This window comes from Roseibium sp. HPY-6 (assembly GCF_040530035.1).
Lineage (GTDB): Bacteria > Pseudomonadota > Alphaproteobacteria > Rhizobiales > Stappiaceae > Roseibium.
The window spans coordinates 453,945-509,377 of record NZ_JBEWCD010000001.1; the positions used below are offsets into that span (position 1 = coordinate 453,945).

Below are 55,433 nucleotides of genomic sequence, written 5' to 3' on the forward strand. Positions count from 1 at the left end.
ACCGGTGCAAGGGCGCGAGAAATTTATCTGCAGCGGCCATTGGATGAATCATCCCGTTGACTCGGTCCGCCAGAAGGTCTCTCAAAAATTTCAATTTTTTCAGAGGGTTACGCAAACTACATTACCACACGAATTCCACGGACACATACGCTCACTGCTTCTTGCAGGACATTGTCGGCGGCAGCGCTTAATGAACGATAAAGGATAATCCAAACCGGGAAAAAATCTGCAATTGCAGACCGATTTCAAGCGCTTGTGCGGAGATAGATAAAATTTGAATCAATTTCTCAGAAAACTTTCTTCAAATACCTGATTTATTTTATGAAAATTGCGCCGACCCATGCAACCGGACATTTTCAAGTCTTCGCTATCGTTCGACCATAACCAGTGAGCCGGCACGTCATCGGCCCGCGACTTCGAACAGACTATGGGTAGCATCATGTTGTTTCTTCTAAGGACGGCCTTCTGGCTCACCTTGGTGCTCGCACTGATTCCGCTTGGCTCAGGCGAAAAAAGCACCCCTGAACAGACTGTGGCCGTTGATCCTGTTTCGGCGTTCCTGGCCGCCCAGGCGACCGTTTCCGACATCGGCAGCTTTTGCAGCCGCAATCCTCAAGCCTGCGAAACCGGTGGCAACGCCTTGACGGCGATAGGCAGCCGTGCACGCGATGGCGCGCTTATTGTCTACGACTATTTCGGAACCCGGATAGCAGACAACACCGCCGAAGATGGCATGGTTACAGGTTCGACCGATCCCGTTCGTGCTGAGCTGAAGGGCAATGAAGACGTGCGGCCGGTTGCCGTTGTTCCGATTAAGAATCCAGGCTCCGTTTTGGAGACTGCCGGCGGGCCGGTTCCGCGGCCCAAGCCACGCTCAGGTCGCAGCACCTGAGCAAAAAAGCCGCTGGACGGAAACGCTGCCACCCGGCCAATGGCAATTTGCGCCCCGCTAGAGCGCTGCTGCACAAACGCGGCAACGACGGCTAAACTTCAGCGGCACGTACCGCTGCGCCGCAGATGGAAAGCTGCCCATTTCATCTGCGGCGTATTTTTCTTTTGAAGCTGTTTGGCAGATTTCCTGCGCTCCTTCCCTTTCTTTGATCCCGGATTTGCACTTTGCGCCATGCGGGCTATATGAAGGCAGATCCGACCTTCAAAGACAGGCGCCATGACCACCGATATCAGCGAAATCCTGGAGACATTCGAGTTTCTGGACGACTGGGAAGACCGTTACAAATACCTGATCGATCTGGGCAAAGAACTGCCGGAACTCAGTGATGCCGAGCGCTCGGACGAGCACAAGGTGCGTGGCTGCGTGTCGCAGGTCTGGCTGATCACGACAATCCGCCCCGGCCAGGACGGACAACCCGTGTTAAGCTTCAAGGGCGACAGCGACGCATTGATCGTCCAGGGCCTTGTAGCCATCGTGACGTCGCTTTTCAGCGGCAAGTCCGCGCAGGAAATTCTCGACACCGACGTTGAGAGCGTGTTCTCGCAGCTCGGGCTGCAGGACCACCTCACCCCGCAGCGCTCCAATGGTCTGAGGTCGATGGTCGGGCGCATTCGCACGGACGCCCAAGGCGCGCTCGCGGCAGCCTGAGCGCAGCTCAGACAAAAAAAGAGCTGCCATATGGCAGCTCTTGTAATCCGGATAAGAATTAACTTCTTATTTCGACCGCTTACGCTGCTGGCCGAGGCCCATTTTCTTGGCAAGCTCTGACCGCGCGGCCGCGTAGTTCGGAGCGACCATCGGATAGTCAGCGCCAAGATCCCACTTCTCGCGGTATTCTTCGGGCGTCATGTTGTAGTGCGTGCGCAGGTGCCGCTTGAGCGACTTGAACTTCTTGCCGTCTTCGAGGCAGATGATGTAGTCGGGCATGACCGACTTCTTAACCGGCACAGCAGGTTTCAGCGGCTCCGGCTCCGGCTCGCTGGACGCGGAAGCGGTTTTCTGCAGCGCTGTGTGGACTTCGTTAATCAGGCTCGGCAGATCCGTGGAAGCAACTGTATTGTTGCTCACATATGCAGAGACGATGTCCGCAGTAAGATCAATCAGGTTAGCATCCACCGGATTATCAGTCATTTTTCACCCGTTCTCTTCCAATTTCGAATTAAGCTTCTTTGTAAACCTGCAAACAATTTGTTCCGAAAACGCCTAAAAAATCACGTTACTTACGGAATTTAAAATCTAAAGCGATTCTACTTTGCAGGTGATTGTCACAGCCTTATATCGCCGCGAACCTTCTTATACAACCCCGAAAATCAAATAAAAAACAAAACTCGTCAATAAAAATCAAATTCTATAAATACCTACTATTTCGAAAAGATCGAAATAGACAATGGACCGATAGTATTCCCTTACGCCAGTCTTCGGGTTTCGCATAGCTGCTATGCTCACAAGCTCACTCCTTTGGTCGAATGGTTTCGGCCAAAGCATCGATTTTCGTATCAGCACAGGGACGATATCCCGCCGCGTATGCAGCTTTTGCCAATAAATGGGCCGAAATTGGGGCCGTGAGCAAGAAGAAGACAACACCGGCGATCGCTCGTGTGACGACGGAAAGGTCTCCAGCCTCTACAGCAAGTGCCAAAAGCATCAGTCCGGAACCGAGTGTCCCCGCCTTGGACGCCGCATGCGTGCGCATGTAGACGTCCTTCAGCCTGACGAGGCCAAGCGAGGCGACAAAGGCAAAGGATGCTCCGATGATCAGCATGCAGCCGGTTACAATATCGACGACAGCGCTCATTGCCCCGCCTCCCTGCGTTTGATGCTCTCTTCCACTTCTTCCATAATCGTGTCGTCGCCGGCCTTGCCGCGATTGAGAATAAATCGCGCGAACGCGACCGTTGCCAGGAACCCGACGAGCCCCAGCGTGATCGCAATATCAATGTAAAGATAAATCCGGGTCGACACGCCGATCGCGGCGATAAAGCCGATGCCGACGGCAACGAGCATGTCGAGCGCGACCACGCGGTCCGGAAGGCTTGGTCCCTTGACCGTCCTGTAAACAATGACGACGAACGCGACCGACAGGATGCCGAGCGAAATGTTCACAGCAACGTCGAGAAACTGGGACGCAAACAGATCAAAGGATGTCATCTGAACGCCTCCATGATCTTGCGTTCAAATCCATTCTTGATTTCGTCGATTGTCGCCTGGGGATCGGGCACATCGATACAGTGGATGTAGAGCGTCTTGCGATCATCCGATACGTCCACCGACAACGTGCCGGGGGTCAAGGTGATCAGGTTGGCGAGCATCGTGATTTCAAAATCCGTATCGACTGTCAAGGGAAGCGCTATGATGCCCGGCTGCAGTTCGATCTTCGGCCTGAGCACGATCATCGCCACCCGCCAGGCCGAAAGCACCAGCTCGCGCACAAAGGTCAGCGCCAGGCCGATCGCTTTGCCAAAACGGCTGAAATACTCAGCCGTACCGACCTGCTCCCGGATCAGATAGAGAGCGCCCGATCCGAGTACGAAGCCGAAGGCAAGATTGACCTCGGAAAAACTGCCCGTGACAGCTCCCCATGCGAGAGCCATGAGTATGTTGATGAGAAAGAGGCTCGTCATCCCTGCTCTCCAAGCACCGACCGGATGTAACCAAGCGGATCGACAACTCCGCTGGCACCCCGTGTCGAGAGTTCAATCATCCACTCCGGCTGCAGGCCGAAATAGACGACCAGCGCGGTAAGAATTCCTAGCGGCAGCCAGACGGCACCGCCAGACAGCTGTGCCTGTGACGAACCGCTCACCACAACGCTTTGCCCGTCCGGTGTTCCTTCCGGTCCACCACGCCAGAACGCGTAGATCCACACGCGTCCCATCGCCAATGTCGTCAAGAAGCCGCTGGCCAGGATCGCGGCTCCCAACCAGAACCTATTGTCGCCGAAGGCGGCGTCAACAAGCATCACCTTCGGCCAGAAGCCTGAAAACGGCGGCAATCCCGACACCGCAAACGCCAACACCAGAAACACGCCGGCAAAGGCAGCGCTCTTGTGATAGAGCCCCCCGAGCTGTCTGAGGTTGAAAGAGCCACCCATCATGCTGATGATGCCCGCGGCCATATAAAGCGCGGTCATGACGATGATTGAATGAACGGCGTAAAAGATTGCGCCTGAGATCGCCAGGACCGCTTTCTCGTCATTGGCCGCCACCGCCAGACCGGCCAGCATAGACCCGATGCCGGCAATGACCAGATATCCCAGCAGCCGCCTGATTTCGGTCTGCGCCAGTGCACCCAGAGCACCTGTCATGAGGGTCACGATCGCAACAAGACCGATAACGTCTGCCATAAAGTCGAGTGACGCTGGCAGGATGAGAACAAAAATCCGGATCAGTGCATAGACCCCGACTTTGGTCAGGAGCCCTGCAAACACGGCCGAAACAACGATATTCGGCGTGTGGTAGGACGCGGGCAGCCAGAAATTGACCGGAAAGGCCGCAGCCTTCATCGCAAATGCGAGAAAATAGAGCGCGGCGACGGTTGCCAGCGTCCCGGAAGCCGGGTTCTCCATTGCCGCAACCTTGACGGCGATATCGGCCATGTTCAGCGTGCCGAATATTCCGTAGACCAGGCCAGTGGCGATCAGGAAAAGGTTCGTTCCAACGAGATTGAGGACCCCGTATTTCACCGCTCCATCCAGCTGGATCCGGTCATTGCCAAGAATGAGCAACCCGTAGGACGAAATCAGAAGAACTTCAAACCAGACATACAGGTTGAAGATGTCAGCAGTCAGGAACGATCCGCAGACACCGGTCATCAGCAGAAGCAGGAAGGGATAAAACCCGTAGCGGCGGCCTGAGCTGTCGACGGTCTTCATTCCGAAGAGCCCGGCACAAAAGGCAACCACCGAGCCGATGAAAGTGAGCGTCGCACCGAGCGCGTCCGCAGTTACCGCAATACCGAACGGTGGCAGCCAGTTGCCCATCACCATGGTGATGACGCCATGATCCAGAACACGGATCAGCAGGGCGAGACTCGCAACGACAAGCGCTCCGAGCAGAACCATGCCGACCTTGGGCTGCAAGTCGGTGTTCTTGCGCAGCATCAGACACAGGGCGCCGCCGACCATGGTGATCAGCGATGGCGCCACAATCAGCCAGTCGCCCGCCGGGATCGGCGTCATGATCATGGCGTCGGCATAGTCGACGGAAACAGAAGAACCGGCCATTCAGTTTAATACCCTTGCGGCGGAGTTTGATCGTTTTCAGGCTCGGCGACGCGCATCTTGTTGACCTCGTCGGTATCGAGTTCCTGATAAGCCCGAAAGGCCAGAACGAGCAGGAAGGCAAAGAACGAGAAGGAGATCACGATGGCTGTCAGAACCAGCGCCTGAGGCAGCGGGTTGGCCGTCAACGTCTCGGGTGTGTAAAGGTGGGGCGGGATGAGCGGCGGAATCTCGCGTGTGAGCCGCCCATTTGTGAAAATGAGCATGTTCACCGAGTTTCCGAGGATCGCAATCCCCAGCAATATGCGCACGAGATGCTTTGAAAGCATCAGGTAGACGGCCACCATAAAAAACAGGCCGATCAGGATCGAAACGCCGGTTTCCATCAATCCGCCTCCCTTTCTTCAAGCGCAAGGGCGATGGATCCGATAGCACCGACCACAACGAGATAAACGCCGATGTCGAACACCAAGGGCGTCGACAATGCGACCTCGACACCGGAGAAATCGAAGATGAGCCACTGGCTGGTCATGAAGGCCTGCCCCTTGAATAAGGAAAGCACCCCGGCCAACGCCCCGATGAACAGGCCAAATCCGGATATTCCCATCGGATGGAACACAATGGCCCGCCGCACCGACGCGACACCGCAGGCGATCCCGTAAATCGCCAGTGCTGAAGCTGCAATCAGGCCACCGATGAATCCGCCGCCTGGTTCATTGTGTCCGCGCAGCAGCACGAAAATCGAAAACAGAACCATGAGAGCGGCCAGATATGGCGCAATCGTTCGGAAAATAACCGTACGCATCAGCGAGCCTCCGCCGTTTGTTTCGCGGCCGTCTGCGCGTTCTGCGGTTCAGGCTCCTCGTCCTGATCGGGTCTGGTCCGGATCCTGATCAGCGCCAGCACACACAACCCGGCAAGTACGACGACCGCGATCTCGCCGAGCGTATCAAAGCCGCGGAAGTCGACGAGAATGACGTTCACGATATTGCGTCCATGCGCGATGGACCGGCTGAACTCCGTGAAGAAGTCCGAAAGCGTCCGGTCAAATGGCTGCTGAGTGATCGCCAGTAGCGTGAGCGTCAATCCAAGACCCACGGCCACAGCAACAACCCCGGTGACAAGTCTCGCCGGCAGCGAGCGATGATCTCGCGGAGAAAGGTTCAGGCGCGTCATAACCAAGGCAAGAATGACAACGGACAGCGTCTCGACCATGAATTGCGTGAAGGAGAGATCGGGTGCGCCGAACATCATGAAGATCAGCGCAACCGCAAAGCCCTGAATACCCAGCGAAACAATCGCCGTCAGGCGTGTCCGGGCGATCAGAACGGCGATCAGACCAAGCACCGCGATCAGCAAGATGCCCCACTCATAGAACCGGTAGTCCGGCAGCTTCGGCATCGCCGGAAAACTGCTGGTCAGGAAGCCCGGCAGCAGGACGGCGATAGCTGTGAACACGAATGTCAGCAGCATGTAGGTCTGCATCTTCCCGGTCTGAACGAGGCGTGTCAGCCACGCGGCGAATGACACGATGCCACTGATAAACTGGTCGAACCCCTTGTCCGGGCCCCATCCGATCGCCCTGAGCACGCCGGCGATCATTTCGCGCAACCTGTCGATCTGCGTAAAGAGCGCGATGCCAAGACCGACGGTGATGAAAGACAGGATCACCGGGGCATTGAACTTTGTCGGGATCAGATGAAGATCGAGCTGCGTGAATTCACCCAGGAGCGACGACAGCGTCGGGCCCACGAAAAGCACGCCCGTCGTATGGGCGGTAAGTCCCATAATAATGCCGATCACTGAGAGCATCACCGGCCCTGCAATCAGGAGAACCGGCCCTTCATGCGCATGTTTGGACGTTTCGACCTGAGGACCAAAGAACGGCTTTATCGCAACTGCTGCAGCGATGACCAGCATCAGCGCGTTGCCGATGACCGCGACAATCGTGATCATCACGCCAAGCTGGCCCAGGTCCTGGATATTCGACGTGCCGTAGTAGAGAATTTCCTTGGCTATGAAGCCGATAAAGGGCGGCAGTCCGGCCATGGACAATCCGGCCAGGCATGCAGCGGCGAAGGTAAGCGGCATTGCTCCTCTGAGCCCACCGAGTTTGGTGATATCCCGGGTTCCGGCTTCGTGGTCGATCGTTCCGGCGACCATGAAGAGCGCACCCTTGAAGAGTGAATGGGCCAGCAGATAAAGAACCGCACCTTCGAGTGCCTTTTCGTGGCTTGTGCCGGTCAGCATGACAAGCAGACCGAGCGAGGCCACGGTTGTGTAGGCAAGCATCAGCTTCAAGTCTGTCTGGCGGACAGCCAGAATTGTCCCGACCAGGAGCGTCACGCCGCCAAACAACGGCAGTACCGTCGTCCAGAGTTCGGTACCTCCAAGAAGCGGATGCATGCGCATCAAAAGATATACACCCGCTTTGACCATGGTTGCTGAGTGCAGATAGGCCGAAACGGGCGTCGGAGCTTCCATGGCGTTCGGAAGCCAGAAGTGAAACGGAAACTGCGCCGATTTCGTAAACGCGCCGCCAAGTACCAGCAGGAAAATCGGCAGATAGAGGCCGCTGTCCTTGATGATGTCCGGCGACGACAGAAGAACAGACATCTCGATTTCGCCTGTCGTGGCGATGATCAGGATAAACCCGGCCAGCAGCACCAGCCCACCACCGCCGGTCACGACAAGCGCCTGAATGGCAGCGCGTCTCGATGCGGCGCGCAGATGGTCGAACCCGATCAGCAGGAAGGACGTGATCGACGTCAACTCCCAGAAAATAAACAGCGAAATCAGGTTGTTGCCGAGCACAAGCCCCAGCATCGCGCCCATAAAGAGGAAGAGGAACGAAAAGAACCGCCCCTGTTGCGGATGTCCCTTGAGATAGCCACCCGCATACAGAATGATGAATGTGCCGATCCCGGAAATTAAAAGCCCGAAGAGCGTTGACAGGCCGTCGACATAGACCGAAAAATTCACGCCGTAGCTCGGAGCCCACGCCTTTGCCGCGACGAATGTCTGGCCTTCGGAGACGGGACCGATGAACCCTGCGAAATGCGCGAAAATCAGGGCCGGAACAAGGGCAAGCGGCCATGCGGCGTTGTGCTTGAACCAACGCGTCAGAAACGGCGCGACCACTGCTGCGGCAAAGGGTGCCAGTACGGCGTATAAAGTAGTGTCGTCGATCACTGCGGGCGTCATACTGATCTTTCGTCACGTTTTGCGTAAAACGACCGGTGCCAAGTCGCTCGAATCAACACCTTTTCGCAGAATAATAGCGGGCCGGAAGATTTATGACATGTCTTAGGGACATGAGTGACCGTCTTCAAGGATTACCGGCATGTTTTTTCGCAAGTTATACCGTTAGCGTATGCGTAAAAGCGCTTTCACGAGAAACTTGCCCTTCACCACTGCAAAAAGTCTCAAATTCAATGATTACCGAGTGGCTTCAAGACGGGCTCCGATGTGCCGAGAATATTCAAATTGACGGGCATCAGCGCTCTAATCCGGTTTTGCAGGGCCAGGTTCTGCCGCAAGCCACTTGATTTCAAAGTCCAAATACCGTTCAGTTTTGGTATGGCGTAGCTCTGGACGTGGCGTTGTGACCGGAATGCCGAGCGAGGCAAGTATGGCGTTGGAAAGCAAAAATAAAAATTCATCCGAAATTCCTCAGCAGAAAACGCCCGAAATCGACTTTGAAGCTATCGTAAAACTAAGCAGGGACGCAGTGATACAACTGTCCCTCGACGGAACACCCCTGTTTATTTCTCCAGCTGCGGAAAAACTGTTTGGCTGGTCTGCTGAAGATCTCAAGGGTCATCTGAGTGACCTTGTTTATATCGATACGCCGGACAAAGATGCCCATGCCCTCCACCGCATACTTTCCGGGAGCGGAAATCCGGAAGACTGCCCGTCAAACGCAGAGCTGCAATTGAGATCCGCGTATGGGCCGCTCATTTGGCTCGACGTCTCGGTGCATCTGCAGCAAGACAGCAACGGCGCACCTTGCAATTTCACGATTTTTTGCCGGAGCATTGCAAAGCAGCGCGAGCTGGAAAGCTTGCTTGAGGCGGCTTCACAGAGCGACCCGTTGACAGGGCTCTACAATCGTCGCGCCTTCGAAGACAATCTGAAACGCGAATGGGCCATCGCACTTCGGGAGAAGACGCACACCAGCCTGATTAAGGTCACGTTGGACCGTTTTGAAGCGTTGACGGAAAACTTCGGACCGGGCGCCGCGGAGGACTGCCTCACCAAAGTTGCCGCCATGCTGAAGGAAACCGCCAGGCGACCGGCGGATATCGCCGCCAGAACCGCTTCGTCCGAGTTTTCGCTTCTACTGCCAAGGACCCACGAGATGGGAGCTGAAACCATCAGCGCCTATATCCATATCGCCATTCAGGATCTTGGGATCCCGAACCCCGACAACGCGTCAGGCGGCGACGGCATTGTCACTGCTTCGGTCGGGGCGGTCTGCGCGGTTGCTGAACAAACCGGCGTATCGGAGAGTTCTGAGTTTTTGCTGTCTGCCGCCGAGAGCTGCGTTTTCCAGGCCCGGCAGGAAGGTGGCAACAGGGTGAAAACGGTTATGAAGACCCTGACGCGCTGACACACTGGTGATCAACCCCAGCTTGAGCTTGTACCGAAACACTCTATCTTTTCGCGGGAAAAAGAAATCAGGAAGTTCACGATGAGCGATCAAATCACCCAAATGGACGACGAAACGCCCAAGGTGAAAAAGACAACAGCCGAGTGGATGAGCCAGCTGACGGCTGAGCAATTCTATGTCACCCGTCAGTCCGGTACGGAGCGCCCCTTTACTGGCCCGCATTGGGACAACAAGCTCGTCGGCCGATATGACTGCGTCTGCTGTGATGCGCCGCTCTTCATGTCGGACACGAAGTTTGACGCCGGGTGTGGCTGGCCGAGCTTCTTTGAATCGGTCCATCCAAACGCAATCCGGGAGCTGGAGGACAAGTCTCACGGCATGATCCGCACTGAAATCCGGTGCCGTCAATGTGATGCTCATCTTGGCCATGTGTTCCCGGACGGCCCGGCTCCCACGGGATTGCGCTACTGCCTGAACGGTCATGCGATGAATTTCGTTCATGGAGGCCGGCCACCGGCAAAGCAGAACGAAAACAGCTGATCGGGAGCCATCGGGATTCTCGGTTCGGCCAGATGCCTTCCGGCCGGAAAATCAAGCTCAGTCCGAAAGCGATAGCGGCGGCTCACCCGGTAAAAAGGGCTGCAACAATCATCAGGTTGCCGGCAAGTCCGGCGCCATAAGCGATTGATCGTGGTCCGGGAATACCGGACATATAGGACGGGATATACGCCAGACGCGCCCAGAAAAAGACTTGAGCACCGAGGATGGCCAGACCCGCATTCGCGTTGGGCACCACATAGACAAGAAGCGCCGGCACCAGAAACAGCGGCATGTTTTCCTTGAGATTTAGGAGCGCCCGATCTGCCCGAGCCGAGAGTTTTCCTTTTTCGGGCAGTCCATCTCTGCCGCCCGCCAAACGCAGCAGCCCAACGCTTGGAACGTACAAAATTGCAGTGAAGTAGATCTGGCACAGATAAAGGACCAGAACGGCGAGGATCCATGTAGTCATCGATTGCTCCAGCGTTCGTGTGTTGAATGAACGTCACCGGCAGCCTAAGTTTTTCGGCAACAGCAGCAATTCCCTTGCAGGGAATAGAAAATCAGCACGGATCGCCCATGAACGCATACGGCTCGGCATTCGGAAAATCTTTGAAATCACTTCGAGCCGAGCGCGGGCTTAGTCAGGCGGACCTGGCTGGTCGCATCGGGTCGACCCAACGCCATATTTCCTTCCTTGAAACCGGCAGGGCGCAACCCAGCCGTTTTATGCTGCAACGGATTGAACGGGAACTGGCGCTGCCCGTCAGCAGAAGTCAGGTGCTTTATGAGACGGCCGGTTTTGCTGGCCCCTACAAATACCGGGCGGAGGACTCGCGTGACGTTCAGGACGCATTGAACCTTATTGAAACGCGTCTTCTGGCCAACTGGCCCTTCCCGGCTTTCGTGCTCGACAAACGCTGGACGATCCTGCGCAGCAATGGTCCGGGACGGATATTCGTGGCAGGCATCATCGGTCCGCAAAACGAACCTGCGAACCTGTTTCGGATCTTTCTGTCACAGGCGTTCCGTGAGCGCATCCTCAACTGGAAGGAAGCAGCTCCAATCTTCGCTGCCAGGCTCTACCGGGAAGCGGCGCACGATCCGGACCTCGCCGACCTGCTCGAACAGGCCCATAGCAGTGGAATACTCGACGGATTGGACGAAACCTTCCGTGAGGACGTACCCGTCTTTGTCCCTGTCGAGGTCCTCGGGCCGGACGGAAAGCGGTTGAGGCTCACTTCATTGCTTGGACAGCTCGCTTCCGTTCAAGATGCGGTTGTTGAAGGAATGACCATCGAACTCATGGTGCCAATGGACGCTGAAACCGAAGACTGCCTTCACGCAGCTTCCAGATTGTCTCCCGATATGAACGCTGCGGAATAGGAAACAGCCTTGCAAGCACAATCAGTCTTTCACGTTTGCCTCGTTTTAGTGTTTGCGCTGCTTGCACCTCCGGCAGCGGCGGCAGACGTGCCCGACAAAGTTTGGGCCGGTGGTCGCGCGCAGCCCGACGGCGGTCTGCCTGACGGAAGTTTTGCTGTTTACAAGCCAGGCAAGCCTGACGCGGTGGCTGCCTGGTACGGCTCACCGACCCGAAGATATGGGCACGGTATTCTGGGTGACGCGATTGAAGCGGGATCCCTTCATGTCGCGACCCGCAATGGCGACACCTACACACTGACATTGCCGGACAGCGAAGTTTTTGAAGACCGGACACCGCGGATCGTTGACCTCGACAACGATGGCCGTTTCGAAGTGGTCACAATCCGTGCGTATTTGAACGCCGGCGCGAGTGTTGCGCTTTTCGGACTTCGAGGTGGTAAACTGGTTGAGCTCGCCTCAACGCCAGCGATCGGAACCCCGAACCGATGGCTCAATATTGCCGGTATTGCCGACTACGCTGGCCGCGGCAAACCGCAAATAGCTTACGTGGAAACGCCCCATATCGGCGGAACGCTGCACTTCGTTGAATGGCGCGGAAACAGACTTGCGCCAGTAGCCTCGATCCGGGGATTTTCAAATCACAGGATCGGCGCGCGCGAACAGGAACTGACAGCCGATATCGACTATGACGGTAACGGACGCCCCGACATCGCTGTCCCGGCAAACAATCGCGCTAAGCTTCGGATCATCGGTATTCGAGAGGGTCGCGCTGTCGAGTTACATGCGGAAACATTCCCTGCCGCGATCAAGACAAGTAAACGGCCTGCTCCCGGCTCGAATGCGAAGTGTGTTCAAATGGTCCTTGAGACCGGCAAGTCAGTCGAGGTCTGCGCCGGAACCTGATCCTGGCTCGTGGCCGGGGTCAATTTTTCATGGGCGCGTCGGAATCTTTCCTTGAAGCGAGAATGCGCCCGATATTCACTTCGATCCAATCGGCGATTTGCCGGACCTGAAGGGCAACCTCACGCCCAATAGGTGTCAGGCTGTAGTCCACATGCGGTGGCACGACCGGACGCGAAAACCGGCTGACAAATCCGTCTGCCTCCAGTGTTTGCAGGGTTTGCGACAGCATCTTTTCGCTGACGCCTCCTACCGTTCGCCGAAGTTCGGAAAACCGGTGGTCGCGATCCAGCAGCGCGATGAGAACCAGCACGCCCCAGCGGCTCGTCAAATGTTTCAGGATTTCGCGTGAAGGGCAATTCTGATTGAAGAGCTCACCACGCCGCATCATCTCCGACAGTGCAACACCCTGCCCGGCTGCGGCATCTCGTGATTGCGAGCAGCTAGTCGTCCGGCCGGACTCACTTTTTTCACTCATGACCGTCAAATCCCAAAACTAACCTTTTTGTATGTACTAACAAAAAGTAAGTTACGGGTCTACATGGACTGCATTCGAGCACGATATCCCGAGACGAAATGAGGAGAATTGTCATGATTGCAGTTACGGGCGCCAACGGTCAGTTGGGACGGCTGGTTTTGGAACACCTGTCGAACATCACTGACATGCCGGTCAGGGCACTGGTGCGCTCACCGGAAAAGGCACAGGATCTTGCTTCCGATAAGGTCACACTTGCCAGGTTCGACTATGATGACCCGGAGAGCCTTCCGGCCGCGCTGGAAGGCGTGTCCCGGTTGTTGCTGATATCTGGTTCTGAGGTCGGCAAGCGTGTCGCGCAGCACAACGCCGTCATTGAGGCTGCGAAGAGTGCGGGCGTTAGCTTCATAACATACACAAGCCTCTTGAATGTCCCGCATTCGACTCTCGTACTGGGCGCCGAACACATCGAGACAGAAAAAATGCTCTCCGAGAGCGGCATCCCGCACGCCATTCTGCGAAACGGGTGGTACGTGGAAAACTATGCCGGAACTGTTGCCGCCGCACTTGAACATGGTGCCGTGGTCGGGGCAAGCGGTGACGGCAAAACGTCCATAGCCGGTCGTGACGATTACGCAGAAGCGGCCGCCCGCATTGTCTCCGGCGACGACCTTTCGACCCGAGCACTGGAACTTGCAGGCGACCAGGCGATCAGCCTCGCCGATATTGCCGAGGAGATCTCGCGGCAAGCCGGCAGACACATCCCTTCTCAGAACCTGGCAGAGGAAGACTACGCGGGCGTGCTGACCGGGGCAGGATTGCCCGAAGGGATTGCAAAGGCGATAGCGGACGCCGACCGCGGCGCCGCTCAAGGCGAACTCTTCAACAGCTCGTCAGCACTGAACGGCATCATCAGCCGCCCGACAAGAACACTGGCGGATCTTGTCAGTGAAATCCTGGGCGGCTCCAAAGCCACCGGCTGAGCATAGCCGTAAACGGGTTTCGGAGGCGCTCCTTCCGGAACCCATTCAAGAAACTGCTTAATCACTTCAAGGATATTTGTTGGCCCGGATTTGCTGAACCTGATAGGCAGAATTCAGCACTCCGACCGAAAGCCGACCATGTCCCAAACGGATACTCCCGATCTTTACGCTCAGGATGGCCCCTACGCCTGGTTCCGGCTGGCAATTTCAATCCTGCTCAGCACCATCGGCGGTGCGGGTATGTGGGTGGTCGTCATCGTGCTGCCGGATGTACAGACGGATTTCGGCGTCGACAGGGCCGGCGCTTCCCTGCCCTACACAGCAACAATGGCGGGCTTTGCCATCGGCAATTTCATCCTGGGTCGCTTTGTCGACAGATACGGCATTGTCCCGCCGGTCATTGCCTCCGCGCTTTTCCTGGCAGCAGGATTTTCGCTCGCCGCACTTAGCCAGAACATTTTGCTCTTCACGGTCGCACAGGGACTGTTGATCGGTCTGGGTACGTCCGCAACGTTCGGTCCGCTTGTGGCCGACATTTCGCATTGGTTCCTGAAACGCCGCGGTCTCGCAGTCGCGTGTGCCGCATCCGGCAACTATCTTGCAGGTGTGCTGTGGCCGTCCTTCATTCAGTGGAACCTTCAGAGCGCGGACTGGCGGGAAACCTATTTTGTCATTGCCGCCGTTTGCTTGGTCACGATGGTTCCGCTTGCATTGCTGCTCCGGCGGCGCCCACCTGAAGCAGCATTGGCGATCGATACGGCATCGCAGAGGTTCGGACAACACACAACCGGGTTGTCACCAACAGCGCTTCAGGCCCTGCTGATCATTGCCGGACTGAGTTGTTGCGTGGCGATGTCGATGCCGCAGGTTCATATCGTGGCGTATTGCGTCGACCTTGGATACGGCGTCGCACCAGGGGCGGACATGATCGCTCTGATGACCGGAATGGGCGTGATCAGCCGCCTCGTCTCCGGCGTCCTGGCCGACAAGATTGGCGGGGTGAGAACACTCCTGATTGGATCCGTACTGCAGTGCGCAGCGCTGTTTCTCTATATTCCGTTCAACGGCCTTGCCTCGCTTTATCTGGTTTCCCTGATTTTCGGCCTGTCGCAGGGCGGCATCGTTCCGAGCTATGCGGTTATCGTGCGGGAATATCTTCCTGCGCGCGAAGCCGGACAGCGCGTTGGCCTCGTGATGATGTCGACAATCCTCGGAATGGCACTCGGCGGCTGGATGTCCGGCCTGATCTACGATCTGACAGGGTCCTACCAGGCTGCCTTCTTGAACGGAATTGCCTGGAACTTCCTCAACATGGCGATCATGCTATTCATTCTGTTCAGAGGCCGCGCGCGGCTCGCCATGTCCTGACTGGGCAATCCTCTGCCTGAAAAGCTCGGCCTGAAAATGCGCACTATCTGCACATGACCTCCACCGGGAACGCAGGCATTCAGGATCTTCTCCACGTGTCGATCAGGCACTGAGGATATTCATGGCCCTTGCAGTCGCAATCGCGATTGCTGCACTTATCGCAATGCTTCTCCCGATGAAATGGTCTTGCGTACTGTGTGCTTTTTTGGTGGTGGACTATTTCTATGTCTTGGCGTCAATCCCCGAAGGTAGCCTGGAGACGGATCTGCAAAGAGCCGCGACGATTTCGCTGACGGTCTATTCTGCAATTGCCCTGCTCGTCCGGCTGTGCGTGTCTTGGACCGTGTTTGTCTACATGAACACGCCGCGATCATCGAACTAGCGGTTTTGCGCCCGTGATCTCAGCAGGAAGATGAAGAACACACCGCCGATAAAACCGGTCAATATGCCGATCGGCATGTCTTCCGGCGCCATCACCGTTCGCGCCAGCGTATCGGCCCAGATCAGGAAAATCGCTCCCAGCAGCAGGCTGGCCGGCAAAACCCTGGTGTAACTGCCACCGACGATAAAGCGGGCAATATGAGGGATCATGAGGCCGACAAATCCAATCATGCCTGAAAAGGCGACCATCACGCCCGTAATCAGTGCGCAGACCACGAAAACGACCAATCTGAACCTGGCAACAGGAATTCCAAGCGTCGACGCCGTCTCGTCGCCGATTGTCATGGCATTGAGGTCGGCGGCTTTCGCCAGAAGGTAAGGCACTGTCAAGCAAAGAACCCCGAGCGGGAACAACAGATGTGACCACTGCGCGAGCCCCAGGCCGCCGAGCATCCAGAATACAACGGTATGCGCGGCACGCGGATCCCCCACGAAAATCAGGAAATTCGCGAAGGACATTATTATGAAGGACACGGCAACACCGGCCAGTACAAGCCTGTCCGCGCTGGTCGCGGATGCAAAATGCGTAACGCCCAGGACAATGAGCGTTGCCAGCAACGCCCCGCTAAATGCCAGCAGTGGCACGGTCAGCAGCCCCAGAAACAAACCCGTGTGCAAGAGGGCAAAAATCGCACCCGCCGCGCCGCCCGACGAGATGCCGAGAAGATGTGGATCCGCGAGTGGGTTGCGCGTCACCGATTGAAGAGCGGCACCAACGATCGCCAGACCGGCTCCGACGAAGCCGGCAAGCAATGTGCGCGGAAGGCGAATGTCCCAGACAATCGCCTCCCTGCCCTTCGACCAGTCAACTTCCAAGAGCCCTGGAACAAGTTTGTTTGCAACGACGCCGAAGACCGTCCCGGCAGGGACTGAAACAGCTCCGAGGGCGACGGCCACAACCATGGAGACAAGAAGAACCACGCCGCCGGTTGCCAGTACCAAACTGAACTTCCAGTTCGATGTCTCTACTGCTCTCTTGTGATCCGTTTCAACGGCTTTCTCGGCCGGTCGCTGCAACAAGGCTTATTCTCCCCAGAAGGCTTCCGCGAGTTTCTTGACAGCCTTGATGTTGCGCGGACCAGGGGTCGCCTCGACATATTCGAGGGTCACGAACCGGTCGTTCTTGACCGCATCGATATTCGCGAGCGCCGGGTTCTGTTTCATGAAGTCACGCTTTTGCTCCGCGGTGACATTGCCGTAGTTCACGATCACGACGAACTCCGGATCCTTTTCAACGACGGTTTCCCAGTCGACTTTGGCCCAGCTCTTTTCAAAATCGTCCAGCACATTGACGCCGCCCGCGGCCTCGATCAGCGCCGTAGGCATTGCGAAGCGACCAGCCGTAAAGGGCCTGTCTTCACCGCTGTCGTAGACAAATACTCTCAGAGGCTTATCGCTAGTTTTTAAAGTAGACTTGTAATTTTCCAGATCAGCCTTGTAGCCGGCAACCAGGTCGAGAGCAGTGTCTTCGACCCCGAAGATTTTTCCAAGATTGGTCAGGTCATTGTACATGTCCGCCATCGAAACCTTGGGCTTGTCGCCGATATGGATGCACGACTCTGTCAGCTCGTAGACTTTGATGCCGAAGGGTTCAAGGGTTTCCGGTGTGACTTCACCACCCACCTTCATGCCATAGTTCCAACCGGCAAAATAGAAATCAGCGTCAGCTCCGATCAGAACTTCCTTGGTCGGATATTTTGCGGATAGCTCCGGAAGTTCCGCAACACCTTCACGCATTTCCTCATCAAGCGTTTTCCAGCCGGAGATACCCGTGTATCCGACCATGTGGTCCCGCAGCCCGAGCACGAGCATCATTTCGGTGAGGTTGACGTCATTCGAAATCGCGGCCTTTGGGGGAGCGTCGAATGTCACTTCGCGGTCGCAGCTTTGAACGGTTGTTTCCGCCATAGCACCGGTGGATAGGAAAATGGTGGCCAGACTGAGTGCCAAGCGTTTCATGGGAGTCTCCGAAGTTTACAGATGAAAGGTGAGATGCGGCTGGTCGCTCGAAGCGAATTGTTCAAGCCGCGCCTTAACGGAATAGGCCTTTTCGATATGATCCGGCGTCAGGACGTCCTCGGGAACACCGAACGCAACAGCCCTTCCACGGTGCAACAGCAAGGCACGGTCGCAGACGCGCCCTGCAAGATTGAGGTCGTGCAGGCTTGTCACGATTGTGATGTTCAAGCTGCTGATAAGCGCAACAATCTCGAGCTGATGACGGATGTCTAGGTGGTTCGTCGGCTCGTCCAGGATCAGCAGCTCAGGCTCTTGAGCCAAAGCCCGGGCAACCATGACGCGCTGTCTTTCACCGCCCGACAAAGTGCCAAAGGAACGTGATGCCAACGGCAAAAGCCCCATCCTGTCCAGTGAGCTTTCCACGACCTCCGCGTCTCTGTCCCCGTTTCCGGAAAAACCGGTGCCATGCGGACGTCGTCCAAGAGCGACGATTTCCCCGACGCTCAAAGCGAAGTCGGTTGGTTGCTCCTGCAGAACGGCAGCAACTTTTCTCGCCGCAGACCTTGCAGACATCTTCCAGATATCGACACCGTCCAGAAATACGGCGCCTGTGCTCGGTCGGTGAAAGCGATATAGCAGACGCAACAATGTGGATTTTCCTGCACCGTTCGCACCTGCAAGCCCCAGAACCTGGCCGGCAGCAAGGTCGAAGCTGACCGGATGCAGGATGGTCTCGCCCTGCCCGGCACGCCAGCCGGCGTCTCTGACGGAAAGAGCCGCGCCGCTCACGAAACGCCTGCCTTGTTGAGTTCGGTAACAATCATCGCTGCTGGAATACGGGCAAGTGCCGTGTGCGCAAGCTTGCCGGGCCTTTCCCCGGAATTGCACCACCCGTCTTCAAGATCCCGGTATTGCTGAGCGAAGGCAACGAGGTCGTCAATGTCCGTATCCGGATCTATGTCACCGAACAGGTAGGTTGCCTTTTCGCTGGCACGATAAGCCACCGTGCAGGGACGCGAACATCCGGCCATACAGGCTATTCCGGATACCTCGAACTCGGGACCCGTCAACGGCAGTGCCTTTTGCAAAGCGTCCCGCAGGTTGCTGATCAGTTCAAATCCCGGCCGGCAATCCGTACCCTTGTGACGACAGGAGGTGCAAACGAAGATCTTGTGGGTCTCACCACTCATTTGCTGTCCCCCGAGGTCTTGAGATGTCCTTGCGAAGTCGCTGAGGATGCTCTTCCTGCTCCGCCTGCAAACGCCTCCGACGCAGCCTCACATGGGGAACATAATTCCAACATATGTAATGTTATTACATTACAATCATTTTGCAATGCAATAGGCAACCTCGATCCATTCGGACACATCGCTCTGGCGGCGCGTCCACTCAGGCTTGTCCTGGCAAGAGAAGTTGGATGGAATTCAGAAGGTTCGTTCTGTGTCCGGTTCATGTCGCCCTCCGCGAATGCACGGGGCTTTGAAGAACCGAATGTCAAACTTTGTCAGCTGTCGCTGTATCGCCATGTCACCCGCTCCTCCGGAACACCCCGTCCGGGTTGAAGTTGAAGATGAAATGGCAGGTCTCCTGACTTGCGGGTCAAAGCTGGCCTGATCCTTCCCGGGAGATCCCAGTGGTGTTTTCAGGTTCGCTCGCCGCTCACAGTTGCGGGGGCAGTCACGGATTTGGTGCCTTCTGGCTACGCCGCACCGTGTTCCCTTTTAATCCCGATCCGGCTTCGAATACGGGAACCATGTAATCTGTGTGACGAAATTCGCCGGATCTGTCAACGAGGAAACTCGCATGCGGCAACCAGCCCGTCTCACGCGTTCTTAAGCAGGAGACCAATCAAATTTATCTAAAATTTATGCATCCAAAGAAAAAGCAAATGGTCATTGATGCCAAGCAAAAGGCAAATATGATTGTTTGAAAAAGCTCGCAAATAAAGACGAGCCTGACCAAAGAAAAATAACAGTGAGGCATCAGGTTGATCTTTCGATTGGTACTACTTGCGATACTCATCGCGATACCGGGAGCTGCACGAACTGAGGAAGCTGCCAAGGCCATTGTGATGATTACATGGCGCGGCCTGACACCGGCCGAATACAGTTTCGCCGAAAAGCTGGACGAACTCGGCATTAACGCGAAAATTGAATACTTCGATGCCGAGCGCGATCAGACAAAACTGGCGGGGTTCTTGCGCGAAAGGCGGGAAGACCTGCAATCGAAGGATCTGATCTACACCTTCGGCACCACGGCCACCCTGACCGTTCAGAACTTCGAGCTGGAGACGGTGCCTCGCGTCTTTAACATTGTCACCGACCCTGTGGGCGTTGGCCTGGTGCCTTCGCTTGATGCACCGCCTCCTGGTCTGACCGGTGCGAAAATGTCCCTGTCGCCGGAAGTTATTCTCGACTTGCTGGGAAACATCCACGACCTCAATACGCTGGCGATCCTGTTTGACCCGCGGGAGAGCAATGCAGTCGCGGAAGCTGACCGCCTCATGCTCGCGGCAGAAAAGCGCGGGATTGTGCCAAAGCTTTTGAGGTTCGCCCCCGATGCGGATGAAAAGGATCTCCAGATAGCCTCTTTCCAACCCGAATTGGCGTCTTCAGACGCGGTTTACGTGACCTCTTCATCGTCCTACGTCGCCCATCACAGCGTATTGAGGGAGATCATCCCGGAAGATCTTGTCAGTGTCTCGTCCTCCACGGCCTACAGCGAGGAAGACGTCACGCTGGTTTTCGGAACAGAGTATCGTGAGCGCGGAGAAGCTGCAGCCACGCTGGCGGCCAAGATCCTGTTGGAAAAAGTTCCCGCGCATTCCCTGCCGATCAACGAGATTGCTGCATCCGACGCGACACTTTTCGTCAACAGGAACAGCAAGGCGGCGGCGGCCCTCCAACTGGAAAATGCGACAAATCCCGTGGTCTACAGGTAGAGACAGGGCCCAGTTGGTCTATGACAAGGGTCAAGACCGGTAAAGAGCGCACCCGTTGCATCAAGCCGCCCAGCCTGATCGATGTGTTGGTGCGGCGCCAATCGTATGGCCGGCCTCGATGCGCCGTAACGAGACTGGTGATCAAGCCCGGAGCCGCTCTCCCGCCAACGGTGTCTCAAATACGGATGACAGGACCTCGACCTGGCTCTTCCCCAATCTCCCATAAGCCTCCCCGGCCTCTCCGAAAAGCCAGATCAGCCGTTCGCAAAGGTTCATCGCATTCAGCACGTTGATCTTCTGCTGGCCCGACAGAAGCTGTTCGTTCTGCAGATAAGCAACTTTGATCGCATTGATGCCGTTCCCTTTTTTGGACGTCAGTCTGGCCAGCACGTCAAGGGCATCGCTGTTTCTGTCACGAGCAACTGAAATCAGCACATTCAGAATGGCATCAAGTCCCTCAACGGCTGAGTCCGCAAACCACAGGTCCGGGCTCTTTTTACGCAGACAATAGACTTCCGCACCAAAGTCGTGCAGGGCGCTGCGCATCTCTTGCGTGAGATACAAAATGCGTACCAGCAAATCGACATGCTTGTGTTCGTCCGGTGACAGCGAACGATTTGACGCCAGGTCCTGGAGGGCCTCGGCTATGATCTTGTGCAGGGCTCCGGCTGCCTCCAGATTCGCATGAAGCTTTTTGGCTCCGCGATCACACCGCATGCTGTCAAATGCTTCGGAACTCAGCTGCAGAAGCCGAACAGTTTCCAGTTCAATAAGTCTTTGGACAATCGGCGGAGGCTCCTGACACGGCAATGCGAGGTGCTTCGGCTTGGCACCATGCTCTGCGCGTGTCTCTGGACTGAGCTTTTGAAGCAGCTCCGCAGTTGGACCACACAGCAACAGGAGAAACGGTGCAGGCAACACGTTGAACAAGACATAAGCAAGCGCAACCTGCGTGCCCGGATCATTGCTCAGATGCGACAACAAATGGACCACAAGCGGAAATCCGGTTACGGCCTCGATATACATCAGCGGCAAGAGGATCGAAGCCGAAATCGCGTTGAAACCCAGTTTGTAAAGCGCGACCTGCCTCTGCACGCCAGTCAGATTGGCCGAAAGCAGCACCATGAGCACCGAACTGCCGATATTGGTCCCAAAAACAAACATGATGCCGTCTTGCAGCTGAAAAAGTCCGGACTGCAGGAACACAATCATGACCGCTGAAACGGCAATCGATGACTGGGCGAAAACGGTCAGGACCATCCCGGCAAGAAAGGCCAGCACAGGCGCTCCTGCCGTCGCTTCGACGAACTGTATGAACCAGGCTTGCGTTTCAAGCTGCGATGCCGCATCGCGCATGATCTGAAAACCCAGAAACAGGAGACCGACGCCAATTGCAGCGCCTGATACCTGTTCCTTGTGCCGCGAGCCAAAGGCGTAGAAAATTCCGGAGACGCCGATGAGCAGCAATACGGCCACCCGAATGTCCAGGGTGAGGAAGAGCACAATAAGCCCGGCGCCCAGATTGAGGCCGAGAATCACCGGCTGAACCTGCCGGAGTGTCATCATGCCCGCGCGCACCAGCCCGACGAGGAGAAACACGGCTGCAGTGCCGCTTTGGGTCAGTACGATCATGACCATACCAACCGACAGCCCCGCAGGTGCCGTGGACGTCAGTCTTGCAATTCGGCGTTTCAGTTTCTGATCGGCAAGCCGTTTGAGATTGACGCAAAGAAAATGCATCGCGAAGAAAAACAGACCCAGCCCCGCAAACATGGTTGCGGCGATCTCCACATGGTTCGAAATCAGTGGACCTCTCCCCGCGCGCTCAGCTCATCGGCATGGACATTGAGGACCGATCCGAAACCGGAAACCTCAAACACTTCGCGCACACGTCCGGAGACACCGAAAATGCCCATGTGACTGGCCTGACCACGCAGGTATGTGGCCGTCGCCAGAAGAACGCCAAGCCCGGCGCCTGCCAGATAGGTGACCTTTCCCATGTCTATGAGCAGCTTCGGCGGAGCGGTTTCGATCAACTCGCGTAAGGAGCTTTCGAACTCGGCAAGTGTTGCCAGATCTATGCGCCCCGACGGGCGAACGATACAAAGAGCATTTTCTCGATAAATTTCTATTTTCACGGCAATATTTCTCCGGATTATTCTTGTAATTAACCAGGAGGGTCATTCAGTATTTTTTGGATTGCGCTCAACGAAGCCCTTCAAATTGCCTTCGCGTGCGAACCGGTTTCTGTAATTAAAGTCTTAGTCCAACAAAAATCATCAAATCGAGTGCGCGCCGAAAAATTTAGGCGTGCAACCTCTCCTAAGGTAAGATCTGTTCCATCGATTGTCACCCCCTCAATTTTATCAGGTGCTTGAGTGCCTTGAAAAAGGCGTCCTGAGACAAGCTAGCGTAGTTCTCCAGGGAGAGAGGCCTGTCATCGGAATTTCGTTTCGTGTCCCGTTCGTTTCGGGGCAGCGAAGTGACCTGTTTTATGAATTGGATGCTTGACACCGAGGGATTACATTTTGCTTGTGAACCGTTAAGCAATGAGGAGTCTTAGGAAACGCGCTTCTTTTCCGCGAACGTTCAGCTGAATCTTAAAGATCCTGACTATCAAGGACGAAGCGCGCTTAGTTTAAACCTTGTGTCGCGACGTATTCTTGCCCCGATAGTTACAGCACCATGACAGCGCTCATCACGACATCCTCCAGGGCATTTTTGTATGTCTCAGTATCGTCAGGCATCAGTTTTTGACCGCTAGAGATTGTGTGACACATGTCGAACACAAAAGAACTTGTGTTACATTTTTCGGTGACTTTGATCCACAAAATGGCGCTTCAGCACCCTTTGATTAGAAAGATCTTAGTTTTGCTATCACATATATTACCGTTATAAAAAAAATCGTCATACCTAATACAATTCCTATTGTTTCAGGCAAATAAAGTACTACCAATCCTCCAAGAACTAAACCCACCAGAAAAAGAAAGAATAATTCTATTAATTTAAATATTTTTTCGTCCATATTGATTTCGGCTCCTCGACTTTGCTCGCACAAACGCAAATATTGATGCAATGACCATCACCAAGAACGAAACAATCACATTCAAGGGAGAAGCTAAAAAATAATTCACTAATATTATCAAAATAAAATCGACACCGATGTATGCGATCGGCCTCAGAATCGATAAATATTCTTTCCCAATTTTCATCGAATGCGTCTTGGCTCCTTATGAATCTTGGCTCAATTTTCGGAAATTTGCGTCCTTAGCTGCCAAGGCCTACGCTTCCAGTGCGGCAACTTCGACAATTCTTGTGCAGTTTCTCGGTTTTGATCTTGCAGCCAATCCGGCGTCTCCGCCCCTTCTCTAAAGCTTCAATTTGCGCATGAATTCCTGCTTGCCGCCTTTCGTGGCGGGCCCCGCTGCAAACACCCGGAAGAGCACATACAAAAGCGTAAGAACCAATGCGCAAAGCAGACCGATTCCAGCCCCGACCAGGGACCAGATCGACAGTGAATCAGGCGAATAGAAAGCTGCCCCAAGAAACGCGAAAACGATCCACATGCTCCAAATGTAATGTTTCTTTTTCATTCGATGGCTCCTGATAAGTCACAGATGGTTTCCTGAGCTGAACAACCAGCTAGAACCTGCACCCCTGACGGCTGGTGGCTAGTCCAAGCCTGCTCCGGCAAGGACATCTCGGTGCATCGTTCAGTGCCGGAAGCTTAACCTGCGACTGACCGTTAACTCCCAATTCGAACGTGTGCTGTGCAACGGTCGTCGCAAGCACCACGCATGAGTAGTATCCTTCAAGATAGCTTTGTTCCGAGGACGATTTCTCTGAACGAAGGTTCAAATCGATGGCCAAGGCGCTTTGATAAGCTGCAATGCTCTCATGTATCTGAGAACTCAATTGGATGAATTCCGCCTTGTCGTGTGAAGTCTCCTCTGACTGATCTATGCGCGCTTCTGCTTTCTCTATCGAAGCATACAGCTGGACGGCCAGCTTGAGCGCTTCGGCCTCCGAAGTCGGATGATCGGCATATGCCTTTACAGCAAGCAAAAGAAACAGAATTATCGTCCGTAAGATCATGCATCAGCTCCCTAGCTGTAACGACCCATTTTCACTCTAATCGCCCACAAAGGAAGCCAAAAACAGGCAATGGTGCGATGACGGCGAAGATGATTTCCACGGGTCAGGCTCCTTACTGATCTTGGCGAATTTTCGAAAGAATTTGATCGATTGCTCCGCCTAGTTTCCCCATGTCACGCAAACCATCTTGTATTTCAACCTTCTTTTGTTCGTCTGCGGTTAAGTACACGTAAGATAGTTGTCCAAAAAACAAAGTAATAAATAAAGTCAATACAACAAAAACAAAAGTTGAAAACTTTACTGACCACGCGAAATACTCTTTCGAAAAAAATACCAGCTCGCCAGAATTGTCTCATGCTGTACAACGTTTCGAACAAAACAATCAGCACAAGAACATCAAATATTGCTCCCACAGCATCAGTTCCTTTATGGCCTTCGGCTCCATATGTATAAGCTTTTGGCAATTGATATTTTTACCAAGTCTGTTGCCGTATATTTTTGTTTACCTGATTTCCGCGTCGGTTTGGAACCATGGGGGCAGAATCGGAACAACGCAATCATGTGGTGTACGTGACGTTTATGGAGACGTCGTGTCGCCCGGATAGGAAACACCTAATGTCAAATGAAACCGAAGTGTTCGCGCGCCGGCTGCAATTTGCGCACATTGATGATGAGGTTGTGGCCGACCTCCGGTCACTTTGGCCTGTGATTGAAAAAAACATCGATGGAATACTGTCCGGGTTTTACGATCACTTGCGGCAATACCCGGAAGTGTCCGAGATGGTCGGGGATCAACAGAACCGCCTGGAAAGTGCACAGAAGGCACATTGGGAAAAACTCTTCAACCAGGGGTTCGACCGGGATTACGTTGAAAGCATCAACCGCATCGGGCGCGTTCACAGCCGGATAGGTCTGGAACCCAAGTGGTACATCGCCGGTTATCAATTCGTACTCGTCAGACTGCAGGATCTGTTTGTCAGAAAATTCCGGTTTTCACCCGCCAGGCTGTCCCGTTCCCTGCGGCACGTCACGAGCGCAGTCATGCTGGATCTGGACATGGCGATTTCGACATATCAGGCGCTTCTTATGGAGGCCCAGGAACAGAGGACAAAAGATCTCAACGCAGCAATCGAGGCCTTCCAGCGTTCCGTTGAAGAGCCGCTTCAGCACATCGGGACAAAGGCAGGCACCGTCGCCGGTGATGCGGCCCAACTCCAGGACGTCTGCGGATCGGCCAAAGCGGAAACGGGCTCCGCAAACGCAATCTCCCAGGAAACCGGTCTCAACGTCCAGACAGTCGCCTCAGCGACCGAAGAACTGTCAGCATCAATCCTGGAGATCTCGAAGCAGGTGACCAGCGCCTCACAGATTGCCAACCAGGCCCGCACAAACGCCGAAAGCACAAGCGGTCAGGTTGAGAGCCTTTCCGGGGCAGCACAAAAGATCGGTGATGTAATTGGCCTCATCCAGGCGATCGCCGAGCAGACAAACCTCCTGGCGCTGAATGCAACCATTGAGGCCGCTCGAGCAGGAGACGCAGGCAAGGGATTTGCAGTCGTCGCGGCAGAGGTGAAAGAACTGGCAACACAAACGTCCAAGGCCACCGAGGAAATCAGCAATCAGGTGGCCGAAATCCAAGGGGCAACAACAAATGCGGTCGATTCGATCGAAACCATTGCGGAGGTCGTGCGCCAGCTCGACGAAATGACTGCATCGATCGCCGCTGCGGTCGAGGAGCAAGGTGCTGCCACTGGCGAAATATCGGCGAGTGTGCAGACCGTCGCGGATGGCGCCACCGTGCTTTCCGGAAACATTTCCAGCGTTCAACAGGCGATTGATTCCGCAGACACGACCAGCACGACCTTCCTGTCCGCCGCAACGGAGATGGAGCATTGCGTGGAGACTGTCTCAAGCGAAATCAGCGGTTTTTTCGACAAAGTCAGGCAGATAAGCTGACGTAACGCGCAGATGGGTGGTTGTATGAGCCTTTAGAGACTGACACCGTCACGAACTCAAACAACACCGGTTGACCTGCCTGACCTGTTGATCTCGTTCTCAGATTCCGTCGAAAACAGTTATCATCGCTCGCGTTCTATTGGCCGCTTCGCATTTTTCGAATTTTGAACAACAACCAAGCAATACCGAAGATACAGAAGAGAAACCCGAAAACGCTGTGCGCTAAAAATATGGCTGCGAATGTATCGGGTTCTCCTTGATTTCTTTGCAACTCGAAAAATAGATAAGGCAAAATAATGAGCTGCCCCAAAAGAGACACAGTGAGAAATGCAAGCAATATTTCGTAGAAAGATCGCTTAAACTTCAATACCGGTTCCGTACGATTCACGCGAAAGACTTCAGCTAAAGTATGTTCTCTCGACCCACTGGAGCTAAAACTGATTGTAGCTTACACAGTTGCAGTCAAAACCGGGGCTTGAGCATTCTTGCATACTGTATTTGAACGATTTACCGCGTTCGAAATGCTCGACAAAAAAGTAGTCCGTCCGAGCCGCTCGGTTAAATGACTTACAGTGCAGTACATCTTCATTTCGTGCGCTTAATTCCTTTTCGCAAATCTGCTTTCCGTTTACGAACCATTCGTTCACTCGCCAATCCGGGTTGTCTCCCTCGAAAACAAAAGTACCCAAATCGAACCGCGGGTGTTTTGTGTAAAGCACTCGATGATCTGGCTTGAATTCAACTCTTACAATACCGTTCGAAGAGCAATTCAGAAATTTTTTGCCGAGTATTTGAATGAGATCTTCCTCTGCACTCAGGTCTAGTTCAACCTTGGAAATGACAGTTGCTCGCGCCTGAACGATAGAAAGCGTCATCAAAAACACGATTGTTGTCAGTGTCTTGAGCATTCAACAGCTCCTCGAGAGGCTCAGCTTCGTTCAGTCACGCTACTGGTGGCCTCATTGATCTTTCGGTTACAAGAGGCACTTCATGGCCTCAGAACGTCGCCCCCCTTCGAACTCCTGTCGTGACCGGCTCCCTATGAGTCACTGTCGGGAGTGCTGTTCTTAACCGTCCAGCCCCTCAATCCTCGATCAGGGTTGAGATGCCTTGTGGGAAGGTCACAGCTTCGAACTCCGGATAAGCCAGGCGCAGTGTCTGCAGAGGCGGCCCTTCGGCCACACGCGACAGATACCATGTGCCATTTTCCTGAAACGCCAGCGTGAAAGATTTCAGTTGGTAGGTCTTGTCCTGAAACCTCACCACCGTCTCCGTGGGGATCAACAGATACGCCAGACCCGTTTTTGTCTCGGCGAATTGCGCTGCGGACAGATCAAGTTCATTGCTCTTGAACTCTTGCTGGGCATATGCCTGCCTGATCGCGTTCTCGACCATCGCACGAACGTCCGGAGCCGTGGAGCCGGTCTGACGCACGATGGCCGGGATGACTTTGGGTGGCATTTCAGACATCAGGACACGAATATCGCCTTCGACCCGGGCGACCTCATGCGCATCGATACGGGCCTGCAAAGCCGCTATTTCGGCGGCGCTCAGGGTGTCGGCAAGTGCTGCTGACAGCGGCAACAGTATGACCAGTATGGCAGCAAGAAGCGGGTGCATCATCATGTCTTCCGTCCCTCTAGCTCTGAACCGACGGATAAGCTCCAAGCGATGTCGAATGGACGCCAGTCTGGCGGCATTGGCGCCCGCTTTCAAGTTTGCTTGCGGTGACGGAAGTTGAAATACTGAGTTTGAAGGTCATTTCCGGCGGTGGCACCAACGAGGCAGACCAGGGTCGCGGAGGATGTTTCGTCGCTTCTTATGAAGCACGCCTTTTTATTCAATAAACAGCTTTCTCTATTGCTCGCTTGTATGCGCTGGCTGCGACAACAGCGTTCTGAAGGTCAACCGTTCCCGTTACAACGCTATCGTTCAAAATTTCCACGTTTACTAGATAGCCTTCGGATAATTTTTTCTGCAGTTTTGTAGCAATTTTTGAGTTACCAACATCGACGCTAAGAGTTATTTTTATAGCTTCGGATGTTTCGCTTGTTCTAATTAATTCTTTATACTGAAGTGGTTTTACATAAAGCATTTCCTATAACACTTGATGGACGATCCACGAAACAGCCAAGGTTCCAAGTAAACTTGTAAATGCCATAACAACGATAGGAGTTGTTATCGACGAGCAAATTTCTCTTTGCGCACAAGATTCATGAAAAGAAAAATACAGTGTGATCAATGCGTATGAAGAAAGGCAAGCAAGTCCCAAAAATGTTCCAAGCGTAATGCGGTTTCGATTTTTCTTGGTCAAATCTTGGATCCTTGTGAGTCATTCTTATTTCTCGTATGACCGTCAAAAGATGGACAACCAAAAAAAGCGGTCCCGAAGGACCGCCTCAATCTTATATTCTGAATTTGCTACTAGTTACGCAGTTGTTCGCTTTCTGCGCCAACCCATTAGTCCTAGCGCACCTAGCCCACCAGCGAGAAGAGGTAAGGCCGCTGGAAGGGGCACGACTTGCGCGTCGGACTCAGTGAAGCCAGCGTACGTAATGTTATTTTGACTAAAGTTGTAGAATCCGAATCGACCTGCCTCGAAACTACTCACGCCTGCAACGTCAGCCGGACTAATGTCAAAGATGACCTCGAGTGCGTCGCTTAAGGGACTACCGCCACCAACTTCGATCAATATTCGGTTGCTTTGATATGTGAGCTTAAAGTTGTAATCTACAAACGAATCCCAACCTCGTTCATTACCAACATCGTCCACATCAGAGGCAATCACATCGTATCCAGGTGCATCGTCTTGGTGATTGCCAAACGGAATCGAGTCCAACCCCCCGGTCACACGCGCAAGGGTGAAACCGTCCTGGCTCCCCAATTGATCCCCTTGCTTCCAGTCGAACAAATAAAACGGAGAGCTGTCATCGGCACCAAATCCGAAGACAAATCCCATGTAGTCGTCATCAAAAGTTCCATTCGACCGAAAATTACCTTCAAACGAACTATCAATGAAAATGTTGGCACTCACGAACGCGCCTGGATCCGCGTTCTGCGTTTGCGTGACGCTTAGATTGTCTCCGGCGACATCCCAGTTGCCAGCCCCAAATTGCGTAAAGCCTGAGAGGTCCAACGCGGCGGCGTTAGCGCCGACGATTGATGCAATAGTGAATGCCACCCCTAAGCTTACTGATTTTATACTCATAATGTGCTTCCCAAAACGTTCATATTAATTTCCAACCTGGAAACTCTAACGATGATAAATCAACCACGCAACCTCGGAAAACTTGTAAGTTTCATATATTCACCCAAATTAGTTGCAACGCAGCTACGTAAACTGTAGTTGGAACATCTTTTCGCGAACCTGCGCACTTGTCCAGTCAAGTATTGTCGACTGCCGGACCGTGCAAGATACCTGGCCCACGGCTCCTTATGAGTCACTTTTCATTTCCGTTGACTTTTTCCTAGGCCCTGAAAATAACTAAGTTCTCGCAAAAGAAAAAAACCTGAAAAAAACAAAACAACCAACGCCGAGAGGATACTAAATGGCATCGGAATGAGATAAAAACCAAGCCCTACGAAACAAATAGCTCCTAAGAAGTATAGAAAATACACAATCAACTTTTCAATTTTTGGATGCATTTTACACGCTCCTTTACTTACTCTTAGCCTTTCCAGCTTTCCGGCCAGAACCGCCCAGCTTGTATTTGCTCATCAGATGACGGGCGGCTGACAAAACAGCCAATGTTCCGCAAGTTGCCAATTGCTCTGCCTCCTAGCGCAGATTAACCAGAGCTGCGATCCCCATGAACAGCGTTGTCCCAACGACCGGGATGAGACCTATGAAGATGATTTGCAACGACCAGAAACGCAGCCCTTCGACGGAGTATCCGATTTTTTCGGAAAAACGCTTTCGAAAAAAATAGACCGCGACAAACATGGGAAGAAAAGCCGAAGCGATCTTGAAACCCATGTTTACGAGCGACCAGGCAAAGTGCCAGAAGATGCTCGATGGAGCCGGTACGGCGAAATAGCTCACGGTGAACAACAGGACCAATGCTATTCTGATGGCCCAGATCACCTGTCCCTTCCTCGTTGAGAGACCGCTCAGTTTTGCTGAAGTGTCAACGGGCATCGAAGCTGCTTCCACCTTGAATCAAAACCAACCGCTGCCGGGTGACACTCTATTCCGGAACAGCCGTCTTGTGAACAATCGAGGCAAAGCAGGTGACTAAGGCCGCGGGCTGCGCGAAAGCCCCAATACGGATCCATGGTTCAGATGCTGTAGCTTATCGAACACGTTATCCAAGAGTAAGAGCTTGATTGTCTATGTGTGTTTCGCCGGAGACGACGAGGACCACTCCTTTTTCACGCACCCTGCGGACGTTGAACACGCGCAGCAAAGAAAGCCCTACTGCCCCCGTCCAACCAATCGCACGGTCTCTACAAAGTACGATTGCCTCGGAGCCATCCTATATCCAAAAACAGGCTCCCCCGACATTTCTGAAAACAATGTCACTTGCCAACAAAACGCAAAAATCCTACCTCCTTGGCCATGAAACAAGATGCCTTTCCCCCACGCGCCGAGGCGCGCCCGCAAAGCTTTGAAACTCACGGCATTTCGCGTCAGGACGACTATGGTTGGCTGCGCGCGGACAACTGGCAGGAGGTCATGCGTGACCCGTCTGTGCTGGATGCCGACATCAGGGCCTATCTGGAAGCTGAAAACGCTTACCAGGATGCTCTTATGGAACCGACAAAAGAGCTTCAGGAAAAGCTCTTTTCGGAGATGCGCGGCCGCATCAAGGAAGACGACAGCTCCGTGCCGTCCCCCGATGGTCCCTTCGCCTATGGCATGAAGTTCGAAACCGGCGGCCAGCAGCCGATCTTCTTCCGCACGCCGCGCGACGGCGGTGAGGAAACAATTCTCTTGCACGGCGACACCGAGGCCGAAGGAAAGGCCTATTTCCGGATCGGTGGCGCAAGCCAGTCACCGGACCACAAGCTGCTTGCCTGGGCCTATGACGACAAGGGTTCGGAGTATTATTCCCTGCAGCTGCGCGATATGGCATCCGGCAAGGATATGGACTACAGCATCGCCGATACCGGCGGCGGCGGGGTCTTCTCCGCCGACAGCTCGTTCGTGTTCTATGTTCGCCTGGACGACAATCACCGCCCCTCAAAGCTGTTTCGCCACAAGATAGGCACTGACCCGGCGGAAGACGTGCTCGTGCACGAAGAGGAAGACGCCGGATTTTTCATGGGCGTCGGCAAAACCCAGTCCGGCGATACGATCCTGATCGACATTCACGATCACGAGACGTCTGAAGTCTGGATGATCCCGGCCGATCAGCCGGAAGCGCCGCCCGTCCTGATCGCTCCGCGTGACACCGGCGTGGAATATTCGGTCGACGACCATGGCGACACGCTCTACATCCTGACCAACCTGGGTGATGCGGAAGATTTCAAGATCGTCACCGCCCCCAAGGCAACGCCTGGACGCGAATTCTGGACCGATTTCGTGGATCACAAGCCCGGCTGCCTGATCCTTGCGCACAGCGTGTTCAAGACCTTCATGACCCGTCTGGAGCGTGAAGACGGCCTGCCCCGCATCGTCATCCGCCGGCTTACCGACAATGTCGAACACTCGGTGGAATTTGACGAGGAAGCGTATTCGCTGGGTCTGGGCGGGGGCTATGAGTTCGACACGACCTCTATCCGCTTCAGCTATTCCTCCATGACCACGCCGTCGCAGACCTTCGATTATGATGTCGAAACCCGCGAACGGGTTCTGCGCAAGGAACAGGAAGTGCCATCCGGTCACGACGTTTCCGATTATGTGACGCGCCGCCTCATGGCACCTGCGGCAGATGGCGAAACCGTCCCCGTATCCATTCTCTATCACAAGGATACCAAGCTGGACGGATCAGCGCCGCTCCTGCTTTACGGCTACGGATCCTACGGCATCACGATACCGGCGAGCTTCAATACCAATGCGTTGTCCCTCGTCGATCGGGGTTTTGTCTATGCGATCGCCCATATCCGCGGTGGCAAGGACAAGGGCTTCAGGTGGTACAAGGACGGGCGCCGCGAAAACAAGAAGAACACCTTCACCGATTTCATCGCAGCCGCCGATCATCTGGTTGCCGAAAAGCTGTCGTCCCATGACCGGATCGTCGCACAGGGCGGATCAGCCGGAGGCATGCTGATGGGCGCGATCACCAACATGGCGCCGGAAAAATTTGGCGGCATCATCGCGGAAGTGCCCTTTGTCGATGTTCTGACGACAATGCTGGACGATACGCTGCCGCTGACCCCGCCCGAGTGGCCGGAGTGGGGTAACCCGATCACCGAGAAGACGGCCTATGAATACATCGCTTCCTATTCGCCATACGACAACGTCGAAGCCAAGGACTACCCTGCTCTCCTCGCGGTTGCCGGATTGACGGATCCGCGTGTGACCTATTGGGAACCCGCCAAATGGGTCGCCAAACTCCGAGCGACGAAAACAGGCGACAGCCTGCTCATGCTCAAAACAAACATGGAGGCCGGTCACGGCGGCGCATCCGGGCGTTTCGATCGTCTGAAGGAAGTTGCGCTGGTTCAGGCCTTCGCTCTGATGGTGACCGGTAAGGTCTAGGACAGCTTTAAAGAATCACATTTTTTTGAGACTTGGACCGGTCCCGCACGCGGGTCCGGTATTCCTTTTGTGCGGAAATAGCTTAGGTTGTTTTCAAAACACCGTTACAACAACGCACAAAGGGGATGTCATGACCAAGTCATTGCGCCGGGGCTGTTTCACCGCAACCGGTTTTACTCTCGCTGCCGCCCTGCTTTCCTCCGTCTCGTTTGCAAGTGCCGCTGAGCTTCGCTGGTCCTCGCCGACAGATCCACAGACAATGGACCCTCACGCGGTGAACTCAGCACCGGTTCTCGGCTTTCTGAACAACGTTTATGAAGGTCTTGTTCGCCGCGACAAGGACATGCAGATCGAAGGCTCTCTTGCGGAGAGCTGGGAACCTCTCGGCGGCGACGGCTGGCGCTTCAAGCTGCGCGAAGGGGTAAAGTTCCACGATGGCGCTGACCTGACGGCGGAAGACGTGCTGTTCTCCTACGAACGCGCCTCTTCGGAAGAAGCCGACACAAGCTCCTGGTTCGCGCCTGTGAAAGAGGTCAAGATCGTTGATGACTACACGGTCGATTTCCTGACCCACGCGCCCAATCCGATCTTTCCCGATTCAATCGCCAACTTCATGATCATGGACAAGGGCTGGGCAGAGGCTAACGGCGCAGTACGGCCCGCCAAGGAAGAAGAGACCTACGCGACGCTGAATGCAAACGGCACCGGCCCGTTTGTGCTCGCCTCCCGCGAGCCTGGCGTTCAGACTGTTCTGGAGCCGTTCGACGGCTGGTGGGATGAAAAACAGCACAATCTGACCAAGGCGACTTTCCTGCCAATCGCCAATCCGGCAACCGCGGTTTCCGGGTTGTTGAGCGGACAGGTCGACCTGATCAACCCGGTGCCGGTACAGGACGTCTCGCGGATCGAGAACCAGGATGGGCTGACATTGCATCAGGGCATTGAGGCACGCGTGATCATGCTGGGTTTCGCCCATGGACACGACGCCCTGAAATACTCGGACGAAACGAGTGACAAGAACCCGTTCAAGGACGTGAAGGTGCGTGAGGCTGTCCAGAAGGCCATCAACGCGGAAGCTCTCGTCGACAAGATCATGCGCGGCAATGCCGAAGTCGCCACGCAACTGGTGAGCGCCCAGATGAAAGGGCACAGCGACGCGGCGACGGACCGTATCGACTACGACCCCGAAGGCGCAAAAGCGCTCCTGGCAGAGGCAGGTTATCCGGACGGTTTTTCCTTCGGCCTTATGTGCCCGAATGACCGCTATATCAACGACGAGGCACTCTGCAAGGCGATGTCCGCCATGCTGACCCAGGCCGGTATGAAAGCTGACCTCAACGCCATGCCGGTGCGCAATTACTGGCCGGAGCTGCGCGCCGGCAATTTCGACATGTATCTCCTGGGCTGGTCTCCTGGCACATTCGATGCCGAACACCCCGTCCGCTTCCTGGTCACGACCAAGAATGACGAAAAGAAACTCGGCAGCTGGAATTTCGGCGGATACTCGAACGCGCGCGTTGATGAGCTGCTGCCTTTGATCCAGAAGGAAATCGACGCCGAAAAGCGTCAGGAAATGCTGGATGAAGTCGCCAAGATCATTCGCGACGACGTCGTCTATGTGCCGCTGCACATTCAGCCGCTCCTGTGGGGCTCGAAGTCGAATGTCGATCTGACACAACGGGCTGACAACTTCCTGATGCTCCGCTGGATCAATGTGAACTGACATCCCCTCTCGGCATTGGCAAGGAACCAAACGGCGCTTTCGGGCGCCGTTTTTTGTCAGAGGGCTTCATACACTCGTGTCTTGATTTTGCCCTGCTCTTCCGCTCAAGTGATTCATATTGGATTTCAGTCTCTTGAATTGAAATCCACGTGAAGGTGCAATCTCAAATGGAGCAGAAGATGCAACGTCAAACTCGAAAGAGCGCAAAGCAGAATACCACTACCGGGTCTTTGCTGCGTGCGTCATTCGTTGCAGTCTCGGCATTTGTGTTGGTTGCCTGTCAGCAGCAGTTTCAAACTCCGTCGGACCTCTTGTTCGCACCGACATTCAACAAGACCCGGCAAAACCTGCCCTACACCCAGAACACGCAGTATGACTGCCGCAACTTTTCAGGATCCGGCTGGAAAGGCATTGCAAGCGGTGTGGTCTATGACTTCAGCAACAGGTACCAGATTTCACAAGCCGGTTGTTTCAGGACGCAACAGGAATGCCTGGCATGGCTCTCGGCAATGCGCTCCTATATCGACGTTCCCCGCTTCATAAGGTGCAATCCGCACACCGCGTAACAATGGGTCAGATCGGCAACCCGCCCTGAAGCACCTTTCTGGACGCCATAAACTCTTCGATGAAGTCGCAGAGCGATTTTGCGCGCGCACTCAACAAGCGGCCTGTCGGCCAGACCAGATAGGCATTGCGGACCTGCCCCGTCCAGGATGGGAGCACAATCTCCAACCTTCCAGCTTCCAGATCCGTTGCGGCCTCGGTCACCGGCAAAAGAGCAATGCCGTGACCATCCGCCACGATCTGGCGCGCCAGAGTGATGTCATCGACCGCAATATCCGCGCTGAGATAAATGGTTTCTTCAGCACCGGTGTCCCGGTTCCTGAGATGCCAGCTCGGCAACGACGAAACCCAGATAAGTCTGTGCTGATGCAGATCTTCAAGACTTTGCGGCGCGCTCTCACGCGCAATGTATTCCGGCGATGCCACCATCATGGTTGCCACGCTGCCGATTCGCTTCTGGTAGAGCGAGACGTCCGTCTGCGGACCGAACCTGAGCGCCAGATCGAAGCGATTGTCCTGAAGGTCCTTGTTGTCATTGCTCAGGTTCAATGTGAGGCGGATCTCCGGATAGGTTTTCAGAAAACCGGACCACATCGGTGCCAGAACCCCGATGGAGGCGTTGGTCGGTGCTGCCACTCTCAAGGGCCCGCGGATCTGATGGAGATCCGACTTAAGGTTCTGAAGTGTTTCTTCGGCATGGACCATTAGGTCGGCAAGAGAAGCGTAGTAAGCCTCCCCTTCGCTGGTCAGCGCGAATTTTCGCGCGGATCTGTGAATGAGCCGAGCCCCGAGCGTTTCTTCAAGCCGCCTCAATCGCCGCGTCACCGTCGCGGCCGGCAGGTCCAGTTTGCTCGCCGCCGCAGCCAGGCTTCGGCATTGGGTGATATGAATGAACAAAGAGATGTCGTCGAGCATGATTTCATTTTTGGAATTTTAAATCTCATTTTCAAATATAGATTGATATAAAAGAAATCAATAAATCTTCCTTGTCAGCCAAAGACGAGGAGTTACACATGTCGAACTATTTCATCAGCGCTGGAATTGAACTCAAATCGGGTGCCGACCTCAAAGAAGCACAAGAGGGACTGCGGCGTCTGGTGGAGCAGACCCGGAGCGAACCGGGATGTCTCCTGTTTGAAATTCGTCAGAATCTGGAGAACCCTGGCAGATTTACGCTTTGGGAATGCTGGACCGACAAGCAGGCACTTGCGGATCATTTCGAAGCCGAACACACGAAAGCTTACCTCGCACGCGACCTGACCGAGGTGAATTACATCGAAGAGCTTTCCGAAATCGGACAGGTGCGTGAAGAGGCTAACAGGTGAAATCGCTATGAAGCATAGACTGTTTGCCGCCTCCTTCATCTCATTGGGACTATCATTTCTGATGTTGTCCTGCGTGACGTTTTCAATCTGGGCTGCAGCGACACATTTGCCGGACACTGGTTGGCATCGCTTTGTCTGGTCCGGCCTGCAGCTTCCGGCATCGCCTTTTGTGTCAGCCCCGGTGTTGAACGCGTCAATGGCAACATTGAACAACGACAGCCCTACCCCCCGGAGAAACAACATGCCGATTTTGCGACAGAATTTTGAAGAACTGGGACTTCCGGTCGGGCCTTATACGCACGCTGTTTCGCAGGGCACGATGCTGTTCACATCCGGTTTCACGGCTTTCGGGACAGATGCACAGTCGGGATCTGCGGCTGAGCAGACCGATGCGATCCTGAAGCAACTCGATTTCATCGCCCGCGAGCATGGAAAGAGCCTTGAGGATCTTGTGAAAGTCACCGTGTTCTTCACCGATCCGGATGATATTCCGGGTATCCGGGAAGCACTCACCAACGGGTATGGCGACGCTGTTCCGGCGAGTTCTCTGGTCCTGGTCGCGGGACTGTTTTCTCCCGAGCTGCGTGTCGAGATAGAGGGTGTTTTCGCCTTGTGAGAACTTCCGCCTGTGGGGCAGTTCGCGACAGGCTGCCGGGCTCTACACCTGCTGGAGCAGCTTTCGGAAGAAAACAGTCTCTTTTATCGGTGTGTCGTAATAGGCGGATATCTGTTCAAATCCGGCGGCCGTGTAGAGCTTCACGGCCCCGGTCATCGTCGGCAGCGTATCAAGCAGCATTTGACGATAACCCGCCGCCACCGCCGCTTCCAGCACACGGGCAACGAGCGCGCCGCCCACGCCTTTTCCGCGCCCTTCCGGCAAAACATAAAGCCGCTTCATTTCGCAGCTGCCATCATCGTCGAACTGTCGCAGTCCGACACATCCAAGAATGGATCCGTCCGCGTCTGTTGCAACGAACAAAGCACCTTTTGGCGGGGCGTATTTCCCCGGCATTCCGGCGAGTTCCTCTTCAAAACCCTGATAGGTCAGATCGATCCCGAGCCAGTCGACATAAGCTCGAAACAGGGATTTAACCGCAGCGAGTTCGGCGTCGGTTTCAACCGCGGTAATTGAAATCGTGTTTTCAAAGGTCATCCAGCTTCGATAGTCAGATGCCGATGCGGTGTCAATTTGCGACTTCAATGACGGGTGGAATTGCCTTCAGGTAGGCAGCGATTGCCTCCCGATCCCCCGCAGGCAGTCTCGCCATGTTCTCCTGCACCTTCACCATTTCACCGCCGATGGAATCATATTCAGGCGTAAATCCGCTCTCCAGATAATAGGCAATGTCAGCCGCACTCCAGCTGCCGAACTTACCTTCCACTGGAGTGATATCGGGGATGCGTCCCTCACCCGTCGGCGCTGGCGCACCTCCCAGCCATTCGGCAAGCTTCAACCCGCCCGCAACGTCGCGCGGCGTATGGCATTCACCGCAGTGACCCGGGCCCTCCACGAGATAGCGCCCGCGATCCCAAAGGGCCTGATCCACCGATCCGTCGCCCACCGGCGTTGCAATTACAGGCTCGGGATCAAGGAAGAGGCGCTTCCAAAGACCCAAGCCGCGGCGAATGTTGAACGGGAACCCGAGTTCGTGCGGTCCCGCATCGCCCTCCACGTTCGGAAGCGTTTTCATGAAGGCGTATAGATCACCCAGATCCGTGCCTGTCATGCGTGCATAGGATGTGTATGGAAAAGCAGGGTAATAGTTCCTGCCGTCCGGAGACGTCCCGTGTGTCATCGCATTGGCGAAATCCGTCAGGGACCAGCCGCCGATACCGTCGGTTTCACTGGAGGAAATGTTCGGGGCGACAAAGACACCGAATGGTGTCTCGAGGCGCAAGCCGCCGCCGAGTTTCAGAAGATCCTCGCCCTTGGCATCAGGCGCTGCGTGACACGATGCACACCCGCCTGCCCAGAAAACCAGTTCACCTTTGGCCGGATCGCCTGATTGCAGACTTGCCGCCCGCTGCTCGCTCATACGCGTCGGTGCAGACAACACCCACCCGACACCTGCTGCAACGACAGCAAGTAGAACAAGGACAATCAGTGCCTTTTTCATGGGTCTCTCCGCAGCCGACCAATCCGGCAACAGGGAAATAGCCGGTCAGTTTTTCTTACGGTAAGTTTCGTGACACGATTTGCAAGTGCCGAAAACCGGTCCCATGGCCGCCTTGAAAGCATCAAGATCTGCCGGTCCCGCTTTGCCGGCTGCCTCCATCGCTTTTCCGGTCGCAGCCGAGAATTTCGCCAGCTCAGCCGCAAAGCCGTCCGCGTTTTCCCAGATAGCCGGCAATGCACCGGTGTCACCCTGGTCGGATCCCGCAGGGAAGAAACTGCCGAAAGAGACGGCAGCAGCGTTCATAGCAGCGATCGCAGCCTTGCCCGCGACAGGAGAGTAATCAATTTCACCCTTCATCATTCCACCGCCGAGACCGGCCGCAGCGCCAACCGATGCCATGATGTCCTGGCGTGTTGTGATCGGATCGTCTGCCGCCTGCACAGATCCAGCGAATCCTAAACCGGCCACCATGAAAATGGCAGCGACTTTCCATGCGTTGCGCATGATCCTCTCCCTCTCGATCAGTGCACCGCCGTTGCGGTGCGCACGTCTTCAAGTACAGCCCAAGAATGCCTCGGGAATGAAATCACGCTCCCGTGATCACACCAGTATTTTGTAACAAAGTGTGTTCATTTGTTCCAAACAACAAAAAACCCCGGCCCTTCCGGACCGGGGTTCAGGATCAGGTTTCGAGCTCGAAATTACTTCGTTGCAGCCTCATACAGCTCCAGGACATAGTCCCAGTTGACCATGCTGTCGACAAACGCTTCCAGATACTTCGGCCGCGCATTGCGGTAGTCAATGTAATAGGAATGTTCCCAGACATCACAGCCAAGCACAGGCACAGCACCGTGAACCAGCGGGTTTTCACCGTTCGGTGTTTTCATGATTTCAAGTTTGCCGTCCTTGACAGCCAGCCACGCCCAGCCAGAACCGAACTGCCCGATGCCCGCGGCAATGAAATCTGCACGGAACTTGTCGTAACCGCCGAGGTCGCTATCGATCGCAGAAGCCAGGGCGCCCGGCAATGAGGTTCCACCGCCATCTTTCTTCATCCACTTCCAGAAATGAATGTGGTTGTAGTGCTGACCGGCGTTGTTGAACAAAGGCGCATTGGTGCCGAAGCTGCCCTTGACGATCTCTTCCAGCGATTTGCCTTCAAGGCCACTGCCGGCAAGCAGTTCATTGCCCTTGGTGACGTAGGCCTGATGGTGTTTGTCGTGGTGAAACTCAAGCGTTTCGGCGGACATGTAAGGTGCCAGCGCGTCATAAGCATACGGCAGGTCAGGCAATTCGAAAGACATGACAAACTCCTCAGAAGGGTCGGGGACTGGCGAGCCCGCGCACCACCATGCGCGTGTCGCTTCGAGCGGCAAAATAGGATTCCAAGGGGCACACGGCAAGTTCGGAAGCGGAAAATAAAGTAATTTTTTCTTTTTTTTTGTAGCGGCGCGTGCCGACCGAATTTCGTCGCACACTTTGCAGCTTCTATCGTGGTCTTCCAATTCATAAACGGCCGCCCGGTTTTCCTTTCTAAGCTCCGCTAACCACAAGGTCGGTGTCTTCGCCGGGGTTTGTAACCCGGCTTCATTGGCTGTAGCATCGCGAGTCAGTTGTTACTTCCCTTGAAGCTCCTTACGCCAAAAACCGCTCTTTGCCCGCTCGTTCCTGAGGACCGGATGTCGAGACAAGACCGTTCTCACTTGTTGCTTGCCTTTGGTGGATTGCTTTCACTCGCTGCGGCAATGGGCATTGGCCGGTTTGTCTACACACCAATCCTGCCTTTCATGTCTGAAGGGCTGGGTCTTCCAGCAAATGACGCTGGACTCATCGCGTCCGCGAACTTTCTTGGCTACCTGACGGGAGCGCTTGCGGGCGCAGCGAGATCGCTTCCGGGAAATCCCCGGCATTGGTTCCTTGGCGGTCTGCTGGGCAGCGCAGCTACAAGCATTGCGATGGCGCTGACGACAGATCTGACGGCGTTTTTGGTCCTGCGTTTCCTGAGTGGCATTGCAAGCGCATTCGTTCTCGTTTTTTCAACAACCCTGGTTCTTGAACGGCTGAATGCAAGCGGACGCGCGGGATTGTCGGCGCTTCATTTTGCCGGTGTAGGCTCCGGCATTGCGTTTTCTGCACTGATGATCACCGTTCTGTCGCATTATTCGTCTGACTGGCGCTACCTATGGATTGCAAGCGGCCTCGCGACACTTGCCTTTTTTGCAATTGCAGCACGGCTCGTGCCACCTCCGCCCAGGCAGGCCGCAGTGAACCCCACAGAAAATCGGCGGTCTGAGACCGGGGAACGCAAACTGAGCAGCGGCCTAGTCCGGCTCGTTGCCGCCTATGGTCTGTTCGGTTTTGGATATGTCATCACGGCAACCTTTGTCTCTGCGATTGCACGCTCTGATCCGTTGCTTCAGTCCAGCGAGCAATTCGTGTGGCTGATCGTTGGCCTGACCGCCGCACCTTCGATTTACGCATGGAACAAGGTGGCCTTAAAGACAGGCGCACGAAAGGCGTTCGCACTCGCATGCGTGCTGGAGTCGGCAGGCGTTGCCATGACGGTAGTCAGTTCTCTGCCCGCGCTGTTCCTGCTGGGTGCCGGCCTGCTTGGCGGCACATTCATGGGGATCACGGCGCTCGGTCTCATGGAAGGCCGCCGACAGACACAATCGGGCGGGCCAGCTGCTGTCAGGCAGATGCTTGCTATCCTGACCGCCAGTTTCGGGCTCGGGCAGGTTGCCGGTCCCTGGTTTGCGGGGATACTGCATGCGGCAACCGGATCATTCGAAGCGCCATCGCTTGCCGCAGCCGCGGCATTGCTGGTCGCCGCTGCGCTGATTGTCCGCGAGTGACGATCACCCGCTCACTTGTGCGAGAAGTCCCAATAAAGATCGCGCGCACGCGCGGCGACGGGGCCGGGTTGCAGATCGCGTTTCTCGATACGCTTGACCGGCGTGACCTTGCTGTAATTGCCCGTTGAGAAAATCTCGTCAGCATCGAGAAATTCGTCATAATGCATTGTGCGCTCGAATACGTCGTATCCGTCAGCACGCAGCAATTGGATCACGCGCTGCCGTGTGATGCCGTTTAAAAACGTTCCGTTCGGGCTTGGCGTATGTACCTGGCCGTCCTTTGCCATAAAGATGTTCGCTGATGTCAATTCCGCGACGTTGCCGACCATATCCCGCACGACCGCGTTGTCGAACCCCCGTTCCTTGGCCTCAAGCATTGCCCGCGCATTGTTGGGATAAAGACAGCCTGCCTTGGCATTGACGGGCATGCATTCCATTGTCGGTCGCCTGTAAGGCGAAAGCGTAATGCTCATGGCGGCGTCTTTTGGTGCCATCGGCGCATCAAACAGGCACAGGCAGAAACGGGTGCTTTCGGGATCGCCCGTTATGACACCAGGTCCATCGGACTCCGCCCAGTACATCGGCTTGACGTATATGTGCTGATCGCTGTCGAATTTCGCGCAACCCTCACGCGTTAATTCAACCATTTCTCCGACCTGCATAGTCGGTTTCATACCAAGTGCAAGTGCAGAATCGTTCACGCGTTTGCAGTGAAGGTCGATGTCGGGCATGACGCCTTCGAAGAACCGACCGCCGTCGAATACGCTCGAACCGAGCCAGGAAGCGTGCGTGCGCGGTCCCATAATCGGCGGGTTCCCCTCGTGCCAGGTTCCGTCAATCCAGGTCCACGTATCGCTCCATCCGCTCATCGCCATTCCCTTTTCTTCCGGCCTGTGCGCTCTCGTGTGAGCCAACACCTGCAAACTCCCCAGGTCAATAGCCTACCCGATGGAAGGAGAAATTTGCCGCTTATCTTTCTCACATGGGCGTAACACGGGATAAAACTTAGCGGTAAGCGTGCAATTTCGGGAAATTATTTGCAATCGTGCCTGGTTATGCAATCGCAAACGGAATGCAACCGTGCCGGTGCAGCTTGGCCAGACGAAGTTCAGATATGGCAATCGCTCATTGACAGATCCGTGAATTTGTTCACTATATGTTCCTGTTTTCTCGAAAGGAAGATCAATGGAACAACGTATTTCGATGACAACGTTGGCAGTGCCCGACGTTGCAGAGGCGCGCCGGTTCTTCGAAGACGGACTTGGCTGGCAGGTAAATGCCGCCCCCTCGCCTGACGTCGTCTTTTTTCAGATCATCGGGGCCGTATTTGCGCTTTACAGCCGCGATGCTCTGGAACGGGAGATCGGCCAGGAGGTGACGAAGCAGACCAGCGGTGCCATCACACTTGCCTGGAACGCGCGATCGGAAGAAGAGGTTGATGCCGCGTTCAATCTGGCGGTCACTGCCGGAGGCAAGATCGTAAAGCGCCCCGACAAGGCTTTTTGGGGCGGATACTCATCCTATGTCGAGGTTCCAGGAGGCCATCTTCTCGAGATTGCTTACAATCCCTTTTGGCAGATTGAAGAAGATGGCGCGATAAAGTTGCCCCCTGCGCAATAGGAATTCGTGCGTTAAACTTTTGTCGAACGCGCGCGCGCTTGACGCAATGGCTGTCGCAAGGTTTTCTTCCGGCGATTTGAAACCCTGAAAAGGAATCTGGCCCATGGCGCACGCGGCGTTTGTATTCGATGCATATGGCACTTTGTTCGATGTCCATGCAGCCGTGCGCAAGCACGCGGAAAAACTGGGGCCGGACGCACAAAGACTGTCGTCCATTTGGCGCGAAAAACAGTTGGAGTATTCTTGGGTCCGTGCGCTGATGGGCCAATACAAGGACTTCTGGGAACTCACCCAGGAAGGTCTGGATACGGCATTCGCGCTGGTTCCGAGCGCAGACCGGTCCTTGAAAAGCGATCTGTTAAACGCCTATTGGGAACTGGATTGCTACCCGGAAGTTCCACAAGTGCTGACGGACCTGAAAGCCACAGGCGCGAAGATCGCAATTTTATCAAACGGGTCTCCGGCAATGCTGGATGCGGCTGCCAAGGCGGCCGGCCTGACGGAGCTGTTTGACGAGATTTTTTCAGTCGACGATCTCAGGACCTTCAAAACCGACCCCCAAGTCTACGAAATGGTCACGACACATTTCCGCATTTATCCCGAAGAAGTGTCTTTCCAGTCTTCCAACAGATGGGACGTAGCAGGCGCTACGGCCTTCGGGTTCAGAACTGTCTGGATGAATAGAACAGGCATGCCGGACGAATATCCCGATCTGGCCCCCAAAGCCGTGCTCGCCGACTTGACGGGGCTCGCCGCGCTCGGTTGAAGAACGAATGGCGGCGTGACGGCACGGGCTTACAAGGGGCTTGGGCGCAAACGGTCTTAGCCGAGACAAGCATACGTCGACTGATGTGACCTTGAGGGCAGACTTTTCAGGTCTGCGCTACCCGGCCCGGCAGCTCAGTATACTGGGCTGATACGCTGCTTGGTGTTCCAGGGCCTGTGAAATCTGATCTGTATCTAGCAGAAAAAGCAAAGCGCAGTGTCTCCTTTCGAAGGAAACACTGCTTGGCGCGTATGCTCTGAAATAAGTCAGAACGATCTGGAAATCCCCAACATGAACCTTTGGCTTCCCGACCGCCTGTCAACATCCGTGCCGCCGAAACTCGAGGTGTCGTCGATGATGCCCGTCAGGGTATAATCAGCGCGCACTCGCCATTTCTCCTTCATGGCAACTTCCAGTCCGGCGCCGACCACCGGGCCGATGGATACAGAGGTCTCCTCATTGCCATTTGCTGTAAGACTGTGCTCAGTCGCTGCAATGCCCGCGCTCAGGTAAGGCATGAAGTTTCCGATCGGCAGCCCAGCCCTTGCTTTGGCTGCTGCCGTCCAGCTGGCCCGCGCCTCGATCGGGCCCAGCGTAGGGTGGCCGCCTTTTTCGGTTCCTCCAAGGTAGGACGCTGCAGCTTCCACGCCCAGGACAACGCGCGAAACCTCCCAGTTATAGCCGCCGTAAATGCCAAAGGCAGCATTGACATGAGACAACTCCTCCGTCCTGTTGCTGGCCTTCACATCCGTCACGGTTTGGGCAATGCCCCCCTCAAAGCCGAGATAAGGACCTGCCCAAAGTGCATGCCCGGAGGCGAAGGTTCCCGTTGCGGGTGGTTCGGTGCTGTTAAGATCGGCCCCATGAGCACCGCTCATCAAGATACCAAGGACGGTGCACAGAATTGCCGGCTTCCATAACCAGTGGCAATAGCCGCGCTGCAGTGGTCTTACCTCGCGGACCTGTTGCAGATCCGAAGACAGGGAAAATCCATAATCGACAAAGGAACTTATCATTCATAGTCTCGCTTTGGCTCAGGTGAACCTTTCCGGTTCATTTGATGATTTATTATCGTAAAACGATAAATTTAAAATTGAAGACAATAATTTTTTTGTCAATAGCAATATTTTAAATTGCAATCTTGCCAGTCGTGGCTTAGACACGCTTTCGGGCTGGCAATCGGAGTGTGCAATGAGCGAGCTTGAACAGGTTGAGCGCGAACGACGCCTGTCGCGGATCCGCCGACTGTCCACGGCCATGAAATGGTTCGTGACAGTTGTCTTGGTAATGGTCGCGGTGATCGGCGCACTACTGGTGATCACCGTCATGTTGCCGGCTGTCCTGGACGCGGCAACGGAGACCGTGGACCTGTCAGATATCGAGCGGAACCTCGGTGAGATTCCAATCGCTCAACGGATCGGCATGGGTATCGTTCTTGCGTGCGCTTTTGGATTGCTGCTCGGCATATGCTGGAACACGAGGCAGTTGTTCGATCAATTCCGGAAAGCGGCCTTTTTCGCGCCCGACACCCTGGCACGCATGATCAAAATCGGTATCTGGTTGCTTGCGTATGGCGTCTTCGACATCCTGAGCGACCCGATCCTGTCTGTCCTGTTGACGTGGGACTATCCCGACGGGGAAGGACAAATCGAGGTGGCCCTCGACGGTGGGGAAGCATTTTTCCTCATATTTGGCGCATTAATGCTCGTCTTTGGCTGGATCATGCGCGAGGCAGCCACTATTGCTGAAGAAAACCGCCAGTTTGTCTGAGAGGCTAGAACATTTGACCGAATGGCACCGCTATGCCGATCATCATTGAACTTGATGTGATGCTTGCCCGCCGCAAAATGCGGTCAAAAGAACTGGCAGAGCGTATTGGCATTACCGAGCAGAACGTTTCCTTGCTGAAATCCGGCAAGGTTAAGGGGGTGCGGTTCGACACCCTTGAGAAAATCTGTGAGGCCCTCGACTGTCAGCCCGGTGACATTCTGATTTACAAGACAGACCCAGAAGCGTGACCCCGCAGGAACGTTCGGTCTCGCGTACAATTAAAAGCGCCGGCCAACAGCACCAGCTCACGCGCGCTGATTACTCAGCCGCCTCGGCGGGACCGTATCCGAGTTGTTCGTTCAGTTTTCCGATCAGACCGACGGCAGCATCGGCAATCACTGTTCCTGGCGGGAAAATCGCCGACGCGCCTGACTGGTAGAGTTCGTCATAGTCCTGAGGCGGTACAACACCCCCGACAACAATCATGATGTCCTCCCGCCCCTCAGTGGCAAGCGCTTCTTTCAGCGCCGGAACGAGGGTCAGATGTCCGGCGGCAAGTGACGAGACGCCAACGACATGTACGTCGTTTTCAACGGCTTGTCGCGCGGCTTCTTCCGGCGTTTGAAACAAAGGCCCTATATCGACATCGAAGCCAAGATCGGCGAATGCGGACGCAATGACCTTCTGTCCCCGGTCATGGCCGTCCTGCCCCATTTTGGCAACCAGAATACGCGGCCGGCGCCCGTCATTTTCCTCAAACGTCTCCACCAGCTCTTGTACTTTGTCCATGGTCCCGGACATGGCCCCTGCCTCCCGTTTGTAGACCCCGGCAATCGATTTGATTTCCGCCTTGTGCCGGTCGAACACCTTCTCCATCGCCAACGAGATTTCGCCCACCGTTGCCATGGCACGCGCGGCTTTCACGGAAAGGTCCAGAAGATTCCCCTCACCGCTTTCACAGCATCTTGTCAATGCATCAAGCGCTGCCTGTGTTTCGGTTTCATTGCGCTCCTGCTTCAACCGCTTGAGTTTATCGATCTGAGCAGCGCGGACCTGCGCATTGTCGACTTTGAGAACGTCAATTGCCGCTTCGCTTTCCGGCTTGAATTTGTTGACGCCGACCACCGTTTGAGAGCCGCTGTCGATGCGGGCCTGCGTTTTGGCGGCCGCTTCTTCGATCCTGAGCTTTGGGATTCCCTTTTCGATCGCCTTGGCCATCCCGCCGAGTTGTTCGACTTCCCGGATATGGGTCATCGCTTTTTCAGCAAGGTCGCTTGTGAGTTTTTCGACATAGTAGGACCCGCCCCACGGGTCGATCACTTTTGTCGTTCCGCTTTCCTGCTGCAGGAAAAGCTGCGTATTGCGTGCGATACGTGCTGAAAAATCCGTCGGCAAAGCCAAAGCCTCGTCAAGGGCGTTCGTGTGCAGCGACTGGGTATGCCCCTGCGTTGCAGCCATCGCTTCAACGCACGTGCGGATCACGTTGTTGAAGACGTCCTGTGCAGTCAATGACCACCCGGACGTTTGGGAGTGTGTGCGCAGTGAGAGCGACTTGGCATTTTTCGGCTGGAAGTTCTCCTGCATGAGTGTGGCCCAGATCAGCCGCGCGGCGCGCAGCTTGGCCACTTCCATGAAGAAATTCATGCCAATGGCCCAGAAGAACGAGAGCCGCGGCGCGAACCGGTCGATATCCATGCCTGCCGCGACACCGGCGCGCGCATATTCGATGCCGTCGGCAATCGTATAGGCAAGTTCAAGGTCTGCGGTCGCTCCGGCTTCCTGCATGTGATAGCCGGAGATCGAGATCGAGTTGAACCGTGGCATGTTCTGGGATGTGTATTTGAAAATGTCGGAGATAATCCGCATCGAGTGCCGCGGAGGATAAATGTAGGTGTTCCGGACCATGAACTCCTTCAAAATGTCGTTCTGGATCGTTCCGGACAAATCCTTCTGCTCTACTCCCTGCTCCTCGGCGGCCACGATGTAGAGCGCCAGAACCGGCAGCACCGCGCCGTTCATGGTCATTGAGACGCTCATCTTATCGAGTGGAATGCCCGAAAAGAGCGTGCGCATGTCGTAAATGGAATCAATCGCTACGCCCGCCATCCCGACGTCGCCTGCGACCCTTGGATGGTCGCTGTCATAGCCGCGATGCGTTGCTAGGTCGAACGCGACTGAGAGGCCCTTTTGGCCGGCGGCGAGGTTGCGCCGGTAAAACGCGTTGGAATCCTCGGCGGTCGAAAATCCTGCATATTGGCGCACTGTCCAGGGTTGCTGGACATACATGGTCGGATAAGGCCCACGCAGGAAGGGCGGGAGCCCAGGCCAGGTATCGAGGTGACGAAGCCCTTCAAGGTCGCCGGAACCGTAGACAGGCTGAACCTCGATCTCCTCCGGGGTCAGCCAGTTCTCGTGCGGTCCAGCCTGTGCATTATTAAGGACATTCCGGAAGGGTTTGTCCGAATAATTCGGGATCCTGCTCATGACGGGACCTCCAATGACAAGTCTTCGTTGTACGTCGCCCCGGTCATTCGGGCGTGAGCATCCTGCAAAACGTCCAGAAGGTCACAGCCTGCGTAAATGAATGCGTCGACGCCGCTCTCTTTCAGCTCGGCTTCACGTGCGCCCGGTTTTCCCGCCAAATAAAGATAGTGCGCGCCAGCTTCTTTCAACATCGACGCGGCAGTCACTGCATCGGTTTCATAAACTCCGTCGGACGATACGATGCAGGCGACAGTCGCACCGCTTTGTTTATAGGCTGCCAGCAATTCATCGAATGTCGGATAAACGGCGGGTGCAACGGTACCGATGCCGCCCGCTGCAAATGCATTCGTTATCCATGTTGCGCGCGCGGTGTATTGAGCAAGACTGCCGAGCGTTGCCAGGAAAACCAGTGGCGGCTTCGACGTCTTCTCCGCCACCTGTTCAGCAGCAGTCCTGAGATGCTCGAAAGGTTCGGCAAGGCGCGCTGCGCCGAGTTCGCTCGAAGAGGAATCAGGCCGTTCGACGATCGCTGAGAGCGCAAATCCCTTCATGGCAGCTTCTTTCAGAGCATCTGTCCATTCGCCGGTGCCAGGCTCCGGAAGGCTGCCGCTGGGAGCGCCGGTCTTGGCACTAGATGGCGTTCGTGCCGTTGACATGACCGAGACGGGCTTTTCCGACAGGTTTGGAAATTCACTTACCCCGGTAATGGGCCGTTTTCGTCGCGCGACATTTTTATCGAGTTCATCTTTCGACGTTGCGACATGCTTTTGCACATGCCCCTGCTCTAGCGCTGTTGCCAACCCGCCGGCGGCCTCTATTGTCTGAAAAAATGCCCAGGCAGCACTGCACAGTTTTTCGGTTCTGTCTTCAATGGCTCCGGAGCCGGCCGCAGGGTCTATGACTTTTGCCAGACTGCTCTCTTCAAGCAAAATCGTCTGCGTGTTGCGTGCCAAGCGGCGCGCCAGTTCATCAGGCAGTCCGACGGCAAGCGTATGAGGCAGTACGCAGACGCTGTCTGCACCGCCGATACCAGCCGCAAAGACGGCAACCGTATTGCGCAAGAGATTGACCCAGGGATCACGCCTTGTCAGCATTCTGAAGGAACTGCACATGTGCAGGTTGGTTCGTGATTGCGGCAGCCCGGCACCGTCCAGAACACACGACCAAAGCGCCCGCATGGCCCGTGCCTTGGCGATCGTACCGAATTGATCCGCATCCGCCGCAACAGTAAGGCTCATCAGCGCCGGCCACGTTTCGGGCTGCAAGGTTGTTTCTTCCAGCAAACGCAGTTGGGCTGTCGCAGAGGCAAGGACAAGTCCGAGTTCCTGTGCAGGCGTCGCACCGGCATTGTGCCAAACCTGTCCGTCAGCGTTCAAGGCTCTGAGCGCCGCGCCTGATTTTTCAACTGCAAGCAACAGGTCTGTTGTCTGACGAAGCGCTTTCTGAAGATCAAATGCCCCTGGAGCATGGCTCGCAAGCCAGGCAAAAGGATCGAAGGCGGAGGTGATTTGGACATCGGACACCGCAATGCCCTTGTGTTCCACCAAGGCGAGGAGCAGCGCCAGCGCTTCGGGCGTTCCGGCCCCCGCATTCACGCGGATTTTGATGAGGTCCAGGAGAACGCCTTCAAACAGCGTTTCAAAATCGGCAATATCCGACGCTTCGATACCGTGTCCCTCGGACGCTTCCGCGCCCGCAAAGACAAGTTCGACACCGTCTGCCCCGCCTTGAAGGTCCTCAAGGATCTGAGCGTTCGCTGCTGCCGGATCCGGAATCTCCACGCGCTGCGTGAGGGTCCAGGTTTGCGCGCCGGACCTTAATTCGCGAGCCGTTGTGTCGCTGCGGCGGGAATAGATCGGTGCGATCTCCAGACCATCTTCAGTGGACCCGAAGAGTGTTTCTCTGGACCGTCCCTTCAGGGCCGTGTCAACGGATTCCCACCAGGCTTTTTCATCGACTGAATAGAAACTTTCCGGTCCGGTAAAACTGAGCGGCATTGCAATCGTCTCCCTTGGCCCCGTTTTAATCCGGCGTTCCAAAGCTTGGCAACTCAGCATTAAGGGTAAGGTTCACGCGGGTTTCAGGCCGACTGAGAAAAACCTATCACATTTTTCTAACGGTGGCGTCACACCAGCCGTGTTGTCGATGAAACCCGAAAAACGCGCAAATTGTGCGCCTTTTTATCGCAACCCTGGAAAAAGTAGTAGCAAGATTTTAAATCAGAAGATGCAATTCGCTGTTATTTTGCCAAATTTTTGGCGTATTAAGCAAACTCTCCCGATTTTCCCTATTGGTACGATCATCAATTGTATTGTAGCGTAACTGCGCTGACGCATGGGAATAAATACCTTAGACAACGTGCGCGGCACCCGGCTTGGGCTTGTGCCACGATCGGTTCAGTCAAAGCCATCAACGAACCCATCATCAGCCGTAGGTGGTTGAAACCACTAGGCTGGCAAGCATGCGGTAATTTAGACCGCTAAGGATGTGCACAATGCTTGATCAGACAGAATTGAAAAGCAAACTGAGAGCAATTTCTGAGGCAAACGCGGCTCACCATGTCCTGGACATTCTGGAGTCGAACCTGCGGCGCATGGGGGCGACGCACATACTCATTACCGGCTTGCCCATGCCGAACCGCCCGATTGACAATCTGGTTCAGCGATTCCGCTGGCCGGACCAGCGTAACGACGGCATCGAGAGCACGTCTTTGTCCGCAAACGACAGCGCGCTGATGCTCGGCCTCGGCTCCAATCGCGCCCGCGTATGGACGATTACAGCAGGAGACATGGAGCACTCCGATCTCCTGGCGTCTGCTGGTGAAGGCAGTCAGATCGTTGTCGTACCGGTGACTGAGCTTTATCCGTTCCAGGCATTCGTTTTCGCCAGCGGACCGGCGCTTCAGGTGAACAAATACGATCTTGCAAACCTGGAAGTGCTTTCGGCAGCTGCCTTTTCCCGGCTGCGCGAACTTGGCGTCATCTCCGGCCAGCGTCCGGGCGCCCTTTCCAGTCGTGAACGCAGGGTCCTTGAGCTGACCGCTTACGGTAAAACAGCCGGCGAGATCGCCGACGTCCTCGACATTTCGCAACGCACGGTTCACGCCCATCTGCAGAACGCAAGCGTCAAGCTCAATGCGTCCAACAAGACCCACACGGTCGTGGAAGCGCTTCGCTACGGGCAGATCAGCGTCTGACATCAGCCAATCGCGGCTGTAACGCTGCCGTATTGAGCAATGAATCCAAAAAGGCGCGCCACAGGCGCGCCTTTTCACTTTATCTGCAGGTATTATTGGCCCTCAGCCGGTTCAATAGGTCATCATCGGCGGCAGCTCTTTTGCCTGATCGACCCATTTCGTCACCTGACTCTCGCTTGGTACCTGGCGAACGAGACTCTTCTCGTCGTTCACTTCCTGCATCTTTGCTGCAAGATTGGCCGCATTTCGATGCTTCAGTTCTTTGACGGTATCGACCCCCGCTGCCTCCAGAAGCTCCGAATACTCTTCACCGACACCGCTGATTCGCATCAGGTCGGCCATGTTGGCCCACTTCAGAATGCGTTTGCCTTCGATACCGGTTTCCTCTTCAAGCGCCTTGCGCCCCTTCGGATCCTTCGCACGCTCCAGATATGCTTCCGTCGTCGTAATGCCCACTTCACCCAGTTTCGCAGCATAAGTCGGGCCAATGCCCTCGATTTCTTTGATCGAATATGACATGCGCAATGAACTCCCTCTAAGACCGATGGCAGAACCCTGGGGCAGCTAGACGACTTGGTTCAACCCCGGAATTTGTGAAATCACTTCCTCCACTACGTCGTCCCCTGCTTTTTCCTTAGCATAGGAAACCAGCTCTTTGACAACACTTTGCACGCCGCCCATATCGAGCCCGGCACTGTTCAGTTCGCTAAGGGCACCCATCGCCCCCATGCTGCCACCCATCATGCTTCCCAGACCGCCGAGCAGGCCACCTCCGGAACCGGCGCCCTCGCGACCGGCCACAAGATCAGCAGCTCCCGGAAGGGCATCAAAAATCAGCTGCATCTTGTCTTCCGGACCTTCGCGGTTCAGGAAGTCTAAAATGATGCCGACCGCGTTGGTCGCTAGGTCTTTGTCGATCCCGGCCGCCGCCATGATCCGGTCAATGAGTTCTTCCATACCGTTCTCCAGGTAAGTCTGTTTGTGCGTCGTGTGTTATCAGCCGCGTCGCCGGTGATTTCTATACATGCTTTTCCGGAAGTCCGTCGACACGACATCGCACCTCGTGCGCGCTTTTTTCCAGCGGCTTTGTTAGGTTCGGGGAAGGTCAGTAAGATTCGGGGGTATCCGTGACGGGAAAAGATAGCATTTTTGTCGGTGCCAGCACCAAGGATGAGACGCTGGCGCTGAAACTGGCCAACCGGCACGGATTGATCGCGGGAGCAACCGGGACCGGCAAGACAGTCTCGTTGCAGATCCTGGCAGAGGGGTTTTCAAAGGCGGGTGTTCCCGTTTTCTGTGCCGACATCAAGGGCGATTTGTCCGGACTGGCCGCCGAAGGTGTCTCCAAGGATTTTCTTGAAAAACGGGCCAGGGAAGTCGGCATAGAAGAGAGCTATACATACAAGGAATTTCCAACCGTTTTCTGGGACCTTCTTGGAAAGCAGGGCCACCCCATCCGAACCACCGTTTCCGAAATCGGCCCCCTTCTTCTTTCGCGCTTGCTGGAGCTGAACGACACCCAGGAAGGCGTTCTGAACGTCCTGTTCGAACTGGCCGACGATGAAGGCTTGCTGCTGCTCGATCTGAAAGACCTGCGGGCAATGCTCGCCCATGTGGCTGAGCGGGCCTCTGAACTCTCCACGCTTTACGGCAACGTTTCCAAGTCGTCGATCGGAGCTATTCAGCGCAGATTGCTCGTGCTTGAGCGCCAGGGTGGAGAGAATTTCTTCGGCGAGCCTGCGCTCGACATCAGGGATTTCATCCGCACTGCGCAGGACGGCCGCGGGATCGTGAATATTCTGGCGGCCGACAAACTCATGTCCTCGCCCAGGCTTTACGCCGTTTTTCTGCTCTGGCTTCTTTCCGAACTGTTTGAGGAACTTCCAGAGGTCGGCGATCCGGAGAAGCCAAAACTGGTTTTCTTCTTCGACGAAGCGCATCTTCTCTTCAGCGGCGCGCCCAAAGCACTCATCGAGAAGGTTGAACAGGTTGTCAGGCTGATCCGGTCAAAAGGCGTCGGCGTCTATTTCGTAACCCAGAACCCGCTCGATATTCCGGAGACGATCCTGGCGCAGCTGGGGAACCGTATTCAACATGCGCTGCGGGCCTTCACACCACGAGACCAGAAGGCGGTCAGGGCCGCTGCGGAGACCTTTCGCCCAAATCCCGACCTGAACACGGAACGCGTCATAACCGAGCTCGGCGTCGGCGAGGCACTCGTTTCAACGCTGGAGGGCAAGGGGATCCCCTCAGTCGTGCAACGAACCCTCATCCGGCCACCCTGCTCGCGTCTTGGGCCGATCACCCAGGCAGAGCGACGCACGCTCATCCAATCGAGCGCCATTTTCGGCCTCTACGAACGGGCCAAGGACAGAAAATCCGCTTATGAAATCCTCATGAACCGCGCGGAAGAGGAACAGCGCCAGGAGCAGCGCAGCCGGGACAGGGAAGAAAAGCATGCCCGCAAACACGGCGAACCGCGAAAGTCCCGGTCCGGATTTCAGTTACCTGACTTCGGCCGCGATGATCGTCCACGCAAAGAGAGCATAAAAAGACGGTCCAGCCGCAGAAGCCAGCGTGACAGCGTGCTGGAAGCCGGACTGAAATCGGCGGCTAGGAGCCTGGGGACGTCTCTCGGGCGTGCACTCGTCCGCGGTTTGATGGGATCGTTGAAGCGCGGAAACTGACGCCTATGGCCGACAGCCGGGAGATTGAACGCAAGGCCTTAAATATTGGAAAATGGGCCAATCTGTTCATGGCCTTTGCCGGTATCCTGACAGCCTGGCTGTCGCGCTCGGATGCCATGCTCGTCGACGGTCTCTATTCAGCTGTCAATTTCGTATCCGCCATCGCCGCTGCACGCATCGGCGCCCGTGTCGGTATGCCGCCCACGCGCAAGCGGCCCTGGGGGCATGATTTCGACGAGGTGCTCTACGTCACCTTCCGCAGTCTGATCCTGATCGGCATTCTTGTTTTTGCGGCCATCGTGTCCGGCATCAAGATCTGGACGTTCTTCACCGGCGGCACTGTTCCTGAACTGGTGTTTGGACCGATCGTCATCTACTCGGTCACGATCGTCCTGATTTGTCTGGCCCTCGCCTTCAACTATCATCGTGCCTACAGAAAAAGCGGCAAGCGCTCGCCTTTATTGAAGACCGAAGCCAGAGCGGCAATGATCGATGGTGTACTGAGTGTAGGAGCGGGCGCAGCCCTTTTGTCGCTTCCCTTTCTTGAGGGAACACCCCTTGCTCCCTATGTGCCGATCGGTGACGCGGTCATCGTGATTGTGCTTATCCTGGCCATCATCTGGCAGCCGCTTGCAACGTTTCGAAAGACGCTCGCAGACCTTGCCGGGGTCAGCGCGCCAAAGGGCACGCATTCAAAGGCGGCGCGCGCAGCGCGGGATCTCGCCCTGGAAAAAGGCTACCGATTCCAAAGAGCCGCAGTCCTCCAGGCCGGCCGTATGCACTACGCGGCAATCTATATCGATCCCGGCAAAGCCGTCCTGGCCGAAGAGATCGATGCATTTCAAACGCAGCTGCTGGA

General features: G+C 55.2%; 59 protein-coding genes and 1 riboswitch (2 of these 60 cut by a window edge). Of the genes, 24 read left to right on the plus strand and 35 right to left on the minus strand.

Translation table 11 applies throughout. From position 1 onward, the window contains the following. A protein-coding gene (locus ABVF61_RS02195; protein WP_353991890.1) for an ATP-binding protein crosses the window boundary here: on the minus strand, positions 1-40 show its 5' portion. Its footprint begins 1,631 nt before the window's first position; the window shows 40 of its 1,671 coding nt (coding positions 1-40); it begins with the start codon at positions 38-40; its stop codon lies beyond the left edge, outside the window. A gap of 399 nt (positions 41-439) precedes the next feature. On the opposite strand from ABVF61_RS02195, the gene ABVF61_RS02200 reads away from it, so the two are divergent. Continuing rightward, entirely contained in the window at positions 440-892 is a 453-nt protein-coding gene (locus tag ABVF61_RS02200; protein WP_353991891.1) for a DUF5330 domain-containing protein, read from the plus strand. A gap of 276 nt (positions 893-1,168) precedes the next feature. Beyond that, positions 1,169-1,600 (plus strand): SufE family protein, encoded by a 432-nt coding sequence (locus tag ABVF61_RS02205; protein ID WP_353991892.1) that lies wholly within the window; start codon positions 1,169-1,171, stop codon positions 1,598-1,600. A 66-nt stretch (positions 1,601-1,666) separates the two neighbouring features. Here the strand turns inward: ABVF61_RS02205 and ABVF61_RS02210 are convergent, their stop codons facing one another. The 8 genes from ABVF61_RS02210 to ABVF61_RS02245 form a co-directional block, all read right to left on the minus strand. Continuing rightward, positions 1,667-2,083 (minus strand): Ros/MucR family transcriptional regulator, encoded by a 417-nt coding sequence (locus ABVF61_RS02210; protein ID WP_353991893.1) that lies wholly within the window; start codon positions 2,081-2,083, stop codon positions 1,667-1,669. 319 nt (positions 2,084-2,402) lie between these two features. Further along, positions 2,403-2,747: a monovalent cation/H(+) antiporter subunit G gene (gene mnhG, locus ABVF61_RS02215; RefSeq protein WP_299481115.1), complete on the minus strand. Its 345-nt coding sequence runs from the start codon at positions 2,745-2,747 to the stop codon at positions 2,403-2,405. Further along, entirely contained in the window at positions 2,744-3,100 is a 357-nt protein-coding gene (locus tag ABVF61_RS02220) for a cation:proton antiporter (RefSeq protein WP_353991894.1), read from the minus strand. The genes mnhG and ABVF61_RS02220 overlap by 4 nt, the downstream gene beginning before the upstream one ends. Continuing rightward, positions 3,097-3,573 carry a Na+/H+ antiporter subunit E gene (locus ABVF61_RS02225; protein WP_353991895.1) on the minus strand — a complete coding sequence of 159 codons (477 nt, stop codon included), beginning with the start codon at positions 3,571-3,573 and terminating at the stop codon, positions 3,097-3,099. The genes ABVF61_RS02220 and ABVF61_RS02225 overlap by 4 nt, the downstream gene beginning before the upstream one ends. After that, positions 3,570-5,174 carry a Na+/H+ antiporter subunit D gene (locus ABVF61_RS02230; RefSeq protein WP_353991896.1) on the minus strand — a complete coding sequence of 535 codons (1,605 nt, stop codon included), beginning with the start codon at positions 5,172-5,174 and terminating at the stop codon, positions 3,570-3,572. The genes ABVF61_RS02225 and ABVF61_RS02230 overlap by 4 nt, the downstream gene beginning before the upstream one ends. Before the next feature lie 5 nt (positions 5,175-5,179). Beyond that, on the minus strand, positions 5,180-5,557 hold the full coding sequence (locus ABVF61_RS02235; RefSeq protein ID WP_353991897.1) for a Na+/H+ antiporter subunit C: 378 nt from the start codon (positions 5,555-5,557) through the stop codon (positions 5,180-5,182). Further along, a complete protein-coding gene (locus ABVF61_RS02240; RefSeq protein WP_353991898.1) occupies positions 5,557-5,976 on the minus strand; it encodes a Na+/H+ antiporter subunit B in 420 nt (139 codons plus the stop codon). Before ABVF61_RS02240 ends, ABVF61_RS02235 begins: the two co-directional genes overlap by 1 nt. After that, positions 5,976-8,375, minus strand: coding sequence for a putative monovalent cation/H+ antiporter subunit A (locus ABVF61_RS02245; RefSeq protein WP_353991899.1), 2,400 nt, complete (start codon positions 8,373-8,375; stop codon positions 5,976-5,978). The genes ABVF61_RS02240 and ABVF61_RS02245 overlap by 1 nt, the downstream gene beginning before the upstream one ends. A 427-nt stretch (positions 8,376-8,802) precedes the next feature. Here ABVF61_RS02245 and ABVF61_RS02250 point away from each other — a divergent pair, with 427 nt between their 5' ends. Both ABVF61_RS02250 and msrB read left to right on the plus strand, forming a co-directional pair. Beyond that, positions 8,803-9,783, plus strand: coding sequence for a sensor domain-containing diguanylate cyclase (locus ABVF61_RS02250; RefSeq protein ID WP_353991900.1), 981 nt, complete (start codon positions 8,803-8,805; stop codon positions 9,781-9,783). 81 nt (positions 9,784-9,864) lie between these two features. Beyond that, positions 9,865-10,323, plus strand: a complete 459-nt coding sequence (msrB, locus tag ABVF61_RS02255) for a peptide-methionine (R)-S-oxide reductase MsrB (RefSeq protein WP_353991901.1) — start codon at positions 9,865-9,867, stop codon at positions 10,321-10,323. A gap of 82 nt (positions 10,324-10,405) precedes the next feature. Here msrB and ABVF61_RS02260 read toward each other — a convergent pair whose 3' ends face one another. Next, the gene (locus ABVF61_RS02260; RefSeq protein ID WP_353991902.1) at positions 10,406-10,792 is read right to left on the minus strand and encodes an MAPEG family protein; all 387 of its coding nucleotides are present in this window, start codon (positions 10,790-10,792) and stop codon (positions 10,406-10,408) included. Between the two features lie 107 nt (positions 10,793-10,899). Between ABVF61_RS02260 and ABVF61_RS02265 the strand changes: the two genes are divergently transcribed. Then, a complete protein-coding gene (locus tag ABVF61_RS02265; protein WP_353991903.1) occupies positions 10,900-11,706 on the plus strand; it encodes a helix-turn-helix domain-containing protein in 807 nt (268 codons plus the stop codon). 87 nt (positions 11,707-11,793) lie between these two features. Continuing rightward, on the plus strand, positions 11,794-12,609 hold the full coding sequence (locus tag ABVF61_RS02270; RefSeq protein ID WP_353991904.1) for a hypothetical protein: 816 nt from the start codon (positions 11,794-11,796) through the stop codon (positions 12,607-12,609). 19 nt (positions 12,610-12,628) lie between these two features. Here ABVF61_RS02270 and ABVF61_RS02275 read toward each other — a convergent pair whose 3' ends face one another. Beyond that, the gene (locus ABVF61_RS02275) at positions 12,629-13,084 is read right to left on the minus strand and encodes a winged helix-turn-helix transcriptional regulator (RefSeq protein ID WP_502949925.1); all 456 of its coding nucleotides are present in this window, start codon (positions 13,082-13,084) and stop codon (positions 12,629-12,631) included. Positions 13,085-13,197: 113 nt separating this feature from the next. Between ABVF61_RS02275 and ABVF61_RS02280 the strand changes: the two genes are divergently transcribed. From ABVF61_RS02280 to ABVF61_RS02290, 3 genes are all read left to right on the plus strand, one after another. Continuing rightward, positions 13,198-14,064 carry an SDR family oxidoreductase gene (locus tag ABVF61_RS02280; protein WP_353991905.1) on the plus strand — a complete coding sequence of 289 codons (867 nt, stop codon included), beginning with the start codon at positions 13,198-13,200 and terminating at the stop codon, positions 14,062-14,064. 138 nt (positions 14,065-14,202) lie between these two features. After that, positions 14,203-15,432, plus strand: a complete 1,230-nt coding sequence (locus ABVF61_RS02285; protein WP_353991906.1) for an MFS transporter — start codon at positions 14,203-14,205, stop codon at positions 15,430-15,432. Between the two features lie 121 nt (positions 15,433-15,553). Next, entirely contained in the window at positions 15,554-15,814 is a 261-nt protein-coding gene (locus tag ABVF61_RS02290) for a hypothetical protein (RefSeq protein WP_353991907.1), read from the plus strand. Here the strand turns inward: ABVF61_RS02290 and ABVF61_RS02295 are convergent. The 4 genes from ABVF61_RS02295 to ABVF61_RS02310 all read right to left on the minus strand — a co-directional run bounded on the left by ABVF61_RS02295 (position 15,811) and on the right by ABVF61_RS02310 (position 19,022). Continuing rightward, entirely contained in the window at positions 15,811-16,776 is a 966-nt protein-coding gene (locus ABVF61_RS02295) for a FecCD family ABC transporter permease (protein ID WP_353993655.1), read from the minus strand. The genes ABVF61_RS02290 and ABVF61_RS02295 overlap by 4 nt on opposite strands. Positions 16,777-16,896: 120 nt before the next feature. After that, positions 16,897-17,832, minus strand: a complete 936-nt coding sequence (locus ABVF61_RS02300; protein WP_353991908.1) for an ABC transporter substrate-binding protein — start codon at positions 17,830-17,832, stop codon at positions 16,897-16,899. Between the two features lie 15 nt (positions 17,833-17,847). Beyond that, positions 17,848-18,621 (minus strand): ABC transporter ATP-binding protein, encoded by a 774-nt coding sequence (locus ABVF61_RS02305; RefSeq protein ID WP_353991909.1) that lies wholly within the window; start codon positions 18,619-18,621, stop codon positions 17,848-17,850. Then, positions 18,618-19,022: a DUF1636 family protein gene (locus ABVF61_RS02310; RefSeq protein ID WP_353991910.1), complete on the minus strand. Its 405-nt coding sequence runs from the start codon at positions 19,020-19,022 to the stop codon at positions 18,618-18,620. The genes ABVF61_RS02305 and ABVF61_RS02310 overlap by 4 nt, the downstream gene beginning before the upstream one ends. Before the next feature lie 370 nt (positions 19,023-19,392). Beyond that, positions 19,393-19,603, minus strand: a riboswitch (cobalamin riboswitch). 228 nt (positions 19,604-19,831) lie between these two features. On the opposite strand from ABVF61_RS02310, the gene ABVF61_RS02315 reads away from it, so the two are divergent. Beyond that, positions 19,832-20,773: an ABC transporter substrate binding protein gene (locus tag ABVF61_RS02315; RefSeq protein WP_353991911.1), complete on the plus strand. Its 942-nt coding sequence runs from the start codon at positions 19,832-19,834 to the stop codon at positions 20,771-20,773. A 141-nt stretch (positions 20,774-20,914) separates the two neighbouring features. On the opposite strand, the gene ABVF61_RS02320 is transcribed toward ABVF61_RS02315, so the two are convergent. From ABVF61_RS02320 to ABVF61_RS02335, 4 genes are all read right to left on the minus strand, one after another. Next, entirely contained in the window at positions 20,915-22,546 is a 1,632-nt protein-coding gene (locus ABVF61_RS02320) for a Na/Pi cotransporter family protein (RefSeq protein ID WP_353991912.1), read from the minus strand. A gap of 29 nt (positions 22,547-22,575) precedes the next feature. Then, positions 22,576-22,911: an STAS domain-containing protein gene (locus ABVF61_RS02325; protein WP_353991913.1), complete on the minus strand. Its 336-nt coding sequence runs from the start codon at positions 22,909-22,911 to the stop codon at positions 22,576-22,578. A gap of 1,230 nt (positions 22,912-24,141) precedes the next feature. After that, complete coding sequence (locus ABVF61_RS02330) at positions 24,142-24,366, minus strand: hypothetical protein (protein WP_353991914.1); 225 nt, start codon at positions 24,364-24,366, stop codon at positions 24,142-24,144. 49 nt (positions 24,367-24,415) lie between these two features. Continuing rightward, positions 24,416-24,868: a hypothetical protein gene (locus ABVF61_RS02335; protein ID WP_353991915.1), complete on the minus strand. Its 453-nt coding sequence runs from the start codon at positions 24,866-24,868 to the stop codon at positions 24,416-24,418. A 615-nt stretch (positions 24,869-25,483) separates the two neighbouring features. Between ABVF61_RS02335 and ABVF61_RS02340 the strand changes: the two genes are divergently transcribed. Next, the gene (locus tag ABVF61_RS02340; protein ID WP_353991916.1) at positions 25,484-26,824 is read left to right on the plus strand and encodes a protoglobin domain-containing protein; all 1,341 of its coding nucleotides are present in this window, start codon (positions 25,484-25,486) and stop codon (positions 26,822-26,824) included. A gap of 431 nt (positions 26,825-27,255) precedes the next feature. Here ABVF61_RS02340 and ABVF61_RS02345 read toward each other — a convergent pair whose 3' ends face one another. From ABVF61_RS02345 to ABVF61_RS02365, 5 genes are all read right to left on the minus strand, one after another. Beyond that, positions 27,256-27,732 carry a hypothetical protein gene (locus ABVF61_RS02345; RefSeq protein WP_353991917.1) on the minus strand — a complete coding sequence of 159 codons (477 nt, stop codon included), beginning with the start codon at positions 27,730-27,732 and terminating at the stop codon, positions 27,256-27,258. Between the two features lie 175 nt (positions 27,733-27,907). Beyond that, complete coding sequence (locus tag ABVF61_RS02350) at positions 27,908-28,450, minus strand: hypothetical protein (RefSeq protein ID WP_353991918.1); 543 nt, start codon at positions 28,448-28,450, stop codon at positions 27,908-27,910. 214 nt (positions 28,451-28,664) lie between these two features. Continuing rightward, positions 28,665-28,919: a hypothetical protein gene (locus ABVF61_RS02355; protein WP_353991919.1), complete on the minus strand. Its 255-nt coding sequence runs from the start codon at positions 28,917-28,919 to the stop codon at positions 28,665-28,667. A gap of 333 nt (positions 28,920-29,252) precedes the next feature. Then, positions 29,253-30,032 carry a VPLPA-CTERM sorting domain-containing protein gene (locus ABVF61_RS02360; RefSeq protein WP_353991920.1) on the minus strand — a complete coding sequence of 260 codons (780 nt, stop codon included), beginning with the start codon at positions 30,030-30,032 and terminating at the stop codon, positions 29,253-29,255. A 570-nt stretch (positions 30,033-30,602) separates the two neighbouring features. Further along, positions 30,603-30,962 (minus strand): hypothetical protein, encoded by a 360-nt coding sequence (locus ABVF61_RS02365; protein WP_353991921.1) that lies wholly within the window; start codon positions 30,960-30,962, stop codon positions 30,603-30,605. Positions 30,963-31,382: 420 nt separating this feature from the next. Between ABVF61_RS02365 and ABVF61_RS02370 the strand changes: the two genes are divergently transcribed. From ABVF61_RS02370 to ABVF61_RS02380, 3 genes are all read left to right on the plus strand, one after another. After that, positions 31,383-33,467, plus strand: coding sequence for a S9 family peptidase (locus tag ABVF61_RS02370; RefSeq protein ID WP_353993656.1), 2,085 nt, complete (start codon positions 31,383-31,385; stop codon positions 33,465-33,467). 130 nt (positions 33,468-33,597) lie between these two features. Further along, positions 33,598-35,190 carry an ABC transporter substrate-binding protein gene (locus ABVF61_RS02375; protein WP_353991922.1) on the plus strand — a complete coding sequence of 531 codons (1,593 nt, stop codon included), beginning with the start codon at positions 33,598-33,600 and terminating at the stop codon, positions 35,188-35,190. Between the two features lie 179 nt (positions 35,191-35,369). Further along, complete coding sequence (locus tag ABVF61_RS02380; protein WP_353991923.1) at positions 35,370-35,756, plus strand: hypothetical protein; 387 nt, start codon at positions 35,370-35,372, stop codon at positions 35,754-35,756. 7 nt (positions 35,757-35,763) lie between these two features. On the opposite strand, the gene ABVF61_RS02385 is transcribed toward ABVF61_RS02380, so the two are convergent. Continuing rightward, positions 35,764-36,669: a LysR family transcriptional regulator gene (locus ABVF61_RS02385; RefSeq protein ID WP_353991924.1), complete on the minus strand. Its 906-nt coding sequence runs from the start codon at positions 36,667-36,669 to the stop codon at positions 35,764-35,766. Positions 36,670-36,767: 98 nt separating this feature from the next. On the opposite strand from ABVF61_RS02385, the gene ABVF61_RS02390 reads away from it, so the two are divergent. Continuing rightward, complete coding sequence (locus ABVF61_RS02390; protein WP_353991925.1) at positions 36,768-37,079, plus strand: putative quinol monooxygenase; 312 nt, start codon at positions 36,768-36,770, stop codon at positions 37,077-37,079. A gap of 241 nt (positions 37,080-37,320) precedes the next feature. Continuing rightward, positions 37,321-37,695: a RidA family protein gene (locus tag ABVF61_RS02395; RefSeq protein ID WP_353991926.1), complete on the plus strand. Its 375-nt coding sequence runs from the start codon at positions 37,321-37,323 to the stop codon at positions 37,693-37,695. A 42-nt stretch (positions 37,696-37,737) separates the two neighbouring features. Here the strand turns inward: ABVF61_RS02395 and ABVF61_RS02400 are convergent, their stop codons facing one another. The 4 genes from ABVF61_RS02400 to ABVF61_RS02415 all read right to left on the minus strand — a co-directional run bounded on the left by ABVF61_RS02400 (position 37,738) and on the right by ABVF61_RS02415 (position 40,500). Beyond that, the gene (locus ABVF61_RS02400; RefSeq protein WP_353991927.1) at positions 37,738-38,232 is read right to left on the minus strand and encodes a GNAT family N-acetyltransferase; all 495 of its coding nucleotides are present in this window, start codon (positions 38,230-38,232) and stop codon (positions 37,738-37,740) included. 31 nt (positions 38,233-38,263) lie between these two features. Beyond that, the gene (locus tag ABVF61_RS02405) at positions 38,264-39,196 is read right to left on the minus strand and encodes a c-type cytochrome (protein WP_353991928.1); all 933 of its coding nucleotides are present in this window, start codon (positions 39,194-39,196) and stop codon (positions 38,264-38,266) included. A gap of 45 nt (positions 39,197-39,241) precedes the next feature. Continuing rightward, the gene (locus ABVF61_RS02410; protein WP_353991929.1) at positions 39,242-39,700 is read right to left on the minus strand and encodes a c-type cytochrome; all 459 of its coding nucleotides are present in this window, start codon (positions 39,698-39,700) and stop codon (positions 39,242-39,244) included. Positions 39,701-39,897: 197 nt separating this feature from the next. After that, entirely contained in the window at positions 39,898-40,500 is a 603-nt protein-coding gene (locus ABVF61_RS02415) for a superoxide dismutase (protein ID WP_353991930.1), read from the minus strand. A gap of 375 nt (positions 40,501-40,875) precedes the next feature. Here ABVF61_RS02415 and ABVF61_RS02420 point away from each other — a divergent pair, with 375 nt between their 5' ends. Continuing rightward, entirely contained in the window at positions 40,876-42,051 is a 1,176-nt protein-coding gene (locus ABVF61_RS02420; RefSeq protein ID WP_353991931.1) for a YbfB/YjiJ family MFS transporter, read from the plus strand. A gap of 11 nt (positions 42,052-42,062) precedes the next feature. Here ABVF61_RS02420 and ABVF61_RS02425 read toward each other — a convergent pair whose 3' ends face one another. Beyond that, entirely contained in the window at positions 42,063-42,920 is an 858-nt protein-coding gene (locus ABVF61_RS02425; protein WP_353993657.1) for a branched-chain amino acid aminotransferase, read from the minus strand. A gap of 316 nt (positions 42,921-43,236) precedes the next feature. On the opposite strand from ABVF61_RS02425, the gene ABVF61_RS02430 reads away from it, so the two are divergent. Together ABVF61_RS02430 and ABVF61_RS02435 are read left to right on the plus strand one after the other, a co-directional pair. After that, the gene (locus ABVF61_RS02430) at positions 43,237-43,671 is read left to right on the plus strand and encodes a VOC family protein (RefSeq protein ID WP_353991932.1); all 435 of its coding nucleotides are present in this window, start codon (positions 43,237-43,239) and stop codon (positions 43,669-43,671) included. Between the two features lie 103 nt (positions 43,672-43,774). Next, complete coding sequence (locus ABVF61_RS02435) at positions 43,775-44,437, plus strand: haloacid dehalogenase type II (RefSeq protein WP_353991933.1); 663 nt, start codon at positions 43,775-43,777, stop codon at positions 44,435-44,437. A gap of 266 nt (positions 44,438-44,703) precedes the next feature. Here the strand turns inward: ABVF61_RS02435 and ABVF61_RS02440 are convergent, their stop codons facing one another. Then, positions 44,704-45,453 (minus strand): outer membrane protein, encoded by a 750-nt coding sequence (locus ABVF61_RS02440; RefSeq protein WP_353991934.1) that lies wholly within the window; start codon positions 45,451-45,453, stop codon positions 44,704-44,706. Between the two features lie 175 nt (positions 45,454-45,628). Between ABVF61_RS02440 and ABVF61_RS02445 the strand changes: the two genes are divergently transcribed. Further along, on the plus strand, positions 45,629-46,207 hold the full coding sequence (locus ABVF61_RS02445) for a DUF2975 domain-containing protein (RefSeq protein WP_353991935.1): 579 nt from the start codon (positions 45,629-45,631) through the stop codon (positions 46,205-46,207). Between the two features lie 32 nt (positions 46,208-46,239). Then, positions 46,240-46,455 carry a helix-turn-helix domain-containing protein gene (locus ABVF61_RS02450; RefSeq protein ID WP_353991936.1) on the plus strand — a complete coding sequence of 72 codons (216 nt, stop codon included), beginning with the start codon at positions 46,240-46,242 and terminating at the stop codon, positions 46,453-46,455. 70 nt (positions 46,456-46,525) lie between these two features. On the opposite strand, the gene scpA is transcribed toward ABVF61_RS02450, so the two are convergent. Both scpA and ABVF61_RS02460 read right to left on the minus strand, forming a co-directional pair. After that, positions 46,526-48,691, minus strand: a complete 2,166-nt coding sequence (scpA, locus tag ABVF61_RS02455) for a methylmalonyl-CoA mutase (protein WP_353991937.1) — start codon at positions 48,689-48,691, stop codon at positions 46,526-46,528. Continuing rightward, positions 48,688-50,688, minus strand: a complete 2,001-nt coding sequence (locus ABVF61_RS02460) for a methylmalonyl-CoA mutase family protein (RefSeq protein WP_353991938.1) — start codon at positions 50,686-50,688, stop codon at positions 48,688-48,690. The genes scpA and ABVF61_RS02460 overlap by 4 nt, the downstream gene beginning before the upstream one ends. 497 nt (positions 50,689-51,185) lie before the next feature. Here ABVF61_RS02460 and ABVF61_RS02465 point away from each other — a divergent pair, with 497 nt between their 5' ends. Then, the gene (locus ABVF61_RS02465) at positions 51,186-51,887 is read left to right on the plus strand and encodes a LuxR C-terminal-related transcriptional regulator (RefSeq protein WP_353991939.1); all 702 of its coding nucleotides are present in this window, start codon (positions 51,186-51,188) and stop codon (positions 51,885-51,887) included. A 111-nt stretch (positions 51,888-51,998) separates the two neighbouring features. On the opposite strand, the gene ABVF61_RS02470 is transcribed toward ABVF61_RS02465, so the two are convergent. After that, on the minus strand, positions 51,999-52,406 hold the full coding sequence (locus tag ABVF61_RS02470; protein WP_353991940.1) for a DUF4332 domain-containing protein: 408 nt from the start codon (positions 52,404-52,406) through the stop codon (positions 51,999-52,001). A 45-nt stretch (positions 52,407-52,451) separates the two neighbouring features. Next, positions 52,452-52,844: a DUF2267 domain-containing protein gene (locus ABVF61_RS02475; RefSeq protein ID WP_353991941.1), complete on the minus strand. Its 393-nt coding sequence runs from the start codon at positions 52,842-52,844 to the stop codon at positions 52,452-52,454. A gap of 170 nt (positions 52,845-53,014) precedes the next feature. Between ABVF61_RS02475 and ABVF61_RS02480 the strand changes: the two genes are divergently transcribed. Together ABVF61_RS02480 and ABVF61_RS02485 are read left to right on the plus strand one after the other, a co-directional pair. Next, positions 53,015-54,574, plus strand: coding sequence for a helicase HerA-like domain-containing protein (locus ABVF61_RS02480; RefSeq protein WP_353991942.1), 1,560 nt, complete (start codon positions 53,015-53,017; stop codon positions 54,572-54,574). 5 nt (positions 54,575-54,579) lie between these two features. Further along, positions 54,580-55,433 carry the 5' portion of a cation efflux transmembrane domain-containing protein gene (locus ABVF61_RS02485; RefSeq protein WP_353991943.1) on the plus strand. It continues 100 nt past the right edge of the window, so only the first 854 of its 954 coding nucleotides appear in the window; the start codon lies at positions 54,580-54,582; its stop codon lies beyond the right edge, outside the window.

Coding starts and splice junctions, on each gene's coding strand:
- ABVF61_RS02240 (WP_353991898.1), bottom strand. CDS start 5,976: ATGCGTACGGTTATTTTCCGAACGATTGCGCCATATCTGGCCGCTCTC.
- mnhG (WP_299481115.1), bottom strand. CDS start 2,747: ATGAGCGCTGTCGTCGATATTGTAACCGGCTGCATGCTGATCATCGGA.
- ABVF61_RS02265 (WP_353991903.1), top strand. CDS start 10,900: ATGAACGCATACGGCTCGGCATTCGGAAAATCTTTGAAATCACTTCGA.
- ABVF61_RS02280 (WP_353991905.1), top strand. CDS start 13,198: ATGATTGCAGTTACGGGCGCCAACGGTCAGTTGGGACGGCTGGTTTTG.
- ABVF61_RS02225 (WP_353991895.1), bottom strand. CDS start 3,573: ATGACGAGCCTCTTTCTCATCAACATACTCATGGCTCTCGCATGGGGA.
- ABVF61_RS02345 (WP_353991917.1), bottom strand. CDS start 27,732: ATGCTCAAGACACTGACAACAATCGTGTTTTTGATGACGCTTTCTATC.
- ABVF61_RS02365 (WP_353991921.1), bottom strand. CDS start 30,962: ATGCCCGTTGACACTTCAGCAAAACTGAGCGGTCTCTCAACGAGGAAG.
- ABVF61_RS02370 (WP_353993656.1), top strand. CDS start 31,383: ATGAAACAAGATGCCTTTCCCCCACGCGCCGAGGCGCGCCCGCAAAGC.
- ABVF61_RS02385 (WP_353991924.1), bottom strand. CDS start 36,669: ATGCTCGACGACATCTCTTTGTTCATTCATATCACCCAATGCCGAAGC.
- ABVF61_RS02445 (WP_353991935.1), top strand. CDS start 45,629: ATGAGCGAGCTTGAACAGGTTGAGCGCGAACGACGCCTGTCGCGGATC.
- ABVF61_RS02210 (WP_353991893.1), bottom strand. CDS start 2,083: ATGACTGATAATCCGGTGGATGCTAACCTGATTGATCTTACTGCGGAC.
- ABVF61_RS02355 (WP_353991919.1), bottom strand. CDS start 28,919: ATGCTTTATGTAAAACCACTTCAGTATAAAGAATTAATTAGAACAAGC.
- ABVF61_RS02320 (WP_353991912.1), bottom strand. CDS start 22,546: ATGTTTGCGGGGCTGGGTCTGTTTTTCTTCGCGATGCATTTTCTTTGC.
- ABVF61_RS02235 (WP_353991897.1), bottom strand. CDS start 5,557: ATGGAAACCGGCGTTTCGATCCTGATCGGCCTGTTTTTTATGGTGGCC.
- ABVF61_RS02470 (WP_353991940.1), bottom strand. CDS start 52,406: ATGTCATATTCGATCAAAGAAATCGAGGGCATTGGCCCGACTTATGCT.
- ABVF61_RS02250 (WP_353991900.1), top strand. CDS start 8,803: ATGGCGTTGGAAAGCAAAAATAAAAATTCATCCGAAATTCCTCAGCAG.
- ABVF61_RS02260 (WP_353991902.1), bottom strand. CDS start 10,792: ATGACTACATGGATCCTCGCCGTTCTGGTCCTTTATCTGTGCCAGATC.
- ABVF61_RS02300 (WP_353991908.1), bottom strand. CDS start 17,832: ATGAAACGCTTGGCACTCAGTCTGGCCACCATTTTCCTATCCACCGGT.
- ABVF61_RS02375 (WP_353991922.1), top strand. CDS start 33,598: ATGACCAAGTCATTGCGCCGGGGCTGTTTCACCGCAACCGGTTTTACT.
- ABVF61_RS02285 (WP_353991906.1), top strand. CDS start 14,203: ATGTCCCAAACGGATACTCCCGATCTTTACGCTCAGGATGGCCCCTAC.
- ABVF61_RS02330 (WP_353991914.1), bottom strand. CDS start 24,366: ATGAAAAAGAAACATTACATTTGGAGCATGTGGATCGTTTTCGCGTTT.
- ABVF61_RS02230 (WP_353991896.1), bottom strand. CDS start 5,174: ATGGCCGGTTCTTCTGTTTCCGTCGACTATGCCGACGCCATGATCATG.
- ABVF61_RS02400 (WP_353991927.1), bottom strand. CDS start 38,232: ATGACCTTTGAAAACACGATTTCAATTACCGCGGTTGAAACCGACGCC.
- ABVF61_RS02465 (WP_353991939.1), top strand. CDS start 51,186: ATGCTTGATCAGACAGAATTGAAAAGCAAACTGAGAGCAATTTCTGAG.
- ABVF61_RS02340 (WP_353991916.1), top strand. CDS start 25,484: ATGTCAAATGAAACCGAAGTGTTCGCGCGCCGGCTGCAATTTGCGCAC.
- ABVF61_RS02275 (WP_502949925.1), bottom strand. CDS start 13,084: ATGAGTGAAAAAAGTGAGTCCGGCCGGACGACTAGCTGCTCGCAATCA.
- ABVF61_RS02335 (WP_353991915.1), bottom strand. CDS start 24,868: ATGATCTTACGGACGATAATTCTGTTTCTTTTGCTTGCTGTAAAGGCA.
- ABVF61_RS02290 (WP_353991907.1), top strand. CDS start 15,554: ATGGCCCTTGCAGTCGCAATCGCGATTGCTGCACTTATCGCAATGCTT.
- ABVF61_RS02460 (WP_353991938.1), bottom strand. CDS start 50,688: ATGCCGCTCAGTTTTACCGGACCGGAAAGTTTCTATTCAGTCGATGAA.
- ABVF61_RS02295 (WP_353993655.1), bottom strand. CDS start 16,776: ATGGTTGTGGCCGTCGCCCTCGGAGCTGTTTCAGTCCCTGCCGGGACG.
- ABVF61_RS02420 (WP_353991931.1), top strand. CDS start 40,876: ATGTCGAGACAAGACCGTTCTCACTTGTTGCTTGCCTTTGGTGGATTG.
- ABVF61_RS02200 (WP_353991891.1), top strand. CDS start 440: ATGTTGTTTCTTCTAAGGACGGCCTTCTGGCTCACCTTGGTGCTCGCA.
- msrB (WP_353991901.1), top strand. CDS start 9,865: ATGAGCGATCAAATCACCCAAATGGACGACGAAACGCCCAAGGTGAAA.
- ABVF61_RS02395 (WP_353991926.1), top strand. CDS start 37,321: ATGCCGATTTTGCGACAGAATTTTGAAGAACTGGGACTTCCGGTCGGG.
- ABVF61_RS02415 (WP_353991930.1), bottom strand. CDS start 40,500: ATGTCTTTCGAATTGCCTGACCTGCCGTATGCTTATGACGCGCTGGCA.
- scpA (WP_353991937.1), bottom strand. CDS start 48,691: ATGAGCAGGATCCCGAATTATTCGGACAAACCCTTCCGGAATGTCCTT.
- ABVF61_RS02430 (WP_353991932.1), top strand. CDS start 43,237: ATGGAACAACGTATTTCGATGACAACGTTGGCAGTGCCCGACGTTGCA.
- ABVF61_RS02410 (WP_353991929.1), bottom strand. CDS start 39,700: ATGCGCAACGCATGGAAAGTCGCTGCCATTTTCATGGTGGCCGGTTTA.
- ABVF61_RS02475 (WP_353991941.1), bottom strand. CDS start 52,844: ATGGAAGAACTCATTGACCGGATCATGGCGGCGGCCGGGATCGACAAA.
- ABVF61_RS02350 (WP_353991918.1), bottom strand. CDS start 28,450: ATGATGATGCACCCGCTTCTTGCTGCCATACTGGTCATACTGTTGCCG.
- ABVF61_RS02405 (WP_353991928.1), bottom strand. CDS start 39,196: ATGAAAAAGGCACTGATTGTCCTTGTTCTACTTGCTGTCGTTGCAGCA.
- ABVF61_RS02205 (WP_353991892.1), top strand. CDS start 1,169: ATGACCACCGATATCAGCGAAATCCTGGAGACATTCGAGTTTCTGGAC.
- ABVF61_RS02390 (WP_353991925.1), top strand. CDS start 36,768: ATGTCGAACTATTTCATCAGCGCTGGAATTGAACTCAAATCGGGTGCC.
- ABVF61_RS02425 (WP_353993657.1), bottom strand. CDS start 42,920: ATGAGCGGATGGAGCGATACGTGGACCTGGATTGACGGAACCTGGCAC.
- ABVF61_RS02440 (WP_353991934.1), bottom strand. CDS start 45,453: ATGATAAGTTCCTTTGTCGATTATGGATTTTCCCTGTCTTCGGATCTG.
- ABVF61_RS02310 (WP_353991910.1), bottom strand. CDS start 19,022: ATGAGTGGTGAGACCCACAAGATCTTCGTTTGCACCTCCTGTCGTCAC.
- ABVF61_RS02450 (WP_353991936.1), top strand. CDS start 46,240: ATGCCGATCATCATTGAACTTGATGTGATGCTTGCCCGCCGCAAAATG.
- ABVF61_RS02380 (WP_353991923.1), top strand. CDS start 35,370: ATGCAACGTCAAACTCGAAAGAGCGCAAAGCAGAATACCACTACCGGG.
- ABVF61_RS02220 (WP_353991894.1), bottom strand. CDS start 3,100: ATGACATCCTTTGATCTGTTTGCGTCCCAGTTTCTCGACGTTGCTGTG.
- ABVF61_RS02360 (WP_353991920.1), bottom strand. CDS start 30,032: ATGAGTATAAAATCAGTAAGCTTAGGGGTGGCATTCACTATTGCATCA.
- ABVF61_RS02245 (WP_353991899.1), bottom strand. CDS start 8,375: ATGACGCCCGCAGTGATCGACGACACTACTTTATACGCCGTACTGGCA.
- ABVF61_RS02435 (WP_353991933.1), top strand. CDS start 43,775: ATGGCGCACGCGGCGTTTGTATTCGATGCATATGGCACTTTGTTCGAT.